The organism is Pseudomonas sp. IT-232MI5, assembly GCF_949767845.1.
In the GTDB taxonomy this organism is placed as follows: domain Bacteria; phylum Pseudomonadota; class Gammaproteobacteria; order Pseudomonadales; family Pseudomonadaceae; genus Aquipseudomonas.
Genome location: NZ_CATKQE010000006.1, coordinates 114,418 through 170,908, shown reverse-complemented (window position 1 = coordinate 170,908; position 56,491 = coordinate 114,418). Strand labels below are relative to the sequence as shown.

The 56,491-nt window shown below is 57.6% G+C and carries 55 protein-coding genes and 1 tRNA gene (1 of these 56 cut by a window edge); 27 read left to right on the top strand and 29 right to left on the bottom strand.

The annotated features are described in order from the left end of the window. Nucleotides 1-122: 122 nt before the first annotated feature. The 5 genes from ACM6JQ_RS06505 to puuE all read right to left on the bottom strand — a co-directional run bounded on the left by ACM6JQ_RS06505 (nt 123) and on the right by puuE (nt 4,661). A complete protein-coding gene (locus ACM6JQ_RS06505) occupies nt 123-1,436 on the bottom strand; it encodes a urate hydroxylase PuuD (RefSeq protein WP_007913971.1) in 1,314 nt (437 codons plus the stop codon). A gap of 51 nt (nt 1,437-1,487) precedes the next feature. Continuing rightward, on the bottom strand, nt 1,488-1,991 hold the full coding sequence (locus tag ACM6JQ_RS06500) for an ureidoglycolate lyase (RefSeq protein WP_007913973.1): 504 nt from the start codon (nt 1,989-1,991) through the stop codon (nt 1,488-1,490). A 147-nt stretch (nt 1,992-2,138) separates the two neighbouring features. Beyond that, a complete protein-coding gene (alc, locus tag ACM6JQ_RS06495; protein WP_007913974.1) occupies nt 2,139-3,134 on the bottom strand; it encodes an allantoicase in 996 nt (331 codons plus the stop codon). A gap of 88 nt (nt 3,135-3,222) precedes the next feature. Further along, nucleotides 3,223-3,738, bottom strand: coding sequence for a 2-oxo-4-hydroxy-4-carboxy-5-ureidoimidazoline decarboxylase (gene uraD, locus ACM6JQ_RS06490; protein WP_007913979.1), 516 nt, complete (start codon nt 3,736-3,738; stop codon nt 3,223-3,225). Further along, nucleotides 3,735-4,661, bottom strand: coding sequence for an allantoinase PuuE (gene puuE, locus ACM6JQ_RS06485; RefSeq protein ID WP_007913981.1), 927 nt, complete (start codon nt 4,659-4,661; stop codon nt 3,735-3,737). The genes uraD and puuE overlap by 4 nt, the downstream gene beginning before the upstream one ends. 431 nt (nt 4,662-5,092) lie before the next feature. Here puuE and uraH point away from each other — a divergent pair, with 431 nt between their 5' ends. Then, nucleotides 5,093-5,446 (top strand): hydroxyisourate hydrolase, encoded by a 354-nt coding sequence (gene uraH / locus ACM6JQ_RS06480; RefSeq protein WP_007913983.1) that lies wholly within the window; start codon nt 5,093-5,095, stop codon nt 5,444-5,446. A gap of 172 nt (nt 5,447-5,618) precedes the next feature. Here the strand turns inward: uraH and ACM6JQ_RS06475 are convergent, their stop codons facing one another. The 9 genes from ACM6JQ_RS06475 to ACM6JQ_RS06435 form a co-directional block, all read right to left on the bottom strand. Continuing rightward, nucleotides 5,619-7,499, bottom strand: coding sequence for a hypothetical protein (locus ACM6JQ_RS06475; protein WP_414893415.1), 1,881 nt, complete (start codon nt 7,497-7,499; stop codon nt 5,619-5,621). 49 nt (nt 7,500-7,548) lie between these two features. After that, entirely contained in the window at nt 7,549-9,381 is a 1,833-nt protein-coding gene (locus ACM6JQ_RS06470; protein WP_414893414.1) for a hypothetical protein, read from the bottom strand. A gap of 91 nt (nt 9,382-9,472) precedes the next feature. Further along, nucleotides 9,473-11,182 (bottom strand): hypothetical protein, encoded by a 1,710-nt coding sequence (locus ACM6JQ_RS06465; protein WP_414893413.1) that lies wholly within the window; start codon nt 11,180-11,182, stop codon nt 9,473-9,475. 191 nt (nt 11,183-11,373) lie between these two features. Beyond that, nucleotides 11,374-13,224, bottom strand: a complete 1,851-nt coding sequence (locus ACM6JQ_RS06460; RefSeq protein ID WP_141232690.1) for a hypothetical protein — start codon at nt 13,222-13,224, stop codon at nt 11,374-11,376. Between the two features lie 230 nt (nt 13,225-13,454). Then, complete coding sequence (locus ACM6JQ_RS06455) at nt 13,455-13,658, bottom strand: hypothetical protein (RefSeq protein ID WP_095114344.1); 204 nt, start codon at nt 13,656-13,658, stop codon at nt 13,455-13,457. A 190-nt stretch (nt 13,659-13,848) separates the two neighbouring features. Next, on the bottom strand, nt 13,849-17,397 hold the full coding sequence (locus ACM6JQ_RS06450) for a calcium-binding protein (RefSeq protein WP_095114345.1): 3,549 nt from the start codon (nt 17,395-17,397) through the stop codon (nt 13,849-13,851). 532 nt (nt 17,398-17,929) lie between these two features. Further along, nucleotides 17,930-18,559 (bottom strand): LysE family translocator, encoded by a 630-nt coding sequence (locus ACM6JQ_RS06445; RefSeq protein ID WP_007914001.1) that lies wholly within the window; start codon nt 18,557-18,559, stop codon nt 17,930-17,932. Between the two features lie 90 nt (nt 18,560-18,649). After that, the gene (locus ACM6JQ_RS06440) at nt 18,650-19,999 is read right to left on the bottom strand and encodes an NCS2 family permease (RefSeq protein ID WP_007914003.1); all 1,350 of its coding nucleotides are present in this window, start codon (nt 19,997-19,999) and stop codon (nt 18,650-18,652) included. 290 nt (nt 20,000-20,289) lie between these two features. Then, nucleotides 20,290-20,736 (bottom strand): MarR family winged helix-turn-helix transcriptional regulator, encoded by a 447-nt coding sequence (locus ACM6JQ_RS06435; protein ID WP_007914011.1) that lies wholly within the window; start codon nt 20,734-20,736, stop codon nt 20,290-20,292. Between the two features lie 82 nt (nt 20,737-20,818). Between ACM6JQ_RS06435 and ACM6JQ_RS06430 the strand changes: the two genes are divergently transcribed. Continuing rightward, on the top strand, nt 20,819-21,985 hold the full coding sequence (locus ACM6JQ_RS06430) for a PLP-dependent aminotransferase family protein (RefSeq protein ID WP_414893412.1): 1,167 nt from the start codon (nt 20,819-20,821) through the stop codon (nt 21,983-21,985). 164 nt (nt 21,986-22,149) lie between these two features. Here the strand turns inward: ACM6JQ_RS06430 and ACM6JQ_RS06425 are convergent, their stop codons facing one another. The 5 genes from ACM6JQ_RS06425 to ACM6JQ_RS06405 form a co-directional block, all read right to left on the bottom strand. After that, entirely contained in the window at nt 22,150-22,521 is a 372-nt protein-coding gene (locus ACM6JQ_RS06425) for a glutathione S-transferase N-terminal domain-containing protein (protein ID WP_007914020.1), read from the bottom strand. Between the two features lie 103 nt (nt 22,522-22,624). Then, entirely contained in the window at nt 22,625-23,170 is a 546-nt protein-coding gene (gene folE, locus ACM6JQ_RS06420) for a GTP cyclohydrolase I FolE (RefSeq protein ID WP_003204506.1), read from the bottom strand. A 77-nt stretch (nt 23,171-23,247) separates the two neighbouring features. Further along, the gene (locus ACM6JQ_RS06415; protein WP_007914022.1) at nt 23,248-23,805 is read right to left on the bottom strand and encodes a Smr/MutS family protein; all 558 of its coding nucleotides are present in this window, start codon (nt 23,803-23,805) and stop codon (nt 23,248-23,250) included. A 74-nt stretch (nt 23,806-23,879) separates the two neighbouring features. After that, on the bottom strand, nt 23,880-24,200 hold the full coding sequence (locus tag ACM6JQ_RS06410) for a hypothetical protein (RefSeq protein WP_007914024.1): 321 nt from the start codon (nt 24,198-24,200) through the stop codon (nt 23,880-23,882). A gap of 130 nt (nt 24,201-24,330) precedes the next feature. Beyond that, nucleotides 24,331-24,921, bottom strand: a complete 591-nt coding sequence (locus ACM6JQ_RS06405) for a cysteine hydrolase family protein (RefSeq protein WP_007914026.1) — start codon at nt 24,919-24,921, stop codon at nt 24,331-24,333. 239 nt (nt 24,922-25,160) lie between these two features. Here ACM6JQ_RS06405 and prmB point away from each other — a divergent pair, with 239 nt between their 5' ends. Further along, the gene (gene prmB, locus ACM6JQ_RS06400; protein ID WP_007914027.1) at nt 25,161-26,069 is read left to right on the top strand and encodes a 50S ribosomal protein L3 N(5)-glutamine methyltransferase; all 909 of its coding nucleotides are present in this window, start codon (nt 25,161-25,163) and stop codon (nt 26,067-26,069) included. A 93-nt stretch (nt 26,070-26,162) separates the two neighbouring features. Here the strand turns inward: prmB and ACM6JQ_RS06395 are convergent, their stop codons facing one another. Next, entirely contained in the window at nt 26,163-26,954 is a 792-nt protein-coding gene (locus ACM6JQ_RS06395) for a hypothetical protein (RefSeq protein WP_007914033.1), read from the bottom strand. 99 nt (nt 26,955-27,053) lie between these two features. Then, complete coding sequence (locus ACM6JQ_RS06390; RefSeq protein WP_042704995.1) at nt 27,054-28,007, bottom strand: alpha/beta hydrolase; 954 nt, start codon at nt 28,005-28,007, stop codon at nt 27,054-27,056. Nucleotides 28,008-28,137: 130 nt separating this feature from the next. On the opposite strand from ACM6JQ_RS06390, the gene aroC reads away from it, so the two are divergent. From aroC to mtnC, 5 genes are all read left to right on the top strand, one after another. Beyond that, nucleotides 28,138-29,229 carry a chorismate synthase gene (aroC, locus tag ACM6JQ_RS06385; protein ID WP_007914036.1) on the top strand — a complete coding sequence of 364 codons (1,092 nt, stop codon included), beginning with the start codon at nt 28,138-28,140 and terminating at the stop codon, nt 29,227-29,229. Nucleotides 29,230-29,260: 31 nt separating this feature from the next. Continuing rightward, nucleotides 29,261-30,406, top strand: coding sequence for an MFS transporter (locus ACM6JQ_RS06380; RefSeq protein ID WP_414893411.1), 1,146 nt, complete (start codon nt 29,261-29,263; stop codon nt 30,404-30,406). Beyond that, entirely contained in the window at nt 30,403-31,029 is a 627-nt protein-coding gene (locus tag ACM6JQ_RS06375) for a methylthioribulose 1-phosphate dehydratase (RefSeq protein WP_007914040.1), read from the top strand. The genes ACM6JQ_RS06380 and ACM6JQ_RS06375 overlap by 4 nt, the downstream gene beginning before the upstream one ends. Before the next feature lie 94 nt (nt 31,030-31,123). Then, on the top strand, nt 31,124-31,669 hold the full coding sequence (locus ACM6JQ_RS06370) for a 1,2-dihydroxy-3-keto-5-methylthiopentene dioxygenase (protein ID WP_007914042.1): 546 nt from the start codon (nt 31,124-31,126) through the stop codon (nt 31,667-31,669). Between the two features lie 4 nt (nt 31,670-31,673). Beyond that, nucleotides 31,674-32,357 carry an acireductone synthase gene (mtnC, locus tag ACM6JQ_RS06365; RefSeq protein ID WP_095114348.1) on the top strand — a complete coding sequence of 228 codons (684 nt, stop codon included), beginning with the start codon at nt 31,674-31,676 and terminating at the stop codon, nt 32,355-32,357. 190 nt (nt 32,358-32,547) lie between these two features. Here mtnC and ACM6JQ_RS06360 read toward each other — a convergent pair whose 3' ends face one another. After that, nucleotides 32,548-32,826, bottom strand: a complete 279-nt coding sequence (locus ACM6JQ_RS06360; RefSeq protein WP_008080936.1) for a DUF3509 domain-containing protein — start codon at nt 32,824-32,826, stop codon at nt 32,548-32,550. A gap of 390 nt (nt 32,827-33,216) precedes the next feature. Between ACM6JQ_RS06360 and ACM6JQ_RS06355 the strand changes: the two genes are divergently transcribed. From ACM6JQ_RS06355 to ACM6JQ_RS06310, 10 genes are all read left to right on the top strand, one after another. Next, the gene (locus ACM6JQ_RS06355; protein ID WP_007914048.1) at nt 33,217-35,055 is read left to right on the top strand and encodes a long-chain-acyl-CoA synthetase; all 1,839 of its coding nucleotides are present in this window, start codon (nt 33,217-33,219) and stop codon (nt 35,053-35,055) included. A gap of 96 nt (nt 35,056-35,151) precedes the next feature. Beyond that, a complete protein-coding gene (locus tag ACM6JQ_RS06350) occupies nt 35,152-35,670 on the top strand; it encodes an ankyrin repeat domain-containing protein (protein ID WP_123374706.1) in 519 nt (172 codons plus the stop codon). 164 nt (nt 35,671-35,834) lie between these two features. Then, nucleotides 35,835-36,365, top strand: a complete 531-nt coding sequence (locus ACM6JQ_RS06345) for a hypothetical protein (RefSeq protein ID WP_007914051.1) — start codon at nt 35,835-35,837, stop codon at nt 36,363-36,365. A gap of 71 nt (nt 36,366-36,436) precedes the next feature. Further along, on the top strand, nt 36,437-36,628 hold the full coding sequence (locus ACM6JQ_RS06340) for a PLDc N-terminal domain-containing protein (protein WP_007914053.1): 192 nt from the start codon (nt 36,437-36,439) through the stop codon (nt 36,626-36,628). A 237-nt stretch (nt 36,629-36,865) separates the two neighbouring features. Further along, nucleotides 36,866-37,741 carry a polyamine aminopropyltransferase gene (gene speE, locus ACM6JQ_RS06335; RefSeq protein ID WP_007914055.1) on the top strand — a complete coding sequence of 292 codons (876 nt, stop codon included), beginning with the start codon at nt 36,866-36,868 and terminating at the stop codon, nt 37,739-37,741. Nucleotides 37,742-37,961: 220 nt separating this feature from the next. Beyond that, entirely contained in the window at nt 37,962-38,195 is a 234-nt protein-coding gene (locus ACM6JQ_RS06330; protein ID WP_007914057.1) for a hypothetical protein, read from the top strand. Nucleotides 38,196-38,404: 209 nt separating this feature from the next. After that, nucleotides 38,405-38,752 (top strand): ribonuclease E inhibitor RraB, encoded by a 348-nt coding sequence (locus ACM6JQ_RS06325; protein WP_007914059.1) that lies wholly within the window; start codon nt 38,405-38,407, stop codon nt 38,750-38,752. A gap of 487 nt (nt 38,753-39,239) precedes the next feature. Further along, nucleotides 39,240-40,649: a circularly permuted type 2 ATP-grasp protein gene (locus ACM6JQ_RS06320; RefSeq protein WP_007914061.1), complete on the top strand. Its 1,410-nt coding sequence runs from the start codon at nt 39,240-39,242 to the stop codon at nt 40,647-40,649. 12 nt (nt 40,650-40,661) lie between these two features. Then, nucleotides 40,662-41,612, top strand: a complete 951-nt coding sequence (locus ACM6JQ_RS06315) for an alpha-E domain-containing protein (protein WP_007914063.1) — start codon at nt 40,662-40,664, stop codon at nt 41,610-41,612. After that, complete coding sequence (locus ACM6JQ_RS06310) at nt 41,609-42,412, top strand: transglutaminase family protein (RefSeq protein WP_007914065.1); 804 nt, start codon at nt 41,609-41,611, stop codon at nt 42,410-42,412. The genes ACM6JQ_RS06315 and ACM6JQ_RS06310 overlap by 4 nt, the downstream gene beginning before the upstream one ends. A gap of 119 nt (nt 42,413-42,531) precedes the next feature. Here the strand turns inward: ACM6JQ_RS06310 and ACM6JQ_RS06305 are convergent, their stop codons facing one another. After that, the gene (locus ACM6JQ_RS06305) at nt 42,532-43,353 is read right to left on the bottom strand and encodes a c-type cytochrome (RefSeq protein ID WP_007914067.1); all 822 of its coding nucleotides are present in this window, start codon (nt 43,351-43,353) and stop codon (nt 42,532-42,534) included. 585 nt (nt 43,354-43,938) lie between these two features. Between ACM6JQ_RS06305 and ACM6JQ_RS06300 the strand changes: the two genes are divergently transcribed. The 3 genes from ACM6JQ_RS06300 (at nt 43,939) to ACM6JQ_RS06290 (ending at nt 48,128) form a co-directional block, all read left to right on the top strand. Then, nucleotides 43,939-45,144, top strand: coding sequence for an acetyl-CoA C-acetyltransferase (locus tag ACM6JQ_RS06300; RefSeq protein WP_007914069.1), 1,206 nt, complete (start codon nt 43,939-43,941; stop codon nt 45,142-45,144). Between the two features lie 24 nt (nt 45,145-45,168). Then, on the top strand, nt 45,169-47,313 hold the full coding sequence (locus ACM6JQ_RS06295) for a 3-hydroxyacyl-CoA dehydrogenase NAD-binding domain-containing protein (RefSeq protein WP_414893410.1): 2,145 nt from the start codon (nt 45,169-45,171) through the stop codon (nt 47,311-47,313). A 92-nt stretch (nt 47,314-47,405) separates the two neighbouring features. Next, nucleotides 47,406-48,128: an amidotransferase gene (locus ACM6JQ_RS06290; protein ID WP_007914071.1), complete on the top strand. Its 723-nt coding sequence runs from the start codon at nt 47,406-47,408 to the stop codon at nt 48,126-48,128. A gap of 108 nt (nt 48,129-48,236) precedes the next feature. Here ACM6JQ_RS06290 and ACM6JQ_RS06285 read toward each other — a convergent pair whose 3' ends face one another. The 3 genes from ACM6JQ_RS06285 to ACM6JQ_RS06275 form a co-directional block, all read right to left on the bottom strand. Continuing rightward, a complete protein-coding gene (locus ACM6JQ_RS06285; protein ID WP_007914072.1) occupies nt 48,237-49,208 on the bottom strand; it encodes a magnesium and cobalt transport protein CorA in 972 nt (323 codons plus the stop codon). Nucleotides 49,209-49,342: 134 nt separating this feature from the next. Further along, nucleotides 49,343-50,065 (bottom strand): lysophospholipid acyltransferase family protein, encoded by a 723-nt coding sequence (locus ACM6JQ_RS06280; protein WP_095114354.1) that lies wholly within the window; start codon nt 50,063-50,065, stop codon nt 49,343-49,345. Between the two features lie 216 nt (nt 50,066-50,281). Continuing rightward, nucleotides 50,282-50,971 (bottom strand): crotonase/enoyl-CoA hydratase family protein, encoded by a 690-nt coding sequence (locus ACM6JQ_RS06275; protein ID WP_007914074.1) that lies wholly within the window; start codon nt 50,969-50,971, stop codon nt 50,282-50,284. Nucleotides 50,972-51,266: 295 nt separating this feature from the next. Between ACM6JQ_RS06275 and ACM6JQ_RS06270 the strand changes: the two genes are divergently transcribed. Further along, a tRNA-Ser gene (locus tag ACM6JQ_RS06270) sits at nt 51,267-51,356 on the top strand. 142 nt (nt 51,357-51,498) lie between these two features. Next, complete coding sequence (locus ACM6JQ_RS06265) at nt 51,499-51,819, top strand: YbjQ family protein (protein WP_007914076.1); 321 nt, start codon at nt 51,499-51,501, stop codon at nt 51,817-51,819. A gap of 60 nt (nt 51,820-51,879) precedes the next feature. On the opposite strand, the gene ACM6JQ_RS06260 is transcribed toward ACM6JQ_RS06265, so the two are convergent. Continuing rightward, nucleotides 51,880-52,158, bottom strand: coding sequence for a hypothetical protein (locus tag ACM6JQ_RS06260; RefSeq protein WP_007914077.1), 279 nt, complete (start codon nt 52,156-52,158; stop codon nt 51,880-51,882). 240 nt (nt 52,159-52,398) lie between these two features. Here ACM6JQ_RS06260 and ACM6JQ_RS06255 point away from each other — a divergent pair, with 240 nt between their 5' ends. From ACM6JQ_RS06255 to ACM6JQ_RS06240, 4 genes are all read left to right on the top strand, one after another. Next, nucleotides 52,399-52,587: a hypothetical protein gene (locus ACM6JQ_RS06255; protein ID WP_095114355.1), complete on the top strand. Its 189-nt coding sequence runs from the start codon at nt 52,399-52,401 to the stop codon at nt 52,585-52,587. A 323-nt stretch (nt 52,588-52,910) separates the two neighbouring features. Next, entirely contained in the window at nt 52,911-53,282 is a 372-nt protein-coding gene (locus ACM6JQ_RS06250; RefSeq protein ID WP_007914079.1) for a glycine zipper domain-containing protein, read from the top strand. Nucleotides 53,283-53,419: 137 nt separating this feature from the next. Then, nucleotides 53,420-53,845: a glycine zipper domain-containing protein gene (locus tag ACM6JQ_RS06245; RefSeq protein WP_095124920.1), complete on the top strand. Its 426-nt coding sequence runs from the start codon at nt 53,420-53,422 to the stop codon at nt 53,843-53,845. Nucleotides 53,846-53,967: 122 nt separating this feature from the next. Further along, nucleotides 53,968-54,135, top strand: a complete 168-nt coding sequence (locus ACM6JQ_RS06240) for a hypothetical protein (protein WP_007914082.1) — start codon at nt 53,968-53,970, stop codon at nt 54,133-54,135. A gap of 145 nt (nt 54,136-54,280) precedes the next feature. On the opposite strand, the gene ACM6JQ_RS06235 is transcribed toward ACM6JQ_RS06240, so the two are convergent. Then, on the bottom strand, nt 54,281-54,712 hold the full coding sequence (locus ACM6JQ_RS06235) for a DUF6896 domain-containing protein (protein WP_414893409.1): 432 nt from the start codon (nt 54,710-54,712) through the stop codon (nt 54,281-54,283). Continuing rightward, nucleotides 54,709-56,491 carry the final stretch of an RHS repeat-associated core domain-containing protein gene (locus ACM6JQ_RS06230; RefSeq protein WP_414893408.1) on the bottom strand. Its footprint extends 2,996 nt past the window's final position, so 1,783 of the gene's 4,779 nt are visible here — the last part of the coding sequence; its start codon lies beyond the right edge, outside the window; it ends in the stop codon at nt 54,709-54,711. Before ACM6JQ_RS06230 ends, ACM6JQ_RS06235 begins: the two co-directional genes overlap by 4 nt.

The window sequence follows — 56,491 nt, the reverse complement described above, 5'->3', positions numbered from 1 at the left end:
GCTCACAGCTGTTTATTTGCATCAGGTAAAAACCGCGTTGCGGCGAATCGCTGGCAAGCCAGCTCCCACACAGGCAGTGCAAAAACCTGTGGGAGCTGGCTTGCCAGCGATGCTTTTACTGCTTAGTTGGTCTGTGCTCCCTGGGCGATCCATGCACCGATCAGGTCACGTTCCTGCTGGGTCATCTGCGTGATGTTGCCCAGTGGCATGATCTGCGTGGTGATGGCTTGCGCCTGGATGCGTGCCGCGTTCTGACGGATCTGCTCAGGGGTGTCGAGCATCACACCCGCCGGAGCTGCGCTGAACAACGGACTGGTTGGTTTGGCCGAGTGGCAAACCGCGCAACGTTCTTGAATCACGTTGTGCACTTTGTCAAAGGCCGGACCTGCGTTGGAGGCTTGCGCCGGTGCTGCGGCAGGGGCTGCCGGAGCAGCAGGTGCCGCCGCTTCAGCCGGTTTCAAGCCACCGCCCAATGCCGTTTCCGGCAGCGGTTGGTACTCGATTTTCGCTGGCGCCTTGGCCACTTCCGGCGCGGTCGACATCGGCATTGGGCCGGTGACGTACGCCAGACTGATCATGCCCACCGCTGCCACTGGCAGGGTCCAGGCAAACTTGTGGCTGTCATGACGGGTGTTGAAGTAGTGACGCACCAACACCGCCAACACCGCGATCCCGGCCAGGATCAACCAGTTGTACTGGCTGCCGTAGGTGCTCGGGAAGTGGTTGCTGATCATGATGAACAGCACCGGCAGGGTGAAGTAGTTGTTGTGACGCGAACGCAGCAAGCCTTTGGCTGGCAGCGCCGGATCCGGCGTGCGGTTTTCGGCAATCGCCGCGACCAGTGCGCGTTGCGCCGGCATGATGATGCGGAACACGTTGCCGACCATGATCGTGCCGATGATCGCGCCGACATGCAGGTACGCACCACGACCGCTGAACACTTTGCTGAAGCCATACGCCGCGCCGATGATCAGCACGAACAGAATGAAACCGAGCAGAGCAGGGCGTTTGCCCAGGGCCGAGTCGCACAGGAAGGAGTAGATGAACCAGCCGATAAACAGCGAGCCGATACCGATGGCCACGCCTTCAGGGCCGCTCAGGGTGCTGCCCGGAGCCAGCAGGTAGAGCGTTGGATTGGAGTAGAACACCACGCACAGCAGCGCGATACCCGACATCCAGGTGAAGTAGGCTTCCCATTTGAACCAGTGCAGGTTTTCCGGCATCGCCGGCGGGGCCAGTTTGTATTTTTCCAGGTGATAGATACCGCCACCGTGGATCGCCCACAGGTCACCGGCCAGACCGGTTTTCGGGTTGACGCGGTTGAGGTTGTTCTCCAGCCAGACGAAGTAGAACGACGCGCCGATCCAGGCCACGCCAGTAATCATGTGAACCCAGCGCACGCTCAGGTTCAGCCATTCCAACAGATGTGCTTCCACAGTCTTTACCTCTCGCCTGTCACTCTTGTTGTCGAGTGATCAGACCTTCTCTTATTGGTGGGGGGCGAGGATCAAACGCTCATCCTCTTTGAAAAAATGCTCATCGCAGTTATTGCCTGTGCCACTGCGATCAACCACCAGGAAGTCATCCCGCTTTTCGATCGTCAGCACCGGATGGTGCCAAACGCCGCGATGGTAATTAATGCCCTGCCTGCCGTTGGTGACGAAGGCGCGGACCAAGCCTGATACAGGTTCATCGCCAAGTGGCGCGACCACGATCAGAAAGGGGTTGCCGAGCAGCGGAATGAAAGCCTGGCTGCCCAGCGGATGGCGTTCCAGCATGCAAACGGTCAGCGGCATGTCCTGCGCGTCGGCGCGGAAAATGCTGATGATCGCGTTGTCTTCAGGCTGAGCGGTTTCGACCGTCGCCAGTTTGTGGAAGCGCATGGTCGAACCGTTGTTGATCATGAAGTGATCGCTGCCGTCGGTTTCGATGACGTCACCGAAAGGGGCGAAGGCTTCTTTGGTCAGCGGTTCAATCTGTAGTGTGCGCATGCTGTTCTTCTTATCCGAATTCTGTGTTGTTCAACTTGTCAGTGCGTCTTGCGCGATCCCTGTAGGAGCTGGCGAAGCCTGCGATCTTTTGACTTTGTTTTTAAGATCAAAAGATCGCAGCCTGCGGCAGCTCCTACAGGCTCAGCATTACTTCGCGACCTTGCCGAGAACGCGCAGGCGGCTCACACCACCGTCCGGGAACACGTTCAGGCGGATGTGAGTGATCGGGCCCAGTGCCTTGATCTGCTCGACGAAGGTGTGTTCGGCGTGCATTTCCAGCTTCTGGCTTGGCAGCAGTTCACGCCAGAACAGCGATTGGGTTTCGATCTGGCTGTCAGTACCGCCCTTGACGAACGCGCCCTGGATCGAGCAAGTGTCCGGGTAGTTGCCTTTGAAGTGCAGGGTGTCGACGACGATCTTCTCGATCTCGCCCGGGTGACCCAGCGCGACGATCACCCAGTCATTGCCCGGCGTGCGACGACGTGCAGTTTCCCAGCCGTCGCCCATGTTGATGCCACGGCCCGGGTTGAGGATGTTGCTCATGCGGCCGAAGTGTTCGTCGGAGCAGGCGAGGGCGCGGCCACCATTGAGGGCTGCTGCCAGATCGACTTGCTCGTTGTCGCCAACCGCCGACCAGTCGCGGAACGGAATGCCGTACACGCGCAGACGGGCGACACCGCCGTCCGGGTAGATGTTGAAGCGCAGGTGGCTGAACGCTTGGTCGTTGCTGATTTCGTGGTAGTGGTGGCTGTTGCCCTGCAGCTCGACGGCCGACAGCACTTCAGTCCACTGGGTGTTTTCATCAGGCTCGCCCGACGCCAGGAAGCACGCTTCCAGAGAGGCCGATGGCGGGAAGTTGCCGGTGAAGAATGAAGTGTCGATGTCCACGCCTTTGATCGAGCCCGGTACGCCCAGACGAATCACAGCGCTGTCGAAGCCTTCGAAGCGCTTGCGGCGCGATTCCCAGCCGTCCATCCACTTGCCGTTGTCATCGAACACGCCCTCCTTCCATACGGCCGGGGTCGGTTGGAACAGACGATTGGCGTCTGCGAACCAGTCATCGGTGACCGAGATGATTTTGGTGCCCAGACGGGCATCGGCCAGGTTGACGAATTTTTCGAAAGGTACGGCGTAAGCTTTCATTCTTCTTGTCTGCCTTTAAAAAAGTGGCTGGGGATGCTTGCAAGACCCTGGGTGCTCTCCGCGTCTGATGCACTCGGGTCAGGCTTCGCTAAAGAGTCAGTAAACGGAACAGGGCGATCTTGTTGATCTCCGCCAGCGCGCATTTGAACTCGGTGTCGACCGAATTGTGAATACGCGTTTCGAACGCCGCGAGGATCTGATGCCGGTTGCTGCCTTTTACCGCCATGATGAAGGGAAACTTGAACTTGGCTTTGTAGGCGTCGTTCAGCTCGGTGAAGCGCTGGAACTCTTCGGCCGTGCATTGGTGAATACCGGCGCCAGCCTGTTCATTGGTGCTGGCTTCGGTCAGTTGGCCCTGGACGGCAGCTTTGCCGGCCAGGTCCGGGTGAGCGTTGATCAGCGCAAGCTGGCTGGCGTGATCGGCGCTCAACAGGATGTCGCTCATGCGCTGGTGCAGGGTTTCGATCTCGTCGATCGAGGCATCTGCGCCCAGGTCGTAGGCCTTCTCGGCCACCCATGGCGAATGTTCGTAGATGTCGGCAAAAGCTTTGACGAAGGCGTCGCGGCTCAGGCTCGACGGTTGCAGGGTTTGAAAGCGGCTCATTTCGCGGCCCCTTGGTACGGGTGGGTTTCGTGCCAGTGACGCGCGATGTCGACGCGACGGCTGAACCACACCTGTTCATGACTTTTGGCGTATTCGATAAAGCGTTTGAGCGACGCGAGGCGACCCGGACGGCCGATCAGGCGGCAGTGCAGACCGATCGAGAGCATCTTCGGTGCTTCAGCGCCTTCGGCATAGAGCACGTCGAACGCGTCTTTGAGGTATTCGAAGAAGTCGTCACCCTTGTTGAAACCCTGCACTTGGGTGAAGCGCATGTCGTTGGTGTCGAGGGTGTACGGGATCACCAGATGCGGTTTGCCGGTCGGGTTGTTCGGTTCCCAGTAGGGCAGGTCGTCGTCGTAGGTGTCGCAGTCGTAGAGGAAACCACCTTCTTCCATGACCAGGCGACGAGTGTTCGGGCCGGTGCGGCCGGTGTACCAACCCAGTGGGCGCTCGCCGGTGATTTCGGTGAGGACGCGGATCGCTTCGAGCATGTGCTCGCGTTCCTGCGCTTCGTCCATGTACTGGTAGTCGATCCAGCGGTAGCCGTGGCTGCAAATCTCGTGGCCGGCATCGACCATCGCACGGATCACATCCGGGTGGCGCTGAGCGGCCATGGCCACCGCGAAAATGGTCAGCGGAATATCGAATTCCTTGAACAGTTTCAGGATCCGCCAGACGCCGGCACGGCTGCCATACTCGTAAAGCGATTCCATACTCATGTTGCGCGCGCCTTGCAGCGGCTGAGCGGCAACCATTTCGGAGAGGAAGGCTTCGGACTCTTTATCGCCATGCAAAATGTTGCGCTCGCCGCCTTCTTCGTAATTGAGTACGAAGGACAGGGCGATGCGGGCATTGCCCGGCCAGTGTGGGTGAGGAGGGTTACTGCCGTAACCGATCAGGTCGCGTGGGTAGTCAGCGCTCACTGCAGTCTTCCTTCTTATTCGTTGACAGATTGGTGTGGCGGCCTGGCGGTGAATTAACAGGCTGGCGTCACAGCGATGGGCTGATTGTATACAACTTTATTCGCAATTTGTAAGCCTGAATTTTCGCATTTTTCACCGACTGTCATCTTTTCCTGCTATTGGCGTGAGCCTGCAAGAAACCTGCCTGACCAGTCAGCTAATGGATAGGAGGTGCAATGAATAGGCGTATTGCTGGCTCATCGGCAGGAAACCCCCGAATGGCGGGGGTGATGTGAAAAATGTCGTTTTTATTGTGTACAATTTTTTTGAAAAGTGTCTTAATCAATCGCTCGCCGCAGCTTTTCGTGCTCCGAATCGGTGCGGTCTCCTTTTTATCTGACTTCGGGAGGCGCGAAGTCTGACTGCTCCGTGCAGGCAGGCGCGCAGAATCAATGGGACGTTTGACTACACACGTTTTGGACGCTGCACACGGTTGCCCGGGCAGTTCGATCAAGGTCGAGCTGTACCGCGTTGAAGGATCGCACCTGGAATTGGTCGCCAGTGCCGTCACCAACAGCGATGGCCGGGTCGATGCACCGCTGCTGCAAGGCGATGATTATCGTACCGGCGTTTATCAGGTTCAGTTCCATGCGGGCGATTACTACCGCGCCCGTGGCGTTCAGTTGCCGGAACCGGCATTCCTCGACGTGGTTGTGCTGCGCTTCGGCATCTCTGCCGAACAGGATCACTACCATGTGCCATTGCTGATTTCGCCGTACAGCTATTCCACGTACCGGGGCAGTTGACCCCCAAGCAGCTGCCCCCACCGGGAAGCGACTGCGCATATAGCTTCTTTGGTCTTTCGCCCGCTCACACTGCGGGCTTTTTTTATGCCTGTATTTTGTGCATGGCCGCGCGCCCCGGAGAACTCTGGAGCGCGCGGCTTCGCGTTCGGTTAAGCATTCACGATAAGGTTATTCAGCTGTGTCGGCTGACGACAAGGTTGTATTCGTGAGTGGGGAGAGGCTCGTTGGTGCCCAGCAAAAAAATGATCCTGTTCGTGTGCAAGTGTTCCATCAGGTCGTTGTTGATATGGGCGTCCATGTTGTCGACAAAGACTCTTTTTTTGAGCCAGGCAATTGGATCTGGGAGAAAAACAGTTTTGTTCTGAATCCTGTCCATGAACATGATGAAGATATGCTCAACACCCGTTCGCTTGATCAGTAAGGCGTTCCCCTGGTTGGCGCCGAAATCATGGGCAATGTAGTAGCCGTGTGCGCTGAGAAGATCTTTGAACAGTGTCCGCGTTGTTCGCCGACCTCTTTGATGTTGTGAACCGGATAACAGCTTCGGATTGAAGTCGATTCTTTGCAGACCTTCAGCGGAAGGGAGCGGCATACGCGTGTAGTCATTTACGTCGGCTGCAAGCGGCGAGAGAAGCATTAGCGGGTCGCTCAAGTCTTGACGAACGACTCGGTTATTGCCCACGAACTTAGAACGATTTTCCCAGTACTTGAAAGTCTCGACCAATGCACTGATCCCGGACCCGCTCAGTTTATTGGAGTGACTGGCCCGATTGAACATCTCCCGTGCGGTTTCGCTTGCGGAGTGATCAGAAAGGAAGGGGAACTGATCGCTGACATATTGAGTCAGGCTTTTTTCAAATGGCCGACTCCCTGCAATTTTCCATGCTTCACTGCCTTGCGCCGTCCTGTCCGCCGACTTCACCACCCCCCGGGGTTGTAACTCAGGATTGGTCAGCAGTAATTGTTCAAAAGCATCGAAACGATAAGCAGAGAACTGAGGAGGCTTGATGAAGGCAAAACCGTCAACGGCGTGGGTCGGCTGGTCAAGCAGCGCAAAGTGCTTGCCGCCGATTTCCACGGAGTCGCCGGCTGGCGGTTTCGTTGTTCCCCAGGCTTTCCATAGTTCACTGATGCCCATGAGTACGAAGGGATCGAGAGGATCACTGTCTTCTTGCAGTCGAGGGCGCTTGCTTGGGCTGGGGCCGGGCTTTTCTGGCTGAGTGAGGTGGCGAGAACTGCCTGGCTGCGGATCCTGCTGCGTATTTGCGAAGGCCTGCAACTTGCGGCGCCAGACGAATTGCCCAGGGATCTGCTCGAACGTGATATCCGGCACATCGGTCGTTGTTGCAGACGCCAGTTTGTATTCGCCTTGTTCATTCCTGCGAACCAGGATGGTGCCGTCGGCGATATCGATATAGGTTCTCCCGCGCGGTCCTTTGCGGATGCCGTCCGGGGAACCTTGCGCTGCAGGAAGAAGCGCCGCCAGGTGCGGGTCGACGAAAGGAATTGCCTGTGACGGTTCGTTAATCCGTTGCGCCGATCGCTTCCTCTGTCTGGATTGAGCCGTGTACCACTGGGCCTCGACTCGCCACAGTGGCAAACCGTCGATTTTTTTCAGAATCGGTGGTGTCACGCCCGGCGCTGCTGGCCAGGGAATCTGATAGTCCCCGGTTGTGTTGCGTTCAACCCGGTAATGACGGCCGTCTTCCAGGTGCGCGTAAGTCTGGCCGCCCGGGGCCACGAATAACCCGTCGATGGTTTCGTGCGGTTTTAGCAGATGGGTTTGTAAAACCGGCAGGGATATCTCGGCCAGTCTGGCATTGGCTTCGGTGATCACCGGGTCCGTGATGTGACTCACCACGACATGTGGGTAATCAGTTACTTCGCTGCCAGATGGAGCGGAAATGGATGGCCCCGGCAGTCGATTCGTACCTGGCGCAAAAATGTTGGAGCCGCCAGGATTCGTTCCACTGCCATTGCCAGCGTTAGACCTGTTGGTCGTCGAGGTATCGGGCAACGCAGGGCGAATGGTGGTCTTTGTGGGTCTGGTCATTCAACTTTCTCTGAGCGATTCATGGTGCATTCCTCTCTGTTCTGCTCAATCACTGGTCTTGGAAAATGAACAGCGTTGTTTGCCCCAGAACATCTGTCTGTGTTCCACCCAGCAGATAGCTGATCTTTTTATCTTTGCTGTAAGCCGACAGAGGCTTTGGTTCGCTGCTGGATGTTTGCACCACGGCCTCACTGCGTTCAAAGCGCTCAGGCCGAAATCGCTGCAACCTCCCGTTAATAAGAGGAGGCAGTTTCAGCACGAATACGTGGTCGATTTTCTCCCGGTAAAAGAGCAATTCGTTCTCGGCAAGCGTGGTCGTTGAGGGGGGCAGCACGTACCCGTCATCCTCCAGAAGCTGACTGAACAGCTTGCGCAAACCGGGCCCGTCTGGCGTCGCGGCGTACTCGTTCCAATGCCGGGAGAAGCGTCCGGGGTCAAAATCCAGTCGCATCAAGCCTTCACCCAGTGAGGAGGGAATCGCCAGGGTTTCTTCCGGTCCGTAAAGAGGCCGTAACATCAGTAACGGGTCAGCCAGTTCTCGACGCGGCGCTGTGTGCTGATCCCTGTTGGCCCAGTAACGAAACACTTGATTCATGAGCGCCAAACCGGGGGCAATGATGATTTCAGATCGGTTTGCCTGATTGAACATGGCTCGGGCGAGTGAGTTGACCGATTGATCCGACAGGTATTTGAAGGTTCTGGAAATGTATTGAGTGAGCGGCATCTCAAAAGGCACGACACTGTCCAGCACTGTCCATTGGTTGTTCTGTTTAACCGCCCACTTGGGCTGCAACGACGGGTTTTCCCGCAGCATGTATTCGAAGGTGTCGTACAAGACGGGTGAGAACAACGGATGTTGCAGATAGACCAGTCGCGGGTTGGCACTCATGTCCTGTTGCATCACCCGGTAATACTGCCCGTCTATCTCGATATGATGGCCCACCTGTGGACGGACACTCTGGCCCCAGTTTCGCCATAACCCGAAACTCAAGTTGATCGCCTCGGGATTGGCGGACAGCAAGCTATCGGTCAGCGCTTGGCTGGCATCTGTCCCTTCTTCCTGATGCAGACGCTTGCCCGGGACGGCCATGGGCTCCGGCGTATCGGTTGAGGCTTTGCGTTTTTCCTGTAGCGAACGCTCCGGTTCAGAACCGGTTTTGCGGCGCCACAGTCGCGTCCCGGGAATCTGTTCGAACAATAATGCGGAGGCATCGCGCACGGTCGCAGAGCTTTGCTGATATTCACCGTTGGCGTTTTTTCGCACCATGACGGTTCCTTCGGCCGTATCGATATAGGTTTTGCGGTGCTTGTCGTAGCGGATCCCGTCTGGCGTCTGCCGGGAGGGGGAGAGCAGGGCCGCTGCATCGGGTGCCAGGTAGGTCGGCTGTTCCGCAGCAAGACTCTCGGCGGCTGCATTTCGCCGGTCACTTTCCGAGTTGTGCGCCAGCCAACCCGGCCGTTCGAACGTCCAGACGGGCTGGCGTTCTGTTCTGATCAGGAAGGGCCCGGGCAGACGCGGGGAGAAATTGAAGGGAATCTGATAGCGGCCATCTTGCTGCATCTCGACCAGCAGATGGCCTTCATTCTCAACACGGGCATATAACTTGCCATCCGGACTGGTGAACAGACCGCTGTCGTGATCCAGCCGTTGTAGCAGATGGGCTTGATCGGCAGGCCAGGTGATTGCTTGCAGTGCTGACGCAACTTGCGCTGAGTAGGATGCAGGCATGTCGTTGACCTGCACTGACGGGGGCTGCGCCGAGGCGTCCGGCAGCGCTGCGGGGAGTGTTGTGGTTGCCGGTAGTCGGGGAGATGTGTTTGCCATATTTGGGCGAATATCGGGCGCAGTGACCCCGGCCACGCGCTTCGGTGGTTTGACCATTGATTTGATCTCGGTGTATGGAGCAAGAGGTTTTATTGAGGCTTGTCCACAAAAATCTGCGGACAAGTTGCGCAGATGCCGGGTTGTGTATTCAACCTTCTCTAACAATGAACAGGGTCGAGTTATCGGGGGAAATCTGTTGTTTGCCGCCCACCAGATAAATCACTTTGTAACTTTTGAGATATTCGGCCAGCGCCTGTCTGTCCGCTTCGCTGAGTCTGCTCTGGAACTGCGGGCTGGCAATTTCGGAGCCGACGTTGGAGTAACGAGGTACAGGCGTCTGCGTAACAGGGGTCAACCTCAATACGAAAACAGCAGCGACACCTTCTCGGTGAAAAATCATGACGTCTTCGCCACTTGGATGCGGGTGTCTGTTCGGGTTGATGCTGTAACCGCTGAGGCCAAGGATCCTTTCGAATACGTCGCGCGTGCTTGAAGCACTCGACGTCGAATCCAGTTGCTGGACGTCGAAGTCCAGACGCTGCAAACGGCTCGAAACAGGCGCCGGCAAAGCGAGCAGTCCTCCGGCGTATTGGTCATTGTGCCGGGTGGGCAAAACGGGCAGCAGCATCAAGGGGTCTGAAAGACCGGGGTGGGGCGAGGTGTTGTTGACTCTGTCGGTCCAGTGGCGCAGCGTCAGTGTCATTGCTGAAAGTCCACCGGCATCAATCCCTTCAGGCGTGGACACACGATCAAATAAAGTTCTGGCGATGGTATTTGCCGAGTGTTCGGACAGAGAGTTCAGGGCGCTGGATACATATTGCGTTGCCGACATTTCGAACGGCGCGTGGTTGTCCAGAACCTTCCACTGGTCATTGCGTTTCAGCGCCCATTTCGGCTGTATCGAAGGGTCATTGCGCAGCATGTTTTCGAATTCGTCGAAACCTTGAGGTTTAAACCTCGGGTGTTGCAGATAAACCAGTTCGGTGTTGGCGTGTAGAACCTGCCTGACCAGCGGATAGTGCAATTTCTCTATTTCTATCGACTCACCTGTTTTCGGTTTGGTGGTTTTTCCCCAGTTTTTCCACTGTGCTACCGACAGATCCAGTGCAGCCGGCCGCTGGGCTGACAGACGTTCGATCAGCACGCCTGTCGTCGATGCGACGTCGCTTTCCTGGACCGGGTATGGGCGATTGCTCGGCCCGGGTAGAGCGTCGGTCGTTTCGGTGGACACTGGGTCGGTTGCGGCTTGAAGGCGGTGTCGCGACTCGTCGATTTCACGCCACTGTTTTGTCCCCGGAATCTGTTCAACCCATTTACCTGTCGGAGACGCTTCCCCGGCGTGTGTCTGACGCCAGCCATCCGCGGTTTTGCCGACCATAACCATGCCGTCGTGCATTTCGACATACGCTTTCTTGTACTTGTCGTAGCGAAAACCTTCTGCGGTGCCTTCCTGAAGTTTTAGTTGGCTTGCCGATTCGGCATGGATGAACACCGGATGTTGCACACTCGCGCTGGTGGCGGTGCTTGCGGCGGCTGCCTGCTGGCTTTCGCTGAAGTGCAGGGATACCCAATCGGCGGCACGTGATGAACCTGAGCTCTCAGGGAAGTGGTGGACGGTGATTGTGGGGCGCGGGGAAGTCACGTCCGCCAAGGGGTGGATAGTGACCGTTTGGGGTGACGTTACTGCCGGTAAGGCAGTTGAAGACGCGCCGGCTGCGCCAGGCACATTGTCGCCGCCTGGGCCAGGATGAATGATTTCCCCGGCCGTAGCTCCGAGAGGATTGCCTGACAGTTCGACGGGGTTTGCGGACGCGTCGGGCGAAAGCGTACGCGGAATTTTCTTCGGTGGCTTGGCCATTGAATGACTCCTTTGGATTGTTTATCCAGTCGTTTGCATCGGGGTGGGGAGCCATGGTCGGGAAAAGATCATCCGGATGTGCGGTACATATGTAATGTCCTGCCAGCATTTGCCGCAGGATGTTGCGCAATCCGTCGGATGTGTAAAAAACTCTCATCGACGCGCTGCCGACGAGAGTTTCGCATCGGCCTTTACCGCTCTCTGAAAATGAACACGGTTTCGGGATTCGACTGCACCCTCAATACGCCACCGATCAGCCACACTACTTTGTTCTGTGCCGTGGCGGTTGTCAGGGCTTGCAACGCGTCGGTGCCAATCCTGGCCGGCAAGCTCGGGTCTGCCAGCTCATTGCCTGGGGTGTGGGAAAAGCCGACATGTTCCACTGCGCCCAGTTTCAGGAAATAGATCTGGTCATGGGAGTTGCGCCGGAAAACCAGAGTGGGCATGCGATGCTCATAAGTCAGAGGAAAGACGTCGTAGCCGCTGCGTACCAGCAAGGCGCCAATCAGACGCCTGAGGTTCAGATCTGTCGGATAGGTTTTGTAGTGATTCCATTCGACGGGAAAACGTGTTGGATCGAAATTGAGCCGTTGCAGCTCGCCGTCGACCTGGGAGGGCATCCGGATGATTTTTTTTCCGTCGCGATCAATGGAGGGTGCCACCTTCAGCATGTTTAGCGGGTCGGCGTACGCTGGTGTCGTGGGAAACGGCCGTTGCTTCCACTGATGCAAGACGGCCTGAATATTGATCAGTCCGGTGCCGGTAATCACAGGTGAGTTGTCCGCGAGTTCAAACAATCTCTTGGCGACGGCATGTGCAGTGGCATCAGAAAAGTCGGGAAATGCCTTGGCAACCGACCGCGATATCGGTTCATTAAAAAAACGTTTACCGGGGTTTATTTCTCCGGGATCGTTACCTAGGCGAAACGTTGCAACGGGCTGCAACAAGGGCGCTGTATAGAGCATTTGGTCGAACGCCTCGAAGCCTGCAGGCGTAAAGTCTGGATGTTGGACAAAGTAGACTTTGGGTGTGCGGTTGGAGCCGACAGGCACAATCGGATAATGAAACCAGCCGAGTTGCACGGACTCCACCAGCGGTGGTTTGTTCAGATGGCCCCACGGTAGCCAGAAAAGCGGTGTTTGCTCGGTCGGGGCGCTCGCGTCAAGGCGCATTGGCAGAACTGGATCTACAGGTGCGTCGAGCCGTGGTCGTTTGCTTGGGCCTGGTCGCGCTTCGTCCGGTTCGGCAATCGGTCGAGACGTGCCGGCAACAGGATTTTCTTTGGTGGGTGAGTTCGGGCTCTTGCGGCGCCAGAGTACTGTTCCGGGAATCTGTTCAAAAAAAATATCGGGAGATTCCCTGCTCGTCGGCGAGGCCAGTTGATACTCACCTTGTTGGTTTTTACGGACCATGACCGTACCTTCTGCCGTATCGACGAAGGTATGGTTGAGCTTGTTGTAACGCAGTGCATGCGCTGAAAGCTCTGCACGGGTCAGTGTATTTGCGTCTTCGGGCGCAAGGTAGGAGAGGGGGGGCGGGGTGACAGGTGTTTCGGTCCGAGACGCTGTCGATTGCCAGCCAGGGCGCTGGATAAGCCAACTGGACTGGCCTTCTGTCCTGGTCAGTACTGGCCCGGGAACACCGGGCGCAAAGGTCAGAGGAACGTAATAATTGCCCTGCAAATCCCGTTCGACGACGAACCGGCCTTCGCTGCCGATTTGTGCGTAGGTCCGCTGATCCGGTCCGGTGAACAAGCCGGTATTTTCTCCAATCGGCGTCAGTTCGTGCAATCGGTCCTGAGGCCAGGCAATTGCACTGCGGGCGGTCCGGTAAGTGTCGGGTATTTCGTTGACGATGACGGCGGGCGGTCGATGGGTGGAGGTGCCAGTGGCGTGTGCCCCGCTGGTTGAATCGACGCCAGACAATGGGGTGTCGGGCAAGGTTGGGGTGACGCGGGTGCCCGAGCCTGGCTGCGCAGGTCTTGTTGTAACAGTTGTATCGGCTGGTGCTGTCACCGGAACTTTCTTGGGTGGTTTCGCCATGTGAAATTACTCATTGAGGGATGATGCGTAACGCACGGAAGTGCCTCGCCGCATTTTTCAGGTGCACTCGTCTGCATCCCGGAAAATCCAGGTTGGGAAAACGATGGAGAGGTTCGATGACTTACACTTCGGTGCGCGCGCATGTTTTCGGGTTTGCCTGATGTACGGCGTGCAAAGTTGCAGGCCTATGCATCAAGGGCGGCGGCGTGAAGAGGGTGAGATCTTGATGGTTACAGCGGACCGAACACTGAGTCGGCGAGCTTCAACTGATCTACTTTGCTTTTGGTTTTTTTGCTCGTTGTTTCATCAGTGCTGTGTTTGCGATCAATGGTCGAAGCATTGTGCTCATCGCTTTCAAAGCGCATATCTGTGATGACGACGGCGTCAGTAATTTTTGCTGTTGCCAATGACGCTTTGCGTACGGTGATGGCCATCTGAACTTCCTTGTTCTGGCAGGTTTTTGTCAGGCGAGGCGTGATAATACGATCGATTTTTGAACGCTGTATATCAACGGGTTGTTGCTGTGTATTGCGCGCGGCGGGTGCTGCTGGAAAACGCAGCCTGAAAACAATAAACCGGCCCGAGGGCCGGTTTATTCAGGCGCTGACGTCGTTTGGCCAGTGGTCAATTATCGGGCAGTGACAGTGGCGGCACCCGCTTTGACTTATGGTTGCAACGATTGAAAATTTCCAGCTGCGAATAAGTTATTTGCCGAGATTTGTTACTGTCCAGAATCCATTTACGGTTCGCCAGGTTGTACTTCAATCTGCCTCGAGTACCGTCGCTCAATGCAATGTTGCGCACGTACAGTTCACGTTGAGCAAGCGCGGAAAATTCCTCGGGCAAATCTTCCATCGTAGGCGGTTCAAAATATCTGGCGTCGAGGCTGTCGATATAAATCCGGTCGAAAGTCAGGTCTACGGTATGTATCACGCCTTTTGGTCCGATGACAAAAATCTGATCAATCAGATCGTCAGGACCGTACTGCGGTAGATGCAGAGTGACCGTTCCGATGTACAGCTGATTGCCGGACAATACGATCTTGAAATCTTTGATTTGCGTCGCATCGATTTGCCAGGTGGATGAGTTGTTCAACCGAACTTTGGCAGTTGCCAGGCCGCCCGGCGTCGAAATCCGTATCACCCTGTTTTCGCGCAAATGCATCGTATAGGTGGCACCTGCACCCGCAAAGTTTTCGATTGCAGTTTGTTCGGTTAAAGGCAAGAACCTGACACAGGAAGAAACGTGATCCAGTTTCTCCGTGAGGGATACGGGTAATTCGAAAACCGCTTTGTCGTGGGTTCTCAGCGGGAAACGCAAGTCATGACTGGTCAGTGTATTGGCGACAACGCTGTGTTTATAGTGTGCCGGAGGTACGGCGTACTCTTTCTCCAGGATCAGCGTATGGGATTTTCCATCGCGAAATACCAGCTGATAGCCATGGGTAGAGACGCTGGCTGCGAGGTTTTTCAGGGCAGCATCGAGTGTTGTTTCTGAATACTGGCCGACGCCGGCGATCTGCAACAGGCTCTTGCCGAAGTAGAACAGAAAATCACACGAGACATTGACCTTGTCTTTGTCCGCCGCTTCGTTCATCAAAATGGCGGGGGTGGTGGCAAAAGCAACATGTGCACTGGTCATTTCGGCATAGTCGTAATCAAGAAAGATGCGCGTGCCGTAATTGGAATCGGCGGAGCTGCCGGTTATGAATTGAGTGTGCAGGTTGTAGCGCTGAACGTAATAGTGGGTGTTTTGTCGGGTGGGTACATTGCACACTGTTGCGTGGACAAAGGTCGTTGGTTCAGGGCGTCCCCCTTTGGTTTTTTCTGTGTGTATCTTGACGGGATGGTCGTGTTCGATTGTTTTGGGCAGATCCGGTTTCAGGTGATATCCATCGCGAGTAATGATTATTAATTTGTCATTGTGCAAAACCCGACGGCCGTCGGTTTTTTTGTACACGTTATCGATGACTATTTTGCTTCGGCGACCGTAATGAAAGTCGAAGCTCACTTCGATGGAAAGACGGCATCTGTCCACCTCCCATTTCTCGATCTGGTCCATTCGCCAGCCCAGCGATATCTTGCTTTCGTCTACACCATCTTCCGAGATGAGAACTGAACCCTCCGCCAATTCCACGTGATAAAAATCCACTCCCGATTCACCGAATGCGGTGGCGTTTGCCTTGTACATATAAATCGAGTCGTTACCGGCGCCAGCATTAATGGTGTCTGCGCCTCTTGAGGAAATCACGTTAGGTGCTGCGGTGCCCGTGACAATGCTTCTTCCGTTTTGCAGCGTCTGAACGTTTTCAACGCTTTCGAGTAGTGTCTTGAGCGAGTACGTCTCGCCATCCACTACAGACGCATCCGGGTTCGGCGTATAGATGCGCAAGGTGCCCGCCGCCAGATCGATGGCGTAGCCACGGCCGGTGATCGGATGCGACTGGTTGCCATCCAATATCAAAGTGTCGCTGCCGGCACCGCCGTCGAGTCGGGAAAATTCACTGCTTTCGATATATCTTGCCAGGTCATCCGCCGCATCCTGGGCAGTGAACCTGTCATCTTTGTCGCCCCCCGTGAGATCCTTTATGCCTTCCGTGTAATAAAAGGCATTAGGCTTTTCCGCGACACCGGTGATGGTGTCTTTGCCACTACCGATCAGCCACAAAATGCCTTTGGTTTTCCCCGGCGTTCCCAACACGGCACCAGGGGTTTGAGCCGTTACGCCGTCGCGAGCGTCAATGGTATCGTCAAGACCGACTACTTCAGGGACGTAGTCAATCGGCATGGTTTCGACTCCCCACCAGTGTTTTACGCGCTTGCGTCTTTTCGTCAGGCGGTCTTCATAACGGCCATGCACGACGGCTTCGATGGTGTCCTTCTGCGTCTCGTTGAGTATCTGGCTGGCGCTCGCTTGCATTCGTTTGGCGGTTTCGATTTTGGCTTTGGCCAGTTCGTAACGATTTTTGATGTCCTGGTCTATGTCCTTCAATGGCAGAAAGGAAAACCATCCGGTGCGCCAGCGCTCTTCAACGGTGAGTTCGATGTAGTCATCGATTTCATCCACCATGCGTACGGCACCGTAGACCTGCGATCCTATTGCCATCAGCGCACCCGCCGCGAGGCCGACCGGGCCGGCGAAGGAAAAACCGGCCATGGCGGCACTGCCGAGAATGACGGTCATAGCGGCACTGGCAATGTTCAAACCGCCGCTGACGTAATGATCCATGGCCTCTTTGCCGGTTTTATTGCTGGCGGCGTTGAATTCTCTGACGGCGCTGTAGATATCGAACGGTAATGTCAGTGCACCGCCAATGAGTCCGCCGGAACGACCCAGGCGGATCCCGGCACGGGTTTTGGTGAAGTCGCTCAAGGCGCCACTGCCTGCCTCGATCATGCGCTGGCCGACTTTGGTCACAGCTACGTCGGTGATAATCGAGGCCACCTCGGTGCCGATCCCGATGCCGTTGAAAATGATTTCATCCTGATCATTATTCTTCACGGCATCGTAAATGCCGCGAATTCCCATGAATATGCCAAAAGCCTGAATGCCGACACTGGCGCCGATCATGGAATGGTTCTTGATGATGAGCCAGTCCGGATTGCTGCGCTTGCTTGAATAGACCAAGTGCAAATCGAGGGTCTGCGCCGATTTCAACAGGCGAGCCATTTTTTTCGCGTATCCGCCATCCTCGACACTTGTCCCGATGTCTTCGCTGATGACCGGAAGGGCAGTGGAAGGACGCAGACTGGCTAGTTCGAACAAAAAGGAAGGCAGCAAATAGTCATCACCGAAGGTGGAGACTTTCATGCGCTGTTCGATGGCGGCATAACTGAGTTGCAGGGCGTTGACGAACGATCGACTTGGCCGGCGGAACTGGGTGTTATGACCGGTTAGCGGCTGGCCATCGATGGTCGCTCCCATAGCATCCAGCGCTCGGCGTGTCACTGTGTATGAACCTATTTTGAACGGTCCGAACAGCTCGTCGAGCATCTTGAGCTGACCGGGCTTTCGTTGGCCAGTCGAGGCAGGCGTCTTTCCCGCATCATCGGCGCCCGTCGCTTCGAAGTCGATTGTCTCGGCGGTGCGTTCATTGGTTTGCACGCCGATGTCCAACACTTCGAAGGTGTCAAACTGGGCATAGTGGCTTTTAACCGGTATGGGTTTTAACATTGAAACATCCTTGTTCAATATAGTCTGCAGCATGCAGGGCAACGTTGCAGATAGAGATATAACTTCATGTAGTGCGAGTAAAGAGCTGATGTGTTGCAATTAAATAAGTGAAAGGAAGTCAGCGGTTTGAATAATTATGAATCTTCTTGTTTCAAATGAGAGTTACTTGTTGTTTTCCATCCAGAACACACTAAAAAATCAAGTCGCCATCGTGATACGACCTTGTCGTCGGGTTGACGCAGTAACTTTTTGTTTCGCAGACAGGGTACACAAGTGGCGACAGCGACCTGACGCCAGCGGGATTTTTAAACAGACTTGTTGAATCGGCATCCATGAAAGCCGGATGTTGCAACGTGGCGCCGAGTGAACTCGGCAGTCAGGGGGGGCGGAAAAGTCAGTGGCCGCGTGCGGTATATATGTCTTGAAGCGAAGGCAAACGAGGCAATACGTTTAACGTAACTGGAGGAGAGCGATTCTCCAGGCTGCGTGTAACACGGCGGGCTGATTCAGTGAGAATGAGCCCGCCAGCGTTTCAGTGGCTACTAAGCAAGGACGCCGCGCCGGCACCGCCAAACAAACCGGCACTGATTCGGTTAAACCAGCTCTGGCCTTTACCACTGCGCAGATAACGGGCAGCGCCATGGGCACCCAGTCCGTAGGCCAGCTTGCAGAGTAGATCGAGCACTGTCCAGGTTGCGATCATCACCAGCAACTGCGCAAGGAACGGTTGTTCGGCGTTGAGGAACTGCGGCAGGAATGCGGCGAAGAACAGGATGTCTTTCGGGTTGCTTGCGCCCAGCACAAAAGCGCGGCCGAACAGCGTGCGAAAACGTGGCACCGGCGCTGCTTGTGGTACTTCGGCGCCGACCGAGGGCTGACGCGATTGCTGCCAGCTCTGCCAGGCGAGGTAGAACAGGTACAGGGCACCAACGATCTTCAGGGCGCTGAAGAGTTTTTCCGACGCGAGCAACAATGCACCAAGTCCCAGGGCCGAGGCGCTGAGCAGGCAGATTGAAGCGCTGACGCCGCCGAGAAATGCCGGATACGAGCGGCGCAACCCATAGTTCAGACTGTTGCTGATCATCAACAACGACAGTGGCCCCGGAATCAGGATCACCACCAGCGCAGCGCCGCTGAACAGCAGCCAGGTTTCCAGACTCATCACTTTCCTCCTTTTTTTGTTGTACTCAAGAATGTGCAAAAGCCCCACCGGTCAGGGTGAGGCTGTGTTGAAGCTTGAACCGCGTGACGCTTACAAGAAGATGAACTTGGCGATGAAGATCGCGCAGAGCACCCACAGGCTCACGGAAATTTCCTTGTACTTGCCGGTACCGGCCTTCAACGCCACGTAGGTGATGAAGCCCAGCGCGATGCCATCGGCGACCGAGAAGGTCAGTGGCATCATGATCGCAGTGACGATGGCCGGAATGGCGTCAGTGGCTTCATCCCATTCGATGTGGGCCATGCCGCCCATCATCAGCATCGCTACATAGATCAGTGCACCGGCGGTGGCGTAAGCGGGAATCATGCCGGCCAGCGGTGCGAAAAACATCGCTGCTATAAATAGCACACCTACGGTAACTGCGGTAAGACCAGTCCGACCACCAGCGGCCACACCGGCGGCACTTTCTACGTAACTTGTGACGGGCGGGACACCGACCACGGCGCCGAAGACGCTGGAAGCACTGTCGGCTTTCATCGCGCGGGAGAGGTTTTCGATACGGCCGTCGGCGTTCACCAGATTGGCGCGCTGGGCAACGCCCATCAACGTGCCGGCGGTGTCGAACATGTGCACAAAGAGGAAAGCCAGTACGACGCTGATCATGCTGACGTTGAACACGCCGGCCACGTTCATCGCCATGAAGGTCGGCGCCAGGCTCGGCGGGGTCGACATGATGCCTTCATAGTGAACGATGCCCAGGCCCCAGCCGGCCAGGGTCACGGTGATGATGCTGATGAGGATCGCACCGAACACGCGGTGGTAGCTGAGGATCGCAATCATCAGGAAGCAGATGGCCGCAAGCAGTGGGCCGGGTTCGCGCAGGGAGCCGAGTTTGATCAGGGTCGCTGGACTGTCGACGACGATCCCGGCGGTTTTCAGACCGATCAGACCGAGGAACAGACCAACACCGGCACCCATTGCAAAGCGCAGACTGACCGGAATGCTGTTGAGCAGCCACTCACGAATCCGCGAGAAGGTCAGGATCATGAACAACACACCGGAGACAAATACCGCACCCAGCGCGGTTTCCCAGTTGTAGCCCATGGTGCCGACCACGGTGTAGGTGAAGAAGGCGTTGAGGCCCATGCCCGGTGCCAGGCCCACCGGCCAGTTGGCGTACAGGCCCATCAACAGGCAGCCCAATGCCGCGGCGATACAGGTGGCGACGAAGGCTGCACCGTGATCGATCCCGGCATCGGCCATGATGTTCGGGTTGACGAAGATGATGTAAGCCATGGTGATGAAGGTTGTCAGACCGGCAATCAGCTCGGTCTTCACCGTGGTGCCATGCAAGCTGAGTTTAAACAGACGTTCCAGCAAGCCACTGCGTAATGGCGGCGAGAGGTCCAGCGTCGATGCTTCGGATTTGCGGCTTTCCACAGCGAGTACTCCTCAAGAGTTTTATTGTTATTTCCAGGGCCGGACCCATGAGGGGTGGCAGCGGCCCTTTGAGGCTTACGCGAATTTGTTGACCATGCGGTCAGGAACTCGCACGCTGTGGATTATGCTTTTGTGTACAAATAAAGCAAATATTGTTTTTGGTTTTGTTTACGAAAGTTCCGTCAATAGGGATATATCGCCTGTGCCGGCCCCTGCGCGAGCAAGCTCGCTCCCCCATTGGTATGCGTCCCCCTGTGGGACCGAGCCTGCTCGCGAAGATGTATTCCCATTCAATCGAGAGCCGTCTGAGTTTTCCCCAATGCCAGATTCACCGCCAACCATCCATTCACCGCCGCTTCCCCGGCCTCGGCAAATACCCGCTCCAGCAACTTCACCTGCTCACGGCGCAACGCCTGCTCGAACTTCGCGCCTTCCGCCGTCAACTCCAGCAGGCGCTTACGCTTATCAGCCTCCGAGGCGACGCTGTCCACCAGATGCATTTCCTGCAACTGCCGCAGCGGCATGTTCAGCGCTTGCTTGCTCACACCGAGCAAGGCCAGCAACTCTTTCACGCTCAAATTCGGATAACGCGCGATGAAAAACACAATGCGCTGATGCACCCGCGACAAGCCACGGCGTTCCAGCATTTCATCAGCTTTGGCGGTGAACGCCTGGTAGCCGAAGAAAAACGCTTCCATGGCCTGTTGTTGGCTTGCAGGGTTTTTAAGGTCAAGCATGTTGACGTACTCGCTCAGGCTGTCGTAATTTCAGTCAACCAGTTTGACTCATTTTTCGCATCCCTTGCTACCGGTGACCGCCATGGCTTTTTCCGAACGTGTCTCGCGCCTTAAAAGTTCTTTGATTCGTGAAATCCTCGCCGCTGCCCAGCGTCCTGAGGTGATGTCGTTCGCCGGTGGCTTGCCGGCCGAAGCCATGCTGCCGAAGGTCGAGTGGGCGGACATGCCGCTGGCGCTCGGCCAATACGGCATGAGCGAAGGCGAGCCGGCGTTGCGCGAAGCGTTGGCGGCGGAGGCGAGGGCGCTGGGCCTGGAGTGCGAGGCCTGTCAGGTGCTGGTGGTCAGCGGCTCCCAGCAGACCCTCGATCTGGCGGCCAAGCTGTACATCGACAAAGGCACGGAAATTCTGCTCGAAGCGCCGACCTATCTGGCCGCGTTGCAAATCTTCCAACTGTTCGGCGCCGATTGCCTGACCGTGCCGCAAGAGTCTGATGGGCCGAACCTGGCGCAACTGCGCGAGCGTCTGGAGCAGCATCGTCCGGCGTTCATCTACTTGATTCCGACGTTCCAGAACCCGTCCGCCGTGCGCTACAGCGAAGCCAAGCGTGCAGCCGTGGCGGCATTGCTCGACGAATTCGGCGTCACTCTGATCGAAGACGAACCCTACCGCGAGCTGACGTTCGATGGCGGCAGCGCCAAACCGATCGCTGGACGTCTGAAAAAATCCAGTTGGATCTACACCGGTACGGTTTCGAAAACATTGCTGCCGGGGCTGCGCGTCGGCTATCTGATCGCCAGCAAGGATCTGTTTCCGCACCTGCTCAAGCTCAAGCAATCGGCAGATTTGCACACCAATCGCATCGGTCAGTGGCAGGCGTTGCAGTGGATCGGTACTGAAAAGTATCAGCAGCATTTGAGTGAGTTGCGCGGCTTCTATCGGCAGCGGCGCGATGCTTTCCAAGCTGCGCTGGAAATGCACTTTTCTGATCTGGCGCATTGGAACATGCCGCAGGGCGGGCTGTTTTTCTGGCTGAAACTGAAGCAACCGCTGGACACGCGAACGTTGCTAAACGAGGCGTTGGCCAATGACGTGGCGTTCATGCCGGGGGAGCCGTTCTTTCCGGATCCCGATAAGAATCTCGGGCATTTGCGCTTGAATTTCAGCCACATCGATCCAGCGCGGCTGGATGAAGGGCTGAAGCGATTGGCGGCGGTGGTACGTCGGGCGCAGCTAGAGAAAGCGGCCTGAAAACAAATAAACCGGCTCGAGGGCCGGTTTATTTTTGACTGGGATTTGCGGTGGCTGAGAGGGCCTAATCGCTGGCAAGCCAGCTCCCACAGTGATCTGTGGCGTTCACAAACCTGTGGGAGCTGGCTTGCCAGCGATTAGGCCATCAGCATCACCACATAATCTCAGACAGCAGCAAAGCGCTTGTCCAGATAATCAATAATCACCTTGGATTCATACATCCAGGTGGTCTGGCCATTCTCTTCAATCCGCAGGCAAGGCACCTTGATCCGGCCGCCCTGATCCAGCAGCGTCTGACGATCCTGCTCATTGTTTTTCGCATCCTTCAGCGCCACCGGCACATTCAGGCGACGCAGCGTGCGGCGGGTTTTCACGCAGAACGGGCAAGCATGGAACTGATACAGGGTCAGGCCTTTCGCGGCGGCGTTGACCTGGGCCTGAGTTTCGGCAGGACGCTGTTTCTTGCCCGGGCGGGTGATGAAGTCGATGAAGATAACCAGTTGGCCGAGGCCGACACGAAGCGCTTTGACGAACACGTTTAAAGCCTCACGGTGCAAATTGAGAAGGCGCGCAGCTTACCCGATTTTTCACGGACGAAAAAAAACCGGCGATGAGTGCCGGTTTTCTTCGTGGCGCAAATTACTTGATGAGGCTGAGGAATTCGCTGCGGGTCGCGGCGTTTTCACGGAACTCACCGAGCATGACCGAAGTGATCATCGACGAATTCTGCTTCTCGACACCGCGCATCATCATGCACATGTGCTTGGCCTCAATCACCACGGCCACACCCAACGCGCCAGTCACTTGCTGGACAGCATCGGCGATCTGACGGCTGAGGTTTTCCTGGATCTGCAGGCGACGAGCGTACATGTCGACGATCCGCGCGACCTTCGACAGGCCCAGCACTTTGCCGCTCGGGATGTAGGCGACGTGTGCCTTGCCGATGAACGGCAGCAGGTGGTGTTCGCACAACGAGTACAACTCGATGTCCTTGACCAGCACCATTTCGCTGTTGTCGGAGCTGAACAGGGCACCGTTGGTGACCTCTTCGAGCGTCTGTTCATAACCGCGGCAGAGGTACTGCATGGCTTTGGCGGCACGCTTTGGCGTGTCGAGCAGGCCCTCGCGGGACACGTCCTCGCCCAATTGGCCGAGAATCGCGGTGTAATTCTGTTCCAGGGACATGAAACTACCTGTGGGGATTTTCGCAAAGGGCAAGGGTACGGTGGCGGACACAACCCTGCAAGTTCGGTGTAACGGGATTATTCGTCGCGGCCTTCCATCATGGTGCGTTTGAGCATCACATAAACCGCGCCGGCACCGCCGTGTCTGGCTTGGCACGAGCAGAAACCCAGCACTTGGGCATGCTGGCGCAACCAGGTGTTGACGTGGCTTTTGATCATTGGTCGCTTGCCGTCCAGGCGTACAGCCTTGCCGTGGGTAACGCGCACGCAGCGAATTTCGAACTTGGTCGCTTCGGCAAGAAAAGCCCACAAGGTCTCGCGTGCCTTTTCCACGCTCATGCCATGCAGGTCGAGACTGCCTTCGAACGGGATCTGCCCGACCTTGAGCTTGCGCATCTGACTTTCCTGCACGCCGTCGCGCGACCACATCAATTCGTCTTCCGGGCCGACATCAATCACAAACTGATCGGACAACCCATCGACGGTCGCGGTATCGGTGCGCACGGTGGCGGACTGGCGCAGCTTGGCGATCTGAGCGCGGTCAGCCTTGGGTTTACCGGTGTCGGCGCGATCGTGCTTGATCGGCTTGACGCCTTGGATCGCACTTTTGAACAGGGAAAAATCGTCGTCTTGCATGTCAGCCTCCGCGAAGGGCGGCCAGTTTACCCAAGTCGAAACAAAACGGCCCGGCAAAAAGCCAGGCCGGTGAGTCAGTCGTGTTTTTTCATCAGGTGCGGGGACATGTTCAGTTCCCGCGATTGCCGTGCGCGACGGCGGCAGCGACGCCACAGGGCGACACCGAAATACAGAAACAGCAAACCGACTGCCAGAATGATCGCCGAGCCCATCGGCGTAGCGTTCAAGTCACCGAGTGCCGGTGGGCGCCCGAGCAGGCTGGCTGCTCCGGCCATCGCCAGCAGCACGCCGAACGTGGCCAGAATGGCCGCGATCGCCGCGCCAAATCGAAAACGCCAGTTGCTTTGGCCTTTGGGCCGCAAGCGGCGTGCGTCAAATCCATCGGATAACTTCATTCCGACCTTCCTCAATGGGTATCGGCCCTTCGACCGGGAGTTGACCGGGTTGTTCCTGAGGCTATGGCATTTGCGGCAAATGAGAGGAATTTGCGGATGAGCGGCGTGCTGAGCCGCTCATCAAAGCAGATCAGATCAGGTCTTGAGTCAACGCGAGGGTGGCAAAGTTGTCCGCCATGATCGCCATTTCAGCTTCCTGCACCACGGCGGCGCTGAGCACGCGGCCCTTGAACGGCAAGTCGCGGGTCGCGCAGGCGTCTTCCACCAGGGTGCAGCGGAACCCCAGGTTTTTTGCTGCACGCACGGTGGTGCTGACGCTGGAATGGCTCATGAAACCGCAGACGATCAAGTCCAGCGAGCCAAGGTTTTGCAGACGGTCCAGCAACTCGGTGCCATGGAACGCGCTCGGCAGCAGTTTGCCGATAATGGTTTCATCACCTTGTGGCTCGAGGCCCGGGATGAATTCGCCGCGTTCACCCTGCGGGTCGAACAGGCCTCCGACGGTGCCGAGATGACGCACGTGCACGATCGGCCGACCGGCTGCACGGGCTGCGGCAACCACTTGTTTGATGTTCGCGACGGCCGCGTCCATGCCGCTCAGGGCCAGCGGGCCACTGAGATATTCTTTCTGGGCATCGATGATGACCACGGTGGCATGGCTCAGTGTGGCCGCTGCGTAACCGCGACCGCTGAGTTGAAACATCGTTTTTGGAACGGACATTCTGGGGCTCCTTGGGGTGGGGCTTTTGCGACATTGTCCTCTGGCGGAGCGGTTCTGTGAATCGCTACCATCGTAGGCACCGTCGTTATTGGCCTGCAGCCTTGTCAAGTTACACGTTCTGTTCAATAGCTGATGCAAAAAACAGAAAACTCCTACCGTCGTCGCGATGTTTTTCCTGCGTCGTCGTCAGGCGTTTTGGCTGGTAGAATCGCCAGTCGTTTTTTCTGGAGTTCTGCCCCGTGATCACTTCCCGACTTCGTACCCTGCGCGACCACATCCGTTGGGCCGTCAGCCGCTTCCATGGGGAGGATCTGTTTTTCGGCCATGGCACCGACAATGCCTGGGACGAAGCCCGGCAACTCGTGCTCGGTGCATTGCACCTGCCATGGGAAATCGCCGACAGCTACCTCGATTGCGCGCTGGAAGACGATGAGTTGGTCAATCTGCAACGCCTGCTCAAGCGTCGTATCGAGGAACGCATTCCGACCGCTTACCTGTTGGGCGAGGCGTGGTTCTGCGGTATGTCGTTCATTGTTGACGAGCGCGTATTGATCCCGCGTTCACCGATTGGCGAACTGATCGAAAATCACTTTGCGCCGTGGATCGGCACCGAGCCGGCGCGGATTCTCGACCTGTGCACCGGTTCCGGTTGCATCGGCATTGCCTGCGCCTACGAGTTCCAGAACGCCGAAGTGGTGCTGGCCGATTTGTCCTTCGAGGCGTTGGAAGTGGCCAACCAGAACATCGAGCGCCATGGCGTCGATGAGCGTGTGTACACCGTGCAGGGCGATGGTTTTGACGGTTTGCCGGGGCAGCGTTTCGACTTGATCGTGTCGAATCCGCCTTACGTGGATGCAGAAGATTTCGCAGATATGCCGGATGAGTATCAGCATGAACCGGAGCTGGGTCTGGCCTGTGGCGATGATGGTCTGAATCTGGTTCGACGCATGCTCGCCGAAGCGGCGGATCACCTCACCGAGAAGGGCTTGTTGATTGTCGAGGTGGGTAACAGCCAGGTGCACGTTGACGCGCTGTACCCGGAAGTCGATTTCGCCTGGCTCGAATTCGAGCGTGGTGGCCATGGCGTGTTCATGTTGACGGCGGAGCAGTGCCGCGATCATCAGGCGCTGTTCGCCTCCCGCGTCTGACCCGTTAAAAGCAAAAGATCGCAGCCTTCGGCAGCTCCTACAAGGATTACCGCATTCCAGTGTAGGAGCTGCCGAAGGCTGCGATCTTTTGATCTACCGGTGCGTGGCAATCCAGATCAGCAACCCCGCCTGAAACACCGCAAACGCCACCAGACACGTGATGGTGAAACGCAAACCAGCGTCTTCACGCTTGAACTTGCTGACTTTCTCTTCCTGCTTCTTCAGCTTCACTTCCTGCTCGGCCAGATTCTGTTCGGCCTGCTGAAGCATCTGCGCCGCCTCGAGAATCTCGACGATCTGCAGCTTTTCGCTGTTCCAGTCACCGAGCAGATCACCTACCAACACATCCTTGACGCTGCCCTTCAAGTGCTGGGCATCGGCGTACACCACATCAAAACCATGCACCCGCAGGAAATGATCGCGACGCAGGCGCGTGTCTTCATTCAGCGCGTCCTTGTTGTTCAAGTCCATGCCATCGACGGTGTAGGCGGGCCAGCGTTTTTTCGCCCAGTTGATGCCTTGTGCGGCCATGAAACGGCCGATGCCACGGTTCAACGGTTCGATTTGCAAGCCGCTGTCCGGGCCAAAGCTGACGCGCTTGGTGGTGTGATCGACCCACACATCGAGATGATTCTGTTCTTTGCGAACGCGTTGACTCGGCAGCTTGATTGCCATGCGCATCAGGCTTTTTTCTTTGCTGTTGCGCTCGGCGTAACCGAATTCGACGAAGCGCAACGGCCGCCCGCCGGTGTTGCGGTCGGTTTGCAACGGGGCCAGGCGGAGCATCTTGTGGTGCTCGACATGGACATCCGCCCACGGCAGCTCGGCCGCTGGCGGTGCGTCTTTTTCAGCGGTGGTGTCGGGTGAAGTCTGGGTATCAGTCATAACGGCGAGATCCTGTCCAAGCCCTGCTTGTCGCCAGCGGTTGCGCTGGCGACAAAGGCTTATCGGCCGTTTCTGTCAGGACTAGAGGGCAAACAACGGTTAACGGGTGCGAAGTCCGTCAATAAACTCGATGATTTTGCTGCCCAGTTCTGCGGCCAGCGGCAAATTCGGGTCCTTGTACGAGGCCAATTGCCGCTTCATGTCGTTGTGCACGATGCGCATGACGTGGTTCATGCCTTCGATGACCACCAGTTCGGCGTCGGGTTTAGCGGCTTTCAGCGCCTGCGCATCGCCAACGCCGACCTGCATGTCATTGCTACCCTGAACAATCAGTGCCGGCATTTTCAATTGCGCGAAGGCTTTCGCCGGATCCTGACGGAACAGTGAAATCAGATACGGCTGCACGCTCGGGCGGAAAATCACCTGCAACGGCTGCGGCACATTGTCGTCGGTGTGACCGGCCTTGAGGCTGTCGAGCAGTTCGTTACTGCGCAGCATCAGCGGTGGCGGCAGGCTGCGGGCCAATTGCTCGCGGATCACCTGATCGACCGGTCGGGCGCTGCCGGACAGGGAAATCACCGCCGCCGCATCGACTTTCGGCGCGGCGAGGCTGGCTATCAGCGCGCCCTCACTGTGGCCCAGCAGGATCAGCTTGCCGAAACGTGGATCGGCCTTGAGCTTTTGCCCCCACGCCACCGCATCTGCTGCATAGGCCTCCACCGACAAATTGCGCTCATCCGGGGTCGCCGCCAGGCTCGCCGCAACACCGCGCTTGTCGTAACGCACGCTGGCGATGTTGTGTTTGGCCAGCACCCACGCCAGGCGCTTGAGGCTGTCGTTGCGCCCGCCGTCGGGGTTGTTTCCGTCGCGATCCGTAGGACCCGAGCCAGAAATGATCAGGACAACCGGCACCGGACTGTCGGATTTTGGCAGCAACAGCGAACCGAAAAGCTCACCGGTGCCGGTATCCAAAGTTACCGGGCGTTGTAGGACCGTCGCTTGGGCAAAGCCCGTAAAGAGGGTAAGACTCAAGATCAAAACTCGCAGCATCATCACGCCATCATTCGCCAAGGTGCCGGTTGGACTCGCCAGCACCACTAAGGTTCGAGGATGAACTACTCGGTTAGCCTGCGTATACTGGCGCGCATCACGAATTTGGGTTTGATTTCACGGAGCGTCCTGCATGTCCGGCAATACCTACGGCAAGTTGTTCACTGTCACCACCGCTGGCGAAAGCCATGGTCCGGCGTTGGTCGCCATTGTCGACGGCTGCCCGCCGGGCCTGGAGATCTCCCTCGAAGACCTGCAGCGCGACCTCGATCGCCGCAAGCCGGGCACCAGCCGCCACACCACCCAGCGCCAGGAAGCCGACGAAGTCGAAATCCTCTCTGGCGTGTTCGAAGGACGCACCACCGGTTGCTCGATCGGCCTGCTGATTCGCAACACCGACCAGAAGTCCAAGGACTACTCGGCGATCAAGGATCTGTTTCGCCCGGCCCACGCTGACTACACCTACCACCACAAATACGGTGAGCGCGACTACCGTGGCGGTGGCCGCAGTTCGGCGCGCGAAACCGCGATGCGCGTGGCGGCCGGTGCGATCGCCAAGAAATATCTGGCAACTCAGGGCATCGTCATTCGTGGCTACATGAGCCAGCTCGGCCCGATCGAAATCCCGTTCAAGACCTGGGACTCGGTGGAGGAGAACGCGTTCTTCAGCCCGGATCCGGACAAGGTTCCGGAACTGGAAGCCTACATGGACCAGTTGCGCCGCGACCAAGACTCGGTCGGGGCGAAGATCACCGTGGTTGCCGAAGGCGTCATGCCGGGCCTGGGCGAGCCGATTTTCGACCGTCTCGACGCCGAACTGGCCCATGCGCTGATGAGCATCAACGCGGTCAAAGGCGTGGAAATCGGCGCCGGTTTCGCCTCGGTCGCCCAGCGCGGTACCGAACACCGCGATGAAATGACCCCGGAAGGCTTCCTCAGCAACAATGCGGGCGGCATCCTCGGCGGTATCTCGTCCGGTCAGCCGATTGTTGCCCACTTGGCGCTGAAGCCAACATCGAGCATCACCACTCCGGGCCGTTCGATCGACATCCACGGCAATCCGGTCGACGTGATCACCAAGGGCCGTCACGATCCGTGCGTCGGCATCCGCGCCACGCCGATCGCCGAAGCGATGATGGCGATCGTGCTGATGGACCACTTGCTGCGTCATCGTGGGCAGAACGCCGATGTGCGCGTGAGCACGCCGGTGCTGGGTCAGCTTTGATGGCAGGCCTTGAAGCCGTCGCGGCATAACCGTGGCGGCGCTCCCTTACTGGCGGCTGTCCAGTTTCTATCTGTTCTATTTCGCCTTGCTCGGTTCGACGGCGCCGTTTCTGGCGCTGTATTTCGATCACCTCGGCTTCAGTCCGGCGCGAATCGGTGAACTGGTTGCCATCCCGATGCTGATGCGCTGCGTGGCGCCGAACATCTGGGGCTGGCTCGGTGATTACACCGGTAGACGCCTGGCCATCGTGCGCTTTGGCGCAGTGTGTACGCTGCTGACGTTCTCGTTGATTTTTGTCAGCAAGACCTACGCCTGGCTGGCGATGGTCATGGCGCTGCACGCATTCTTCTGGCACGCGGTGCTGCCGCAGTTCGAAGTCATCACGCTGGCGCATTTGCAGGGCCAGACCTCGCGTTACAGCCAGATCCGCCTGTGGGGCTCGATCGGTTTCATCATCACCGTGGTTGCGTTGGGCCGGCTGTTCGAATGGCTGAGCCTCGATATCTACCCGGCGGCGCTGGTGCTGATCATGGCCGGCATCGTCCTCAGCAGTCTGTGGGTGCCGAACGCGCAACCACCGCAAGGCAATCGGCCGCACGGCGAGGGGTTTCTCAAACAGCTGCGCGATCCCGGCGTGCTGGCGTTTTACGCTTGTGTCGCGCTGATGCAGATGAGCCACGGCCCGTATTACACCTTTCTGACCTTGCACCTTGAGCGCCTCGGCTACACACGCGGCACCATCGGCATGCTCTGGGCCGTGGGTGTCGTCGCCGAAGTGCTGATGTTCATGGCGATGAGCCGGATTCTCGCGCGGTTTTCCCTGCGCCGCGTATTGATGGCGAGTTTTCTGCTGGCGGCGCTGCGCTGGTTGCTGCTAGGTTCGTTCGCCGAGTTTCTGTTGGTGCTGTTATTCGCGCAGGTGCTGCACGCAGCGACCTTCGGCAGTTTTCACGCCGCTGCCATCGCCTTCGTGCAACGTAGCTTCGGCGCGCGCCAGCAAGGGCAGGGCCAGGCGTTGTACGCAGCACTGGCCGGTACCGGCGGTGCGCTCGGCGCGTTGTATTCCGGTTACAGCTGGAATGCCCTCGGCGCGACATTGACCTTTAGTATTGCCAGTCTCGCGGCGCTCGCTGCTGCCGTTATCATTGCCACACGTATGCAAGAGGACAGGCCATGAGCCTTACGCGTGAACAACTCGCCCAGCAAATCGTCGATGCCGGGCGCTTTCTCTATGGTCGCGGCTGGTCGCCGGCCACCAGCAGCAACTACTCGACGCGCCTGTCGCCGAGCGAAGCGCTGCTGACAGTGTCGGGCAAGCACAAAGGCCAGTTGGGTCTGGACGATGTGCTCGCCACCGATCTGTCGGGCAACAGCCTGGAACCGGGCAAAAAGCCCTCTGCCGAAACCTTGCTGCACACCCAACTCTACAGCTGGCGACCAGAGATCGGCGCGGTGCTGCACACCCATTCGGTGAACGCCACGGTGTTGTCGCGCCTGACGCCGGACGAATTTATCGAGTTTGAAGATTACGAACTGCAAAAAGCCTTCAGCGGCATCTCGACCCACGAATCGCGAGTGCGCGTGCCGATTTTCGACAACGATCAGGACATTGCGCGCCTCGCCGCCAAGGTGCAGCCTTGGCTCGACGCCCATCCTGATTGCGTCGGTTATCTGATTCGCGGTCACGGCCTCTACACCTGGGGCGCGCAGATGAGCGACGCGCTGCGGCAGATCGAGGCCTTTGAATTTCTGTTTGAATGCGAGTTGAAAACCCGCAGCGTCATGAACCGCCAAGGCTGACTTCACCAGAAGTAGCCCATTTGCCTGATGAAATGCTGTGCCCGACCGGTCTGCAAGAACCGGACGGCAAGGCCGATACCGAGGAATTGCCCCAATGAGCAGCCTGTCCGTCTATCACGTTTCCAGCCCCGATATTCCCAACAAAGTGCTGACCCACTTTGAAGACATCGCCTCGACCCTGGCCGAGCAGGGCGTACGCTTTGACCGCTGGCAAGCGGCGGCGAAGATCCAGCCGGGCGCGACCCAGGAAGAAGTGATCAGCGCCTATAAAGAGCAGATCGACAAACTGATGACCGAGCGCGGTTACATCACCGTCGACGTCATCAGCCTGAACAGCGATCACCCGCAAAAAGCCGAACTGCGCGCCAAGTTCCTCGAAGAACACCGCCATGGCGAAGACGAAGTCAGATTTTTCGTCGCGGGTCGTGGGTTGTTTACCCTGCACATCGACGATTACGTCTACGCGGTTCTCTGTGAGAAGAATGACCTGATCTCGGTGCCGGCCGGCACCAAACACTGGTTCGACATGGGCGAGCATCCGCACTTCGTGGCGATTCGCCTGTTCAACAACCCTGAAGGCTGGGTTGCCAACTTCACCGGCGAAGACATCGCCGGTCGTTTCCCGCGTCTGGAGGACTGATTCGATGTCGATCAAAGCCATTGTCACTGACATCGAAGGCACCACCAGCGCAGTGAGTTTCGTGTTTGACGTGCTGTTTCCGTACGCGGCCAAACATTTGCCGGACTTCGTGCGCCAGAACGCCGAACGCGCCGATGTTGCCGAGCAACTCGACGCCGTGCGCCGTGACAGCAATGCGCCGCAGGCCGATGTTGAACGGGTTGTTGAAATTCTCTTGAGCTGGATCGAGGAGGATCGCAAAGCCACGCCGCTCAAGGCTTTGCAAGGCATGGTCTGGGCCCAGGGTTATCACGCCGGGCAGTTGAAGGGGCATGTTTACCCGGATGCGGTTGACGCACTGCAACGCTGGCATGCGGCGGGCTATCAACTGTTTGTGTATTCGTCGGGTTCGATTCAGGCGCAGAAGCTGATTTTCGGCTGCTCGGAGGCGGGGGATTTGACGCCGCTGTTCAGTGGTTATTTCGACACGACGTCCGGGCCTAAGCGTGAGGCGCAGTCGTACACCAATATCCAGAAAGCCATTGGCGTCGAACCCGAAGAAATCCTGTTCCTCTCGGATATCGTCGAAGAGCTCGACGCCGCGCAAGCAGCCGGCCTGCAAACCTGCGGCCTCGCCCGTGAAGGCGGCGAGCTGGGCAGCCACATCACCGTCGACACCTTCACCGGCATAGAACCCGAAGCTTTCTAACCCACACAATCCCTGTAGGAACTGCGGAACGCTGCGATCTTTTGATCCTGATCTTCAAAAACAAGATCAAAAGATCGCAGCGTTCCGCAGCTCCTACAAAGAGTTAGAGATCGCAGTAAAGATCGCGCACAAAAAAACAGGCCGTGAAGCGAAAGCTCCACGGCCTGTCTTGTTTAAAGCGCTTTAAAAATTACAGCGAATGATAGGTCGGCAGGGCAAAACGCTGCTGGCTCTGCAGCATGGCAATTTGCGGCAGCTCACTGGCTTGTTCCGCCAGGTCACGACGAATGGCACTGATCGCCCACGACAGTTGGTCACCGGCATGCAGTTGCTGGTAAGTCAGTGCACGTTTAAACACTTTGCCGTCGCTGCTGCGCAGGGTCAGCAGGATCCCGCCATCGGGACGTGGCGCAGTGGTGACGTCGAAGTTGGAGAACAGGGAGGTAAACTTTTCTTGGATCAGGCTCATGTCTTTCAGCTCCGTATGCACTTGAATGGCAAGCATGCAGAGGAGGTTGCAGCGATTGTGCCAGCATTTGAAAATAATAAATCCTTTATAAATCAATAAGTTAAATAAAATGAAAATTTACGTCGTCGTGCAAACTGCATGAATGGCCATCGTGCATCCTGCATTTTGCGGGATCGTTGTCGAAACAACGGAACCAATCGCTTACCCGATGATCACCGCAGCCGTCGGCCGATCAGCAGATACAAAACATTGCAAAAACCGCGTGTACAGCGCGAGAAGCGCTGACGTATTTTCGATCTCGACCCGCGCTCGAATGTGCCGGTTGCTGCAAGCCAAAGCCCGAAAAATAAAAACATCGACCTGCACGCCAAGGTCGGACGGGGAGCATCCATGAGTCACGCGCCAAGCGACACGATTACCTGGGGCATGATGCTCCGCAAATTGCCGATGATCGCCAAGGCCATCCCACGGGTGGTCAAAGGCATGAAGGTGGCCAACGTCACGGATCCGACCCAAAGCTGTGGCCTTGGCTGGACGTTCGAGCAAGCGACGCTGCGCAACCCCGAGGGGCCGGCGTTATTGCAGGGCGATGTGCGGCTGAGCTATGCGCAGGTCAACCAGTGGGCCAACCGCATCGCTCACTATCTGAACGGGCAAGGCATCGGCAAGGGCGACGTGGTCGCGGTGTTCATCGAAAACCGCCCGGAACTGCTGGTAACCATTCTGGCGCTGGCCAAGGTCGGTGCGGTCAGCGCGCTGCTCAATACCTCACAGACTCGCGACACACTGATCCACAGTGTGAATCTGGTGGCACCGGTGGCGATTGTCGTTGGCGATGAACTGGTTCCAGCTTATGCGGCCATTCGCGATCAAGTGACGATCGCCGCGCCTCGTACCTGGTTCGTGGCAGATCAAGACACTTACAGCCATCCGGGCATTGCGCCCGAGGGCTACGTCAACCTGATCAGCGCCAGTGCCGATGCCTCCAGCGAGAATCCACCGAGCAGCCAGCAGATCTTCTTTGACGACCCGTGTTTCTACATTTACACCTCGGGCACGACCGGCCTGCCCAAGGCCGGGGTGTTCAAGCATGGGCGCTGGATGCGCAGCTCCGCCAGTTTCGGCATGATCGCCCTCAACATGGGCCCCGACGACGTCGTCTATTGCACCTTGCCGCTGTACCACGCCACCGGTCTCTGCGTGTGCTGGGGCTCGGCGGTCAATGGCGCCTCGGGTTTCGCGATCCGCCGCAAGTTCAGCGCCAGCCAGTTCTGGAACGACGTACGCCGCTACCGCGCGACCACCATTGGCTACGTCGGCGAATTGTGCCGTTATCTGGTCGATCAACCGGCCAGCGCCGATGACAGTCGTCACGATGTGCGCAAGATGATCGGCAACGGCTTGCGCCCGGGTGCCTGGGCTGAGTTCAAAACGCGTTTCGGCGTCGAGCACATCTGTGAGCTGTACGCGGCGAGCGACGGCAACATCGGGTTCACCAACATTCTCAACTTCGACAACACCATCGGTTTCTCGCTGATGGCCTGGGAGTTGGTCGCCTACGACCATGAAAGCGGCGAGCCGCTGCGCAGCGCCGACGGTTTCATGCGCAAGGTTGGCAAGGGCGAGCAGGGCTTGCTGCTGGCGCGGATCGACGAAAAGGCGCCGCTGGACGGTTACACCGATCCGCAAAAAACCGCCAAGGTTGTCCTTCACGACGTGTTTAGCAAAGGCGATCGGTTTTTCAACACTGGCGATTTGTTGCGCAACATCGGTTTCGGCCACGCACAATTTGTTGATCGGCTCGGTGATACCTACCGCTGGAAGGGCGAAAACGTTTCGACCACCGAAGTCGAAAACCTTCTGCTGCAACACCCGCAGATTTCCGAGGCGGTGGCCTATGGCGTGGAGATCCGCAACACCAACGGCCGCGCCGGCATGGCGGCGATCACGCCGGCGGAATCCCTCGCGACCCTGGATTTCGCCGAGTTGCTGACCTTTGCCCGGGAGCGCATGCCGGCCTACGCCGTACCGTTGTTTCTGCGAGTGAAGGTAAAAATGGAAACCACCGGCACGTTCAAATACCAGAAAACCCGATTGAAAAATGAAGGCTTCGACCCCGGCCAGGCGGGCGATGACCCGATTTACGCTTGGCTGCCTGGCACGCAGACTTACGTTCGAGTTACCCATGAGGTATTGGCGGAAATTCATCAGGGCAAGCATCGTTATTGAATCTGGCTATGGCGCGACTTGAGAAAAAGGGGGTGACAGCCAGCGCCTCGCTCGGGAAACTGTCGACTTTCCGATAGACCGAAAGTGGAGTTGCCCATGTCCGACCAAAGCCGCCAGATGACCCCTGAAGAAGCTGCCGAATTCACCGAGCAGGTTTTCAACAAGGCGCGCGACGGTGATGCCGAGATGCTTGATCGCCTGGTCACGGCCGGTTTGCCGGTGAACCTGAAGAACAGCAAGGGCGACACGTTGTTGATGTTGGCCAGCTATTACGGCCATGTCGATGCAGTGCAAGTGCTGCTTAAACACAAGGCCGATCCGGAAATGCGCAATGGCAACGGCCAGAGCCCGATTGCCGGTGCGGCGTTCAAGGGCGATCTGGCGGTGGTCAAGGCGTTGGTCGAGGCGGGCGCCGAGATCGAAGGCTCGTCGTTTGATGGTCGTACGGCGCTGATGATGGCGGCGATGTTCAATCGTGTGGAAATCGTTGATTACCTGATCAGCAAAGGCGCAAATCCGCAAGCCAAGGATGCCAATGGCGTCACGGCGCTGGATGCGGCCCGCACGATGGGCGCGGTTGATACCACCGCGCAGCTGGAAAAACTGTTGGGTTGATTAGATCAAAAGATCGCAGCCTGCGGCAGCTCCTACGATGATGCGTTCGCCGTCTGTTTCGCGGACGATGCTGAGTCGGTAGGGAACTGCCGAAGGCTGCGATCTTTTGCTTTGTGCGCTATCCTCCGCGCCCTCAAATTTCACCTTCCACAGGATCCGCCCTCATGAAAGCCGCACTCGTTGAACTCATCAGCAAAATCAGCTCCGGCTGCATGGGCGAGGACGAGATCCTGAAAGTGGCCGATGAAGCCGCGCAAGCCTACGCCGATGCCGGTGCTTTTCTGACCGCCAACCCGGACATCAACTATGACGACACCTTCCCGATCCCGTTGGGTGAGTGGGTCGTCGTCGGCAGCCTGCCGGAAACCGTGCTGTTCCAGGCTGACACCTACGTTGACCTGTTCGCGCAGATCGTCGCCTCGTTCGGTCCGGGTGTGGATTTCAACCTCAAGCCCAAGCAACTGGCCAAGACCGAAGCGCTGGTCGCACTCAACCGCATCCAGGTGCAGATGAGCAGCATGAACAAGGAAAACGGCGGCTACACGCTGATGAACTTCAGCCAGTTGCTCGACGACGAACTGCAAATGGTGCTGGTCTTCGGCAACGACGTGCCACGGGTGCTAGAACTGTGCGCCGAAGTCGGCATCGCCGCCGCGCCATCGCTCGAAGCGTTGAAGATCGCCGTTCACGTCTGAGTGCAATAAAAGGGAACCCTGCGCGCGACCGTCTATCCTAAAAGTGCATGCCACTATTCTGGAGCGACACCATGGGTTCCACGTTCAACGGTCTGATTGGCCTGATCATCCTTGCCCTCGACATCTGGGCCATCATCAACGTGTTGAAAAGCGGCGCGACCACCGGGATGAAAATCGTCTGGGTGCTGCTGATCATCCTCCTGCCGGTACTGGGCCTGATCATCTGGGCAATCGCCGGACCACGCGGCAACGTGCGGATCTAGCCACAAACTTCGTGAGCATCCCAAAACCTGTGGGAGCTGGCTTGCCAGCGATAGGATCACTGCGGTGTCACTGATGAACCGAGTTGACCCTATCGCTGGCAAGCCAGCTCCCACAAGGATTGTGGTGGGCCGATGAAGTGAGGTTCGACCTGTCATCTTCGGCAACGTAGAATGCGCGCCTTTCCCGGGCAATCGTCCCCACGATTGACGCCCGCGCATTCATCGGAGCACTTGACCATGACCGTTACCCAAACCAGCGAGTACCTGGAAACCCTCTACGAAGGCTACGGCCAGCGTTTTCGCATGGAAAAACTGCTGCACGAAGTGCGCACCGAACACCAGCACCTGGTGATCTTCCAGAACCCGCGCATGGGCCGTGTCATGGCACTGGACGGCGTGATTCAGACCACCGAAGCCGACGAATTCATCTACCACGAAATGCTCACTCACGTGCCGATCCTCGCCCACGGTAGCGCCAAGCGTGTGCTGATCATCGGCGGCGGTGACGGCGGTATGCTGCGCGAAGTGACCAAGCACGCCGGTGTCGAGCACATCACCATGGTCGAGATCGACGGCACCGTGGTCGACATGTGCAAAGAGTTCCTGCCGAACCACTCCAGCGGCGCCTACGACGATCCACGTCTGAACCTGGTGATCGACGACGGCATGCGTTTCGTCGCCACCACCACGGAAAAATTCGACGTGATCATCTCCGACTCCACCGATCCGATCGGCCCGGGTGAAGTGCTGTTCTCGGAAAACTTCTATCAGGCCTGCCATCGTTGCCTGAACGAGGGCGGCATCCTCGTGACCCAGAACGGCACGCCGTTCATGCAGATCGACGAAGTGAAAACCACCGCCGGTCGCCTGAACAGCTTGTTCCCGGACTGGCACTTCTACCAGGCGGCCGTACCGACCTACATCGGTGGCTCGATGACTTTCGCCTGGGGCTCGACCAACCCGGCTTACCGCAAGCTGAGCCGTGAAACCCTGCAACAGCGCTTCATTGGCAGCGGTATCGTCACCCGCTACTACAACCCGGAAATCCACATCGGCGCGTTCGCCTTGCCGCAGTACGTGCTGCAGGCGATCAACAAGCCAAGCAACGACTGAATAATCGCTGCAAGTCTTTGTAGGAGTGAGCCTGCTCGCGATTACGGTTTGTCTACCAACATCAGCGTTGGATGAGAAATCGCTATCGCGAGCAGGCTCACTCCTACAGTAAATGTCGTTTTTTTCATCTTTGTCCGCTGTAATCCTTTTGAACCAACTTTCGGCCCATACAGTCGAGATAGGTGTAAGCCCATTTGCGGGTTTGATCGAGGAGGCACCGATGCAAAAGTGGAAAGTCACTTTCGTGGACGATCATGGTGAAATTGTCGATGAGGTGTTCGAGCGCGCGGAATGCCCCAGTGACGATGAGGCCGCTCGATTGATCAAGGCACGGCTTCTGCCCGTCGCCGCCGAACTGGACCTGAACGATCTGGAAGGGCGTACCGCCGATGCTGGCGTGAAAAGTCTGAAAACCCAGAACAGCATTGAAATCCGCAGCATCACTCCCATCTGACATTCTTCCTGTCACCTTTCACACCAGGCCTTGGCAGCAGCTCTAACTTGGGGCTACTCTGCAAGCGAGATCAGCGAACGGATCGCTAAGGTCTGGTCTTGTCAGCTACATGCTTGTTCCCGCGTGCAACCACGTTGCCGTAGTACTTTGGCCAAAGGCCCGGGGCGGGAATACGGAAAGTCTATCCATCTATGCGAGGGGGACGATTCATGAGCACAGCCTATCAAGAAGACATCAGCAGCAATGTTCTGCGCCGCATGAAAGAAGGCGGTTTCGATTTTTCCCGATTCCATCCCATCGAGTTCTACGCCATTTTCCCGGACGAGGAGCGGGCGCGCAGGGCGGCAGGCAAATTTCGCGGTGAATCCATCAATGCCCAGGTCAGCGTGCGTGATGACGGTGCGTGGGCGCTGGAATTAAGCAAAGTGATGTACGCGACGTATGACGATATTGGCGACTTCGAGCAGGGATTCTCTGCCGTGGTTGAACCTCTGGGCGGCATTATCGAAGGCTGGGGTGTGAAACAGGAGGTGCGCAACCGCCACCGTTTGAACTGATCTCTGGTTTCATTTGTTGAACAACGGCTGACCTTCGGGTTGGCCGTTGTCATTTCCGGCGTAAGCGAAATGCTCTGGCAAAACCCTGAAACAAGAAACCGAGGCAAAAAAAAGCCACCGGAGAGGGTGGCTAAAAGGGAAGACCGATAAGGAGAGGAAACCGGTCAGGGTTACAGCGGGGCGGGCTGCCGGGGCAAGCCCAATCAGTTGAGCTGGGCGCTTCGTGACGTTGTAGTCGGCGAAGTTTTGCAGCGAATGCGCGGATTATCCGCAGGCAGCGCCGGGCAGTGAAATCAACTCTGACTATGCTGGTGATAGGCGATGCAGTGCGTCGCAATGAAGCGGGGGCAATCCGGTTGGGGCAATTGCTGCACAGGAATGGTGCGGTGCCTGCGGCGTGTATTTCCAACCGATTGAAATCAAAGCGTTTATGCCGATGGCACGGGCCTTGCGAAGGCCTGTATGTCCGGGTGACAAGGAGTACGGCATGATCCGCACCTATTTTGATGAGATGTACGATGCCGGCGGCCAGGTTCGCCCGCATTATCGGGAGTTCGCCCGCTGGCTGGCCGATACGCCAGACGAACTGCTGGCCCAGCGGCGACGCGAGGCCGATCTGCTGTTCCATCGCGCCGGCATCACCTTCACGCTCTATGGCGACGAGCAGGGCACTGAGCGCCTGATTCCTTTCGACACCATCCCGCGCAGCATCCCTGCCAGTGAGTGGCGGATCGTCGAGCGCGGCTGCATCCAGCGGGTCAAGGCGTTGAACATGTTCCTCGCCGACCTCTATCACGAGCAGCGCATTATCAAGGCCGGGATCATTCCCGCCGAACAGGTGCTGGCCAACGAGCAATACCAGTTGGCGATGCAAGGCCTGGATCTGCACCGCGATATCTATTCGCACATCTCCGGCGTCGATCTGGTGCGCGACGGCGACGGCACCTATTACGTGCTCGAAGACAACCTGCGTACGCCGAGCGGCGTCAGCTACATGCTCGAAGACCGCAAGATGATGATGCGCCTGTTCCCGGAGCTGTTCGCCGCCCAGCGCATCGCACCGATCGATCATTACCCGAACCTGTTGCTCGACACCCTTAAAAGCTCCAGCCCGATTGATGACCCAAGCGTGGTGGTGCTGACACCGGGGCGCTTCAACAGTGCATTCTTCGAGCACGCGTTTCTCGCGCGGGAAATGGGCGTTGAACTGGTCGAGGGTGCGGACCTGTTTGTGCGTGACGACAAGGTCTTCATGCGCACCACCGACGGCCCGAAAGCGGTGGACGTGATCTACCGCCGCCTCGACGACGCGTTCCTCGATCCGCTGGCGTTCAATCCCGACTCGATGCTCGGCGTACCGGGGCTGCTGTCGTCCTATCGCTCTGGCAACGTGGTGCTGGCCAACGCCATCGGCACCGGTGTGGCGGACGACAAATCGGTGTACCCGTTTGTCACCGACATGATCCGTTTCTACCTCGATGAAGAGCCGATCCTGAAGAACGTGCCGACCTGGCAGTGCCGCAACCCATCTGAACTTTCCCATGTGCTGGCCAATCTTCCAGATCTGGTGGTCAAGGAAACTCAGGGGTCCGGCGGGTACGGGATGTTGGTGGGGCCGGCATCGACGAAAGCGGAAATCGATGCCTTCCGCGAACGCATCAAGGCCAAGCCCCATGCGTATATCGCGCAACCGACGCTGTCGCTGTCGACCTGTCCGACCTTTGTCGAAAACGGCATTGCGCCGCGCCATATCGACTTGCGCCCGTTTGTCTTGTCCGGGCGCGAAACCCGCGTGGTGCCCGGTGGTTTGACCCGTGTGGCACTGCGTGAAGGCTCCCTGGTGGTGAATTCCTCCCAGGGCGGCGGTACCAAGGACACCTGGGTGGTCGAGGATTGAAGGAAGCTTGCCATGTTAAGTAGAACTGCCTCGGATCTGTATTGGATGTCGCGTTACCTGGAGCGGGCGGAAAACCTCGCACGGATGCTCGACATCAGTTATTCGCTGTCGCTGATGCCGCAGGACGGTCGCGGTGATGGTCTGCACGAATTGGCCATGCCGCTGCTGATTACCGGCACCCTCGACGATTACCTGGAGCGTCACGGCGCGTTGCATGCCGAACGGCTGCTGCACTTCTTCGCCCTCGATGCGGCCAATCCGGCGAGCATCTACAGTTGCCTCGGTGCGGCGCGAGCCAGTGCACACGCGGTTCGCGGACGCATCACGGCGGACATGTGGGAGAACATCAATGCGACGTGGCTGGAGATTCGCGGAATCGCCGAACAGGGTCTCAGTCGCTATGGCATGAGCCGTTTCTGCGAGTGGATCAAGGAACGTTCGCACCTGTTCCGTGGTGCGTCCTACGGCACAATCATGCGCAACGATGCGTTTCGTTTTATTCGTCTCGGGACGTTTATCGAGCGTGCGGACAACACCTTGCGACTGCTCGATGCCCGTTACGAAATGGCTGGCGATCAGGCCGAAGCGGTTAGCGACGGCACGGCCCACGCCTATTACCAGTGGAGTGCCTTGCTGCGTGCCTTGTCGTCATTCGAGGCCTACACCGAAATCTACCGCGATGCGCCGGGCGCCAGACATGTCGCCGAGTTGCTGCTGTTGCGTGCCGACGTACCGCGTTCACTGCGTGCCTGCACCGAAGAGATCGATCAGATCCTCGCGCAACTGCCCGGCGCCAATGGCCGTCCGGCTCAACGTCTGGCGGCAGAGATGGATGCGCGCCTGCGCTACACCGGCATCAACGAAATTCTCGAGGAAGGCCTGCACGCCTGGCTGACCGAATTCATCCCGCTGGTGCGCCAGTTGGGTAACGCCATTCACAGTTCCTACCTGGAGGCTGCATGAGACTTTCCATTAGCCACGAAACCACCTATCACTACGAAGATCAGGTGCGGGCGAGCATCCAGTACCTGCGACTGACCCCCCACGACAGCGAGCGTCAGCACGTGTTGAGCTGGCAACTCGATCTGCCGCGCCCGGTGCGCGCGCAGCTCGATCCGTTCGGCAATATTCTGCACGTGCTGACCATGGACGAGCCGCACGAAGCGATCATCATCGGCGCGCGCGGGCAGGTCGATATCGATGAGCTGCGCGAGGCGGAGCATGAGAGCCAGTCGGCGTTGCCGTTTCTGCGTTTTACCCGGTTGACCGAGGCGGACGAGGCCTTGCGCGCGTTTGCCGAAAAGTCCTGCAAGCAACGGCGCGATCGCACGGCGCTGATTGATTTGATGCACGGTTTGAATCAGCACATGACCTACACGCCCGGTTCGACCGAAGTAGACACCAGCGCGGCGGAAGCTTTCGCCGGGCGTGCCGGGGTTTGTCAGGATCACGCTCACGCATTTTTGGCCTGCGCGCGCAGTCTCGGGATTCCGTCGCGTTATGTGTCGGGGTATCTGTACAGCGAGGATTGCGAGCATCTGGCCAGCCATGCCTGGGCGGAAGCATGGCTGGATGACGCCTGGTACAGCTTTGACGTGACCAATGAGCTGGCGCGGCCGGAACGGCATTTGAAGCTGGCGGTGGGCCTGGATTATCTGGATGCCTGCCCGGTACGCGGCATGCGCCGTGGCGGTGGGTGTGAGCAGATGCATGCGAAGGTGTTCGTCTCGCCGACGCCGATCATCTCCGTCCAGCAACAGTAACGGGCTCACACAAAACCCTTGTAGGAGTGAGCCTGCTCGCGATAGCGGTCTGACAGTTGAATTATCAGTGTCTGACACTCCGCTATCGCGAGCAGGCTCACTCCTACAAGGAAATGTGCTCAGGGCTTAACTTTGCGTCCGGCCATGTGCTGGAGATACCCCACAAGCATTTCCAAATCCCCCTCCGGCAAAACCTCTACCGAAAACCCCGGCATCTTCGCCTGCGGCCACTGCCGCAGACTCTGCGGATCGCGAATGTAACGCTTCAAGAAATCCACGCCGAAATACTCGGTCGGGTTATACGGAATGTTCAGGTCCGGCCCGAATTGCGCGTCCCCCGCGCCGTTTAACCGGTGACACGCCAGACAGTTCTTCTGAAACAGCGCAAACCCCAGATTCACCGGGTCATTCGCCTTCAACGCAGGATCCGGTAGCAGGGCCGGGAAGCGTTCGGCCACGGGTGCCATGCGCTTGATGCTCGCGACCTGGAATGGCCATTGCTCCGGGCTGATATTGCCGGCCTGCGGATCGGTCCAGACCAGATAGAACGGCCCGGCGCTGTGCTTGCCCTCAGACAGCGCTGGCCAGGGCTGAGCCGGATCCTCAATGGCCAGCCAGGCCCGTGCGCCTTTTGAATTGAGCAGCGGCGCTGCAGCCAACTCGGCGGCAAAGCCGTCCAGTGCCACCGCTTGCAGGTGATCTTGCGGTTTGATCCCGGTCAGCAGCGCAGCCACGGGCACGGCGCGATAGGTCATGTCCTTCTTGTAGGACACATCGTTTTTGATGGTGAGGGTTTGTACCTGAGGATGCTTGAGCAATGCCTCGGTCTGCCAGGTGCGGCTGCTTGCGCCCAGTTGCAGATCCAACTGTGCGGCAGACAAGGGCATGCTCAGCAGCATGGCCCCGAACACAATAAGCGCTTTCAAATGATCGCCGTCCATGTCGTGGGAGTGCGCCAAGGTTGGCACAGCCACGCTGGCCCGGGTAGCGGGCCAGTCACATTTTCAGTGGCGATAAACAGCACCTGCCGCTCGATTCAGCCGATGACCTTGGTCAGATTCGGCAAAATCAACAACAGCGTCGTGGCGAAAAGAATGAGCCCTGCTTGACGAACTTTCGGTTGCTTGAACATGGCTTGACCGCCTTTATTGTTATTTCCTGATGCGTGCCTGCATATCCATGACGGCAAGCGCTGCACTTCCTGTTGAAGAACGTCTGCCTCGGCAAAACCCGACGACCATGACGTACATGTTCTACATTAGGGGCCACGTCACGCTTGGCTTAGATCCATTTCATATGGAGCGCTTGCCATGTGCGATAAAAAAGGCATGAGGCTTATTGCCAGCTTCTTTGCCGCCCGCTGGCTAGACAACTCGCCGACCTGAACCGGTTCACCTGACAGTTAATGACCGTCCGTCTGAGCGTGTGGGTCAAGCGCATTGAGCACTGTGGTCATTGAATCCATGGCCGCTCGGGCCAAGAGTGGGGACACAAGCAATCACTCCCCGCACAGGTTCGAGGACGTCATGACCCAAGCTTTGATATTCGATGCGTTACGCACGCCCCGTGGCAGAGGCAAGGCCGATGGCGCCTTGCACAGCGTCAAACCGGTGAATCTGGTTGCCGGTCTGCTGACCGCGCTGCAAGAACGCACCTCGCTCGATACCAGTCAGGTCGATGACGTGGTGCTCGGCTGCGTCACGCCGATTGGCGATCAAGGCTCGGACATTGCCAAAACCGCTGTGCAAGTGGCCGATTGGGATGTCAGCGTTGCCGGTGTGCAGATCAACCGCTTTTGCGCCTCGGGCCTGGAAGCGGTCAACCTCGGCGCGATGAAAGTACGCTCGGGTTTCGAAGATCTGGTGGTGGTCGGCGGTGTCGAGTCGATGTCGCGGGTGCCGATGGGCAGCGACGGCGGCGCCTGGGCGCTCGATCCGCAGACTAATCTGCACAGTCATTTCACTCCGCAAGGCGTCGGTGCCGACCTGATCGCTACGCTTGAGGGTTTCAGTCGTCACGACGTCGATGCCTACGCGCTGCACTCGCAGCAGAAAGCCGCACGGGCGCGGGCTGACGGTTCGTTCAACAAGTCGTTGGTGTCGGTGCAGGATCAGAACGGCATCATCCTGCTCGACCACGATGAGTTCATCCGCGCTGAATCGACCCTTGAAGGCTTGGGCAAGCTCAAGCCGAGTTTTGAAATGATCGGCCAGATGGGTTTCGACGCCACGGCGTTGCGGGTCTACAGCCATGTCGAACGAATCAATCATGTACATACACCGGGCAACAGCTCCGGGATCGTCGACGGTGCTGCACTGATGCTGATCGGCTCCGAAGCCAAAGGCCGGGCGCTGGGGTTGCAACCCCGGGCGCGCATTGTCGCCACGGCGGTCACCAGCACTGATCCGACCATCATGCTCACCGGCCCGGCACCGGCGACGCGCAAGGCACTGGCCAAGGCCGGGTTGCGCGTTGAAGACATCGACCTGTTCGAGGTCAACGAGGCGTTTGCCTCGGTGGTGCTGAAGTTCATCAAGGACATGGCCGTCGACCCGGACAAGGTCAACGTCAACGGCGGCTCGATCGCCATGGGTCATCCGCTGGGCGCCACCGGTTGCGCGATCCTCGGAACGCTGCTCGATGAACTGGAAGCGCGGCGCCTGCGCTATGGCCTGGCGACGCTGTGCGTCGGCGGCGGCATGGGCATTGCCACCATCATCGAACGCCTCTGAGCCCCGAATTCAAGGAACCTTGTTATGAGCGAAGCCATCCGTTACGAAAAAGGCCAGGACGCCATCGTCGTGCTGACCATCGACATGCCGGGCCAGAGCGCCAATACCATGAACGCCGTGTACCGTGAGGCCATGGCTGCCTGCGTTGCACGCTTGGTGACTGAAAAAGACCAGATTGCCGGGGTCATCATAACCTCGGCGAAGAAAACCTTCTTTGCCGGCGGTGACCTCAACGAACTGATCAAGGTCGGCAAGCCTGAAGCCAAAGCCTTCTATGACATGGTGCTGACCCTCAAAGCGCAGTTGCGCACCCTGGAAACCCTCGGCAAACCGGTGGTTGCGGCGATCAACGGTGCGGCGCTGGGCGGTGGTTGGGAAATCTGCCTTGCCTGTCATCACCGCGTGGCTTTGGAGGATGCATCGGTGCAACTCGGTCTGCCGGAAGTAACCCTCGGCCTGTTGCCGGGCGGCGGCGGGGTAGTGCGCATGGTGCGCATGCTCGGCATCGAGAAAGCGCTGCCTTATTTGCTTGAAGGCAAGAAGGTGCGGCCGCAACAGGCATTGCAGGCGGGGCTGATCGATGAACTCGCAGCGGATCGCGATGAGTTGCAGGCCAAAGCACGAGCCTGGATCGTGGCCAACCCGACAGCGGTGCAGCGATGGGACGTGAAGGGTTATCAGATTCCGGGCGGCACGCCGTCGAACCCGAAAGTCGCGCAGATGCTGGCAATTGCACCGTCGATTTTGCGCAGCAAGACTCAAGGGACGATGCCGGCGCCGGAAAAGATCCTCTGCGCGGCGGTGGAGGGCGCTCAAGTCGATTTTGATACCGCGCACTTGATCGAAACCCGTTACTTCACCGAACTGACCACCGGGCAGATTTCGAAAAACCTGATCGGCACGTTCTGGTTTCAACTCAATGAGATCAACGCCGGTGGTTCGCGGCCGCAGGGCTTTGCGCCTTACAAGACGCAGAAGCTCGGCGTGCTTGGCGCAGGAATGATGGGCGCGGGTATTGCGTTTGTCAGTGCTTCGGCGGGTATTGAAGTGGTGCTCAAGGACGTCAATCTGGCTGCTGCCGAAAAAGGTAAAGCACACTCTGCCGCGTTGCTGGACAAGAAAGTCTCTCGCGGACAGATGGATGCTTCAAAGCGTGATGAGGTGTTGGCGCGGATCAAGCCGTCCGAAAATGATGCCGACCTCGCGGGTTGCGATCTGATCATCGAAGCGGTGTTCGAAGACCGCGACCTCAAGGCCAGGGTCTCTGCTGCAGCCCAGCGAGTTGTTGGCGCCGAAGCGGTCATCGCCTCCAACACGTCGACGTTGCCGATCACCGGTCTGGCGGCTGCCGTACCGGATCAAAGCAAATTCATCGGCCTGCACTTCTTCAGTCCGGTGGAAAAAATGCCGCTGGTGGAAATCATCAAGGGCGCGCAGACCAGCGATGAAACCCTCGCGCGCGGTTTCGATTTCGTTGTGCAAATCAAGAAAACCCCGATCGTCGTCAACGACAGTCGCGGCTTCTTCACTTCGCGGGTGTTCGGCACCTTCACCAACGAAGGTATTGCCATGGTCGGCGAGGGCGTGAGTGCGCCGATGATCGAGACCGAAGCGCGCAAAGCCGGGATGCCGGTCGGACCTCTGGCGATCTCTGACGAAGTTTCCCTCAGCCTGATGAGCCATATCCGTCAGCAAACAGCCAAGGACCTACAGGCAGAAGGGAAACCGCTGATTGAGCACCCGGCCTTTGCCGTGATTGACTTGCTGCTCAACGAATACAAGCGTCCGGGCAAAGCGGCGGGTGGCGGTTTTTACGATTACCCAAGCGGTGCACAGAAACATTTGTGGCCCGAACTGAAGACGCGATTCGAGAAAACCGACGGGCAGATTTCGCCCAAGGATGTGCGTGATCGGCTGCTATTTGTACAAGCCATTGAAACCGTGCGCTGTGTGGAAGAGGGCGTGCTGACCTCGACAGCGGATGCCAACGTCGGCTCGATTTTCGGTATCGGGTTTGCGCCGTGGACCGGCGGTGCGTTGCAGTTCATCAACCAATACGGGGTGAAAGATTTCGTCGCTCGCGCGCAGTATCTGGCTGAGCAATATGGCGAGCGTTTTGCGCCGCCCGCGCTGCTGCTGGATAAAGCAGCGAAAGGTGAAATGTTCTAACGGCAACGAGCATTCCAGGACTTGCCTTGCCAAGGTGTTTCAGGGCAGGCTCTGGGGTGTTCATTATTCCCATCACGTGTCAGGTATTTTTTATGTCGCTACGCATCTGCATTCTGGAAACCGACATCCTGCGTCCGGAACTGGTCGATCAATATCAGGGTTACGGGCAGATGTTTCAGCGCCTGTTCTCGCAGCAACCGATTGCCGCCGAGTTCACCGTCTACAACGTGATGCAGGGCCAATACCCGAGCGACGACCAGACGTTCGACGCGTATCTGGTCACCGGCAGCAAGGCCGATTCGTTCGGCACTGATCCGTGGATTCAGACCCTCAAGCAATACCTGCTGACGCGTTACGAGCGCGGCGACAAACTGCTCGGCGTGTGCTTCGGCCATCAACTGCTGGCGCTGCTGCTCGGCGGCAAGAGTGAGCGCGCCACGCAAGGTTGGGGTGTCGGCACCCATAACTACAAACTCGCGGCCAAGGCGCCGTGGATGAGCCCGGTGCGTGAGGAACTGACACTGCTGATCAGCCACCAGGATCAGGTCACAGCGCTGCCGGAAAACGCCACGGTGATTGCTTCCAGCGATTTTTGCCCGTTTGCGGCTTACCACATCAACGATCAGGTGTTGTGCTTCCAGGGCCACCCGGAATTCATCCACGATTACTCGCGTGCGCTGCTGGATCTGCGTCAGGAAGCGTTGGGTTCGCAGATCTACAGCAAAGGCGTAGCCAGTCTGGAGCAGGAACACCATGGCGCTACGGTTGCGGAATGGATGATGCGGTTTGTCGCGCACAAGCCAGAAACTGTCTAAGGCCAAAAGCTTCGCGAGCAGGCTCGCTCCCACATCAGATTTTCGGTGCGCCACCGATCAATGCGGGAGCGAGCCTGCTCGCGAATGTTCCAGACAACTCGGTCCGCTCTACAACCACCCGGACTTCTTGAAGCTCGCCCACAAACTCACGCATCCCACCGTAATAAACCCCAGCACACCGAAGTAGCCATAGTGCCAACTCAGTTCCGGCATGTTCTGGAAGTTCATCCCGTAAATCCCCGCCACTGCCGTCGGAAACGCCAGAATCGCCGCCCAGGCAGCAAACTTGCGCTGCACCACGCTTTGCCTTGAAGCCTCGAGCAACACACCGATCTCGATGGTCTGGCTAGCGATATCGGCCAGTGTGCTCAGGTCTTCCATCTGCCGGGTTACGTGGATCTGCACATCGCGGAAGTACGGGCGCATGTTCTTGTCGATAAACGGGAAGCTCAGCTTCTGCAGTTCCTCGCCAATTTCCACCATCGGCGCCGCGTACCGGCGCAGGCGCACGACATCGCGGCGCAAGCCATGCAGCTTCTGGATGTCACGCTCGTTCAACGCGCTACACAACACGTTGCGTTCCAGTTCATCGATTTCGGCATGAATGGCTTCGCCCACCGGTTGGTAGTTCTCGATGACGAAATCGAGCAGCGCATACAGTACGAAATCTTCCCCGTGTTCCAGCAAGAGCGGGCGTGCCTCACAACGTTGGCGGACATGGGCGTAGGACGCCGAGTGACCGTTACGTGCCGTGATGATGTAGCCCTTGCCGGCAAAGATGTGCGTTTCGATGAACTGCAGAACGCCGTGTTCGCGGATGGGCGAGTAGGTGACGATAAACAAAGCGTCGCCAAAGGTTTCCAGCTTCGGCCGACTGTGTTTTTCCAGGGCGTCTTCAATGGCCAGTTCGTGCAGGTTGAACTGACGTTGCAGATTGGACAGCTCCTGAGCGTCCGGCTCTTCCAGACCGATCCAGACAAAGTGACCGGTTTTCGCGGCCCAGGCGGCGCCTTCGTCGAGGGTAATATTGGTGACTTTCTTGCCTGCGCTGTATACCGCAGCAGCAACAACTCGACCCATGGTGGTGATTCACTTCTTCTTGGCAGGTGGCAGGGAATACAAGGCTTCAGCTTAGCCGTGTCGCTGCTTGAGAGTCAGTGAAATCTGTACAGTTCACCGGGCAAAAGAAAACCCGCACAGGGCGGGTTGTCTTCTTAGGCGGCTTGCAGTTGCCGGTCCATCGATTCAATGCACTCGCGCATCTGCTCGCGGCACTGATGGATGAGCATGGGCATGTCGTCCATGGTCAATCCGACTGTAGGAATCGCCGGCAGCGAGCGTATGAGGATTTTCCCGCTGCGCCAGCGATTCAGGCGCATGTGCTTGATGTAGCTGCTGACGCAAACCGGAACGATCGGCACACCGGCGGCAATCGCCATCTGGAACGCGCCTTTTTTGAAGGGCAGCAATTCTTCGCCGAGATTGCGCGTGCCTTCCGGGAACACCCAGATCGAGGTGTCTTCGTTCTGCAAGGTATTGGTAGTGGTGAGCATCGACTGGCGCGCCTTGTGCGCATTGCCACGGTCGATCAACACATTGCCGGCCAACCAGAACAATTGCCCGAACAACGGAACCCACTTGAGGCTCTTCTTGCCAATGCACACGGTTCGACGCGGCACTACGTTGCCGAACACGAACAAGTCATAGTTGGACTGATGGTTGGCGATGATCACGCAGCTGTCAGGTTTGTTCATCAATCCACTGACATCGGACTTCACCCGTAAACGCAAAATACACATTGCCGGCAGCGCGTAGAGGCGGGCGCACAGTCGGCTGTTGTCCGGATTGAACGGGCGGCAGATCCCGAGAATCACTCCGAGCACGCCGGCCAGAATAAAGTGCAGGCCCATCAATAACATACGAAACACGAACAGCATTTTCAGGCCCCACCGGGACAAAAGGTGGCGCAGTGTACGGATGTGCACTGTTTTCGGCAATTGCCACTATAGAGTCCGGAGATAGCCGATGTTTAAGCGCATGTTTCCGAATGGAGGGTCAGACCTGTCCTAGAGCGGCCGCAGACTTTTAAACCAGGCGTGCAAGAAAAAGCCCGACACGACGGTCGGGCTTTTCTTGAAGAGATAAACGGGTGGTTAACCCAGGTGTTCCTGATCCTGGATGATCGCGTTATCCAGGGTTTCCAGCAGCGCCTTGCGTACTTTCAACTTGGTATTCTTGTGCGCGAGCATGTTGATCTTCTTCAACTGACGCGCAGCGGCGAGGGCGGCAGCTTGCAGCTCCTCGGCGGCAACCACCTTGTCGAGGAAACCGGCATCTACAGCGCTTTGCGGATCGAACATCTCGCCGTTGATCACCGAGCGGTGGAACGCCGAGCGACGCAGACGATCACGCGCCAGTTCGATACCGGCGTGGTGCATGGTCATACCGATCTGCACTTCGTTCAGACCGATGCTGAACGGTCCGTCGACACCGATACGGTAATCGGCAGACAACAGAATGAAAGCGCCCTTTGCCACGGCATGACCCGGGCAAGCGACGATCACCGGAAACGGGTGGGAGAGCAGGCGACGCGCCAACGTCGACCCCGCAGTTACCAGTGCCACCGCCTCTTTAGGGCCGGCAGTCATCACTTTCAGGTCATAGCCGCCGGACAGAATCCCCGGCTGACCGGTAATGATCACGATGGCACGATCAGTTACCGCCTGATCCAGCGCCGCGTTGAATGCCGCAATCACGTCCGGAGAAATGGCATTGACCTTGCCGTTGCTCAAAGTCAGGGTCGCGATACCGTCTTCGAGGTGGTAGGAAATCAACTCACTCATGACGCTATTCCTTGTAAGAAAGATGGGCAGACGTTACCCACCGCCGCAGGCCAGGTAAAGCGCCGTGACTGACCCGCCAGTCACCGTTTCCCGGCCCGTCCAGCGTGGCGAGGCGTTCTGCTTCTATATAGAAGGGCCGCGCCCACCGAAGATTGGCCGGTTTGCCATGGGCTGCCAGCGGGCAAAACGACTTTTTCTCTTAACCGCATGAAAATTCTGAAAAAAAGTTTGCCATCGCAAAAGCTTTCGACTACATTAGCGCGCCTCGACAGACAGAACATGTTTGAAGAGATACGGTGAAGTGTCCGAGTGGCTTAAGGAGCACGCCTGGAAAGTGTGTATACAGGAAACTGTATCGAGAGTTCGAATCTCTCCTTCACCGCCACATTCAGTACACAAAACCCCTGATTTCGAAAGAAGTCAGGGGTTTTGTGGTTTCTGGCGTCTGGATTTTATTGGCAGCGGCGTGAAGTCCGCTTTGAGCCATTACAATCGCGAATTTATTCCTCCGTATAGGGACGACATCCATGATCATTTCCACCACTCATACCATTGAAGGTCGGCAAATCACGGCATACCTGGACATTGTCAGTGCCGAGTCGGTGCAGGGCGTCAATGTGATTCGTGACATGTTCGCCGGTATGCGCGATTTTTTCGGCGGACGTTCGCAGACGCTAGAGCGGGCTTTGAAGGAGGCGCGTGTTCAGGCCACCGAAGAAATCAGGGAGAGGGCGCGTGCTTTGCAGGCGGATGCAGTGGTCGGGGTGGACTTCGAGATCAGCATGCCTGGCGGGAAGGGCGGGATGGTTGTGGTGTTTGCGACGGGGACGGCGGTGAAATTGCGCTGAATGTCGATCGCTGGTCATGTGAGCCCGTCCAGATAATGGATGGGCTCTTTTTCTACGCCATCAGCCCTGTGGCTTGAGGATTACGGTGCCTCTCGAGTCGTAGGTCAGTGGTGTGTCGATGGCGACAAGAGTAGGCGTGTCCGAAGGTTGGCTCGGTTGCGCTGGCTCGCTTGGATGGTAAATGACACCAGGCTGCAGAATCGGCTTGTCCGGATACTTGATGGTGATTTCACCGGAAGCGATCTTGTCCTTGAGCAGTTCACCCCCGGCTTTGCCGGCAGCGATTTGTTCGTCCGTGAGCTTTACGACGGGTAGATTCGGGAATCCGTTGATTTGCATGTTCTCTCCTTGAGATTCATTTGTATGAAAAAGGGCAACGGCCTGTCGGCAGAATTCTTTAGCAAAGCAAGACCAGCGGTTCGTGGTCGAGTTTAATTTTTTTGAGGCCACTCGTCGGGCGCCAGCTAATCTGAATCACAAGTCCAAGAGTGACCAACTAGTCTCAAAAGCATTGGAGGTCGATATTTTTCAGGCAAAACGGGTTTTGCCGGTGTCGATCTGTTGCGAAGGGGCGAAGATATGACTGATCCGTATATCGAAGACGATGGCGCTGAATTTTCCTTCAACAACTGCGTACGGTGCGGCCAGACTGAGTATCAGTCTGGATTTGGCGAAGATCCAGTGCAGATCGGCAAGATCAAATCCACGGCACCCAAGGGACCGAAGGCGAAATTTCTCCCCAAGGTCACCACGCGAGCCAGAAAATAATCTTTGTCTGAATAACCCCGTCATCGATCGGGGTTTTTTATGACTGTGCGTTTGAAGAAATTTCTTACATTCGATGGCGGCAAAAATCAATTTGCTTTCACAAACTTTTCACGTCTGCCGCAGTAGGGTGAAGCCATCCGTTAGAAAGCAAGTCTCCAGCCCGTCTCCCCAGCGGGCTTTTTTTTGCCTGTCATAAAACCTTTTGCGGAATCGCTGTCCAATCGGCGCCATGTGCGCGAAGCCTCTGATTTCGTCTGGACTTTTGCGCGGCGACGGCATTAAATCCCGGCCCTTTTTGTCATCCCTATTTTGAGGTTTACGTCATGCGTTTAACACTGCCCGCTCTGGTTCTGGGGCTTCTGGTTGCTCAAGGTGCAATGGCTGCCGGTGATGGCACTGCGGCGCTGGGCGGTGGTTTGGGTGGCGCGCTGGGTAATGTCGTCGGCCAGAAAATGGGCGGCAGCACTGGCGCGGCCATTGGTGCTGGCGTAGCAGGCGCGGCGGGCAGCGCAGTGGCGGCGCGCAAGGGTAGCCGCACCAAAGCGGCGATTGGCGGCGGTGTCGGTGCAGCCGGTGGTTCGGTGATCGGCAACAGCCTGGGCGGCAAGACCGGCGCGACCATTGGTGCAGGCTTGGGTGGCGCGGCTGGCGGCGCAGTGGGCAGCAACTTGTCCAAAGGACACAAGCGTCACTGAGACTGATCGTTTATCAGAAAAAGCCCGGCTCGATGTCGGGCTTTTTCATGGCTGAACGTTTTCCCCGTTTGCGTCTCCAATCTCACATAGGCCCATGTCTGGGCGGACTGTCCCGCTTCGGGAACTGTGAGGTTCATATGCGCTTGTCATTATCTGCACTGTTTTTCGGTTTGCTGGTAGCACAAGGGGCGATGGCCGCTGGTGATGGCACCGCCGCTGTGGGTGGCGGCCTGGGCGGCGCGCTCGGCAATGTGGTCGGTGGACAACTCGGTGGCAGTACTGGCGCAGCGGTAGGTGCAGGCGTTGGCGGCGCGGCCGGCAGTGCCGTCGGGGCGAACAAACGCAATCGAACCGAAGCCGCCATTGGCGGTGGTCTCGGCGCGGCGGGCGGCTCGGTCGTCGGCAACAGCCTCGGCGGCTCGACCGGTTCGACCATTGGCGCTGGGTTGGGCGGCGCGGCCGGTGGTGCGGTCGGCAATAACCTCGGTGATGATGGCGGATCTCATTCGGGTGGTGGCCACAAGCACAAGAACAAGAACAAACATAAAAACCGCCATCATTGATGGATGGTTAAACGGAAACCCGGCATTTTGCCGGGTTTTTTGTATTTGCTCGTCAGACTTCGGAACGATTGGCTGTGGGGCTTTTCGAACGTCATACACGCCACGAGATGATGAGGTTTGCCATGACTCCCGAAACTGAGGGCAAGGAAGAGAAAGGTTCGAGTGGATTGCCGTTTATCAATGATCCGGGGAATGAGGATCCGGGGTCGCTGATGGATGATGCGACGGTGCCGCTGAATGATTCGGATGAGGCGGATATGGAGTATGAAGAGGATGAGGATGAGCAATAAGCTGTCTTGAGAGTCGAGCATGGCAGCGCACTGAATTTAAATATCCGGGGCCTATACTTCAGGCCCCTTGATTCTGATTGGTTTGCTTGCGAAAGTTAACGTTGGTAAAAATGTTGGAGCGGAAGAGGTCGCCGTTAATTTTTTGTTATTTCGCAGTTAAAGCATGGTTGACGCGTATATAAAGGTTGTCTGATGGCGACATTTTTTCTATTCGGCCTGATGAGATGTATTCTTTAAACTCCTCTTCAACTATTTTTTTATCGCAGTATTTTTTGTATTTAGATGGCCTGTCGCTAGCGTAAATGTAGAGGCGCCACACATCAAAGCCGTCGATTCTGTTGTCCGATCCATAGTCGAAGTCCACTGATTCTGATGGGAAATGAATGGCGCACCCTACGCCGTGCAGTTCATATTGAATTCCATTAGTTATTTCACCGCAACGTTCGATTTGCTTGCTCCGCCAAAGTCTTAAAATATTTCGAGTGCCGAATTTTTTTAGTAGTAACTCCGTGCCGTAGTCTACTTTTGAAAGAAAGTCATTTATTAGATCCTCAAGATTTTTATCGTCTGTGTTCATCTTCTTCTGTGATGCTCCAATCGGTCGTGTCCGACATTTTCAGCTGATTCAATTACTTCTTCGATGGTATTAAGTTCTCCTTTGTGTTCTCTGATGTTTGTGATCAATTTTATAGTTATAGGAGTAGCTGTTTGTTTTGCAGCCGCTGCACGGTGATGCCCATCTAGAATATAGAGGGTGCCCTGATGTTCCGCTACATCTATGGGATAGTTCATGTCGTACCCATCTGCTCGCATTGCATCCCTTATTTTTTCGACGTGTTTAGTTGATTTTTTCCCCATAATTGCGTGCGTTCGCTTCACTGAATGTGGGTCAACGCCATGAATCAAGCCCGGTAATTGTGGCTCACCCTCATCTACCTTAGCCCCAGCAACCCCACCCGGCACCTCACACCCAGGCTTATTCGGCGGCGGGCAGTTGGAGTTCAACCCCAACGGATCCACCCACCCCGTCGGATTCGGCACGTACTGGTACTGATTCAGCCCACCGGCCAACTTGATCGGATCCGGCGTCAGATACCGCCCCAGCCTCGGGTCGTAGTACCGGTGCCGGTTGTAATGCAGCCCACTTTCCGCATCGAAGTACTGTCCCTGAAAGCGCAGCGGCTGGTTCAGGTAGTCCTCGCCAGCCAGGGTCAGTGCGGCGATTTTGCCGTAGGCGTCGTATTGCGCGGACCAGACGATGTCGCCGCTGTAGTCGGTGAGTTCCTGCGGGGTGCCGAGGTGGTCGAGTTGGTAGTAGAACGGGCAGGCCTTTTTCGGGCCTTTGCCGTCGAGCAGGGCGAGCGGGCGGAAGGTGCCGGGTTCGTAGACGTAGCTGCGGTATTCGTTTTCGCTGCTTTCGGCGACGAGATGGTCGCCCTGCCAGAAGAACTCGGTGGTCTCGCCGCCGACGGTTTTACTGATGCGCCGGCCGAAGGCGTCGTAGCGGTAGCTGGCGGTTTGGCCGTCGGGGCGGGTCAGGCCGATCAGGCGGTGCTGGCTGTCGTAGCGGTATTCAGTGACGAGAGTCTGCGCGCGGCCGCGACGTTCGCGGATCAGGTTGCCGAAGGCGTCGTAGTCGTAGTGGCGGTCGCCCTGCATCAGCAGGCGGTTGCCCTTGATCTGGCTCGGGCCGGGGCGGTCCTGCATCAGCAGGTTGCCGGCCGGGTCGTGGGCGAAGGATTCCGGCAGTTCGTCACGTGAGTGGCGTACGCGGATGAGGCGGTCGAGGGCGTCGTAGCCGTAGGTGCGTTGGCCGTGGCGGCTGTCGGCGATGTGCGCGAGATTGCCGTTGGCGTTGTAGGCATAATCGCGGCGGAACAACGCATCGCGCTGATGGCCTACGGCGTGGGCGAGTAATCGTCCTTGATCGTCGTAGGTGTATTCGCTGAGCAGCAAACCCTGCTGGCGTTGCCGTTCGCGTCCGGACTGATAGACATGACGGGTCAGCGGCGTGCCGTTGAGGTCGATGTCGGTCAGCGCGCCACCCTTGGCGTGGCGGTAGTCGAGCACGCTGTCGTCCGGCAGGCGCATGCGCTTGAGCTGGCCGCAGGCATCGTAGCGGTAACGCAGGGAGCCCCAGCCTTGATGCTCGGTGATCAAACGGTCCTGACGGTCGTACTCGAAGGCCAGCGGGTGTTGCTGGCCGTCGTCGACCCCAATCAAACGGCCGAGGCGGTCGTATTGGTAGGTGACCTTGATGCCGTCGGGCAGGGTTTTGGCCAGAAGACGCCCGGCAGCATCGCGCTCATAAGCGGTAAGCAAACAAGAGCCGTCATCACCGAACTCGGTCTTCTCC

Bases quoted from the DNA above. Each gene is read 5' to 3' on its own strand.
- ACM6JQ_RS06245 (WP_095124920.1), top strand. From the start codon at position 53,420: ATGCGCTTGTCATTATCTGCACTGTTTTTCGGTTTGCTGGTAGCACAA.
- ACM6JQ_RS06415 (WP_007914022.1), bottom strand. From the start codon at position 23,805: ATGCAAGACGACGATTTTTCCCTGTTCAAAAGTGCGATCCAAGGCGTC.
- ACM6JQ_RS06305 (WP_007914067.1), bottom strand. From the start codon at position 43,353: ATGGACGGCGATCATTTGAAAGCGCTTATTGTGTTCGGGGCCATGCTG.
- mtnC (WP_095114348.1), top strand. From the start codon at position 31,674: ATGTCGATCAAAGCCATTGTCACTGACATCGAAGGCACCACCAGCGCA.
- ACM6JQ_RS06300 (WP_007914069.1), top strand. From the start codon at position 43,939: ATGACCCAAGCTTTGATATTCGATGCGTTACGCACGCCCCGTGGCAGA.
- ACM6JQ_RS06285 (WP_007914072.1), bottom strand. From the start codon at position 49,208: ATGGGTCGAGTTGTTGCTGCTGCGGTATACAGCGCAGGCAAGAAAGTC.
- speE (WP_007914055.1), top strand. From the start codon at position 36,866: ATGACCGTTACCCAAACCAGCGAGTACCTGGAAACCCTCTACGAAGGC.
- ACM6JQ_RS06265 (WP_007914076.1), top strand. From the start codon at position 51,499: ATGATCATTTCCACCACTCATACCATTGAAGGTCGGCAAATCACGGCA.
- ACM6JQ_RS06295 (WP_414893410.1), top strand. From the start codon at position 45,169: ATGAGCGAAGCCATCCGTTACGAAAAAGGCCAGGACGCCATCGTCGTG.
- ACM6JQ_RS06280 (WP_095114354.1), bottom strand. From the start codon at position 50,065: ATGCTGTTCGTGTTTCGTATGTTATTGATGGGCCTGCACTTTATTCTG.
- alc (WP_007913974.1), bottom strand. From the start codon at position 3,134: ATGAAAGCTTACGCCGTACCTTTCGAAAAATTCGTCAACCTGGCCGAT.
- ACM6JQ_RS06435 (WP_007914011.1), bottom strand. From the start codon at position 20,736: ATGCTTGACCTTAAAAACCCTGCAAGCCAACAACAGGCCATGGAAGCG.
- ACM6JQ_RS06250 (WP_007914079.1), top strand. From the start codon at position 52,911: ATGCGTTTAACACTGCCCGCTCTGGTTCTGGGGCTTCTGGTTGCTCAA.
- ACM6JQ_RS06375 (WP_007914040.1), top strand. From the start codon at position 30,403: ATGAGCCTTACGCGTGAACAACTCGCCCAGCAAATCGTCGATGCCGGG.
- ACM6JQ_RS06235 (WP_414893409.1), bottom strand. From the start codon at position 54,712: ATGAACACAGACGATAAAAATCTTGAGGATCTAATAAATGACTTTCTT.
- ACM6JQ_RS06310 (WP_007914065.1), top strand. From the start codon at position 41,609: ATGAGACTTTCCATTAGCCACGAAACCACCTATCACTACGAAGATCAG.
- ACM6JQ_RS06350 (WP_123374706.1), top strand. From the start codon at position 35,152: ATGTCCGACCAAAGCCGCCAGATGACCCCTGAAGAAGCTGCCGAATTC.
- ACM6JQ_RS06450 (WP_095114345.1), bottom strand. From the start codon at position 17,397: ATGTTAAAACCCATACCGGTTAAAAGCCACTATGCCCAGTTTGACACC.
- ACM6JQ_RS06355 (WP_007914048.1), top strand. From the start codon at position 33,217: ATGAGTCACGCGCCAAGCGACACGATTACCTGGGGCATGATGCTCCGC.
- uraH (WP_007913983.1), top strand. From the start codon at position 5,093: ATGGGACGTTTGACTACACACGTTTTGGACGCTGCACACGGTTGCCCG.
- ACM6JQ_RS06240 (WP_007914082.1), top strand. From the start codon at position 53,968: ATGACTCCCGAAACTGAGGGCAAGGAAGAGAAAGGTTCGAGTGGATTG.
- ACM6JQ_RS06460 (WP_141232690.1), bottom strand. From the start codon at position 13,224: ATGGCGAAACCACCCAAGAAAGTTCCGGTGACAGCACCAGCCGATACA.
- ACM6JQ_RS06455 (WP_095114344.1), bottom strand. From the start codon at position 13,658: ATGGCCATCACCGTACGCAAAGCGTCATTGGCAACAGCAAAAATTACT.
- ACM6JQ_RS06445 (WP_007914001.1), bottom strand. From the start codon at position 18,559: ATGAGTCTGGAAACCTGGCTGCTGTTCAGCGGCGCTGCGCTGGTGGTG.
- ACM6JQ_RS06370 (WP_007914042.1), top strand. From the start codon at position 31,124: ATGAGCAGCCTGTCCGTCTATCACGTTTCCAGCCCCGATATTCCCAAC.
- ACM6JQ_RS06395 (WP_007914033.1), bottom strand. From the start codon at position 26,954: ATGACTGATACCCAGACTTCACCCGACACCACCGCTGAAAAAGACGCA.
- uraD (WP_007913979.1), bottom strand. From the start codon at position 3,738: ATGAGCCGCTTTCAAACCCTGCAACCGTCGAGCCTGAGCCGCGACGCC.
- ACM6JQ_RS06290 (WP_007914071.1), top strand. From the start codon at position 47,406: ATGTCGCTACGCATCTGCATTCTGGAAACCGACATCCTGCGTCCGGAA.
- ACM6JQ_RS06390 (WP_042704995.1), bottom strand. From the start codon at position 28,007: ATGATGCTGCGAGTTTTGATCTTGAGTCTTACCCTCTTTACGGGCTTT.
- ACM6JQ_RS06345 (WP_007914051.1), top strand. From the start codon at position 35,835: ATGAAAGCCGCACTCGTTGAACTCATCAGCAAAATCAGCTCCGGCTGC.
- folE (WP_003204506.1), bottom strand. From the start codon at position 23,170: ATGTCCCTGGAACAGAATTACACCGCGATTCTCGGCCAATTGGGCGAG.
- ACM6JQ_RS06430 (WP_414893412.1), top strand. From the start codon at position 20,819: ATGGCTTTTTCCGAACGTGTCTCGCGCCTTAAAAGTTCTTTGATTCGT.
- ACM6JQ_RS06470 (WP_414893414.1), bottom strand. From the start codon at position 9,381: ATGGTCAAACCACCGAAGCGCGTGGCCGGGGTCACTGCGCCCGATATT.
- ACM6JQ_RS06360 (WP_008080936.1), bottom strand. From the start codon at position 32,826: ATGAGCCTGATCCAAGAAAAGTTTACCTCCCTGTTCTCCAACTTCGAC.
- ACM6JQ_RS06255 (WP_095114355.1), top strand. From the start codon at position 52,399: ATGACTGATCCGTATATCGAAGACGATGGCGCTGAATTTTCCTTCAAC.
- ACM6JQ_RS06315 (WP_007914063.1), top strand. From the start codon at position 40,662: ATGTTAAGTAGAACTGCCTCGGATCTGTATTGGATGTCGCGTTACCTG.
- ACM6JQ_RS06465 (WP_414893413.1), bottom strand. From the start codon at position 11,182: ATGGCCAAGCCACCGAAGAAAATTCCGCGTACGCTTTCGCCCGACGCG.
- ACM6JQ_RS06325 (WP_007914059.1), top strand. From the start codon at position 38,405: ATGAGCACAGCCTATCAAGAAGACATCAGCAGCAATGTTCTGCGCCGC.
- ACM6JQ_RS06500 (WP_007913973.1), bottom strand. From the start codon at position 1,991: ATGCGCACACTACAGATTGAACCGCTGACCAAAGAAGCCTTCGCCCCT.
- ACM6JQ_RS06275 (WP_007914074.1), bottom strand. From the start codon at position 50,971: ATGAGTGAGTTGATTTCCTACCACCTCGAAGACGGTATCGCGACCCTG.
- ACM6JQ_RS06475 (WP_414893415.1), bottom strand. From the start codon at position 7,499: ATGACCAGACCCACAAAGACCACCATTCGCCCTGCGTTGCCCGATACC.
- ACM6JQ_RS06260 (WP_007914077.1), bottom strand. From the start codon at position 52,158: ATGCAAATCAACGGATTCCCGAATCTACCCGTCGTAAAGCTCACGGAC.
- ACM6JQ_RS06410 (WP_007914024.1), bottom strand. From the start codon at position 24,200: ATGAAGTTATCCGATGGATTTGACGCACGCCGCTTGCGGCCCAAAGGC.
- ACM6JQ_RS06320 (WP_007914061.1), top strand. From the start codon at position 39,240: ATGATCCGCACCTATTTTGATGAGATGTACGATGCCGGCGGCCAGGTT.
- ACM6JQ_RS06405 (WP_007914026.1), bottom strand. From the start codon at position 24,921: ATGTCCGTTCCAAAAACGATGTTTCAACTCAGCGGTCGCGGTTACGCA.
- aroC (WP_007914036.1), top strand. From the start codon at position 28,138: ATGTCCGGCAATACCTACGGCAAGTTGTTCACTGTCACCACCGCTGGC.
- ACM6JQ_RS06330 (WP_007914057.1), top strand. From the start codon at position 37,962: ATGCAAAAGTGGAAAGTCACTTTCGTGGACGATCATGGTGAAATTGTC.
- ACM6JQ_RS06340 (WP_007914053.1), top strand. From the start codon at position 36,437: ATGGGTTCCACGTTCAACGGTCTGATTGGCCTGATCATCCTTGCCCTC.